This window comes from Streptomyces sp. NPDC059477, assembly GCF_042749375.1.
GTDB lineage: Bacteria > Actinomycetota > Actinomycetes > Streptomycetales > Streptomycetaceae > Streptomyces.
In genome coordinates, this window is sequence record NZ_JBHYUG010000013.1 from 1 (window position 1) to 56750 (window position 56750).

48 protein-coding genes, 2 pseudogenes and 1 riboswitch (1 of these 51 running past the window's edge) are annotated in these 56750 nt (G+C 71.2%); of the genes and pseudogenes, 32 read left to right on the forward strand and 18 right to left on the reverse strand.

Annotated elements, in window-relative coordinates:
* The 10 genes from ACFXAZ_RS09310 to ACFXAZ_RS09355 all read left to right on the forward strand — a co-directional run.
* A partial coding sequence (locus tag ACFXAZ_RS09310; protein ID WP_384586977.1) for a CDP-alcohol phosphatidyltransferase family protein occupies positions 1-477 on the forward strand: 477 nt, incomplete at its 5' end.
* Positions 478-593: 116 nt separating this feature from the next.
* Positions 594-3089: a sugar phosphate nucleotidyltransferase gene (locus ACFXAZ_RS09315; RefSeq protein ID WP_384586979.1), complete on the forward strand. Its 2496-nt coding sequence runs from the start codon at positions 594-596 to the stop codon at positions 3087-3089.
* A 52-nt stretch (positions 3090-3141) separates the two neighbouring features.
* Entirely contained in the window at positions 3142-4080 is a 939-nt protein-coding gene (locus tag ACFXAZ_RS09320; RefSeq protein ID WP_384586981.1) for a DUF881 domain-containing protein, read from the forward strand.
* Positions 4077-4409 (forward strand): small basic family protein, encoded by a 333-nt coding sequence (locus tag ACFXAZ_RS09325; RefSeq protein ID WP_003988855.1) that lies wholly within the window; start codon positions 4077-4079, stop codon positions 4407-4409. Before ACFXAZ_RS09320 ends, ACFXAZ_RS09325 begins: the two co-directional genes overlap by 4 nt.
* Positions 4410-4413: 4 nt before the next feature.
* Positions 4414-5247 (forward strand): DUF881 domain-containing protein, encoded by an 834-nt coding sequence (locus ACFXAZ_RS09330; protein ID WP_384586984.1) that lies wholly within the window; start codon positions 4414-4416, stop codon positions 5245-5247.
* Between the two features lie 130 nt (positions 5248-5377).
* Positions 5378-6244, forward strand: a complete 867-nt coding sequence (locus ACFXAZ_RS09335; RefSeq protein WP_384586986.1) for an FHA domain-containing protein — start codon at positions 5378-5380, stop codon at positions 6242-6244.
* A gap of 38 nt (positions 6245-6282) precedes the next feature.
* Positions 6283-7020 (forward strand): MerR family transcriptional regulator, encoded by a 738-nt coding sequence (locus ACFXAZ_RS09340; protein WP_384586988.1) that lies wholly within the window; start codon positions 6283-6285, stop codon positions 7018-7020.
* A 90-nt stretch (positions 7021-7110) separates the two neighbouring features.
* Positions 7111-7584, forward strand: coding sequence for a bifunctional nuclease family protein (locus tag ACFXAZ_RS09345; protein ID WP_004002801.1), 474 nt, complete (start codon positions 7111-7113; stop codon positions 7582-7584).
* A gap of 264 nt (positions 7585-7848) precedes the next feature.
* A complete protein-coding gene (locus ACFXAZ_RS09350; RefSeq protein ID WP_384586990.1) occupies positions 7849-8493 on the forward strand; it encodes a MerR family transcriptional regulator in 645 nt (214 codons plus the stop codon).
* Positions 8494-8595: 102 nt separating this feature from the next.
* Positions 8596-9966 carry a DNA polymerase IV gene (locus ACFXAZ_RS09355; RefSeq protein ID WP_384586992.1) on the forward strand — a complete coding sequence of 457 codons (1371 nt, stop codon included), beginning with the start codon at positions 8596-8598 and terminating at the stop codon, positions 9964-9966.
* Between the two features lie 254 nt (positions 9967-10220).
* Here ACFXAZ_RS09355 and ACFXAZ_RS09360 read toward each other — a convergent pair whose 3' ends face one another.
* Complete coding sequence (locus ACFXAZ_RS09360; protein WP_384586994.1) at positions 10221-10595, reverse strand: PRC-barrel domain-containing protein; 375 nt, start codon at positions 10593-10595, stop codon at positions 10221-10223.
* A 114-nt stretch (positions 10596-10709) separates the two neighbouring features.
* A riboswitch (glycine riboswitch) is annotated at positions 10710-10805 on the forward strand.
* Between the two features lie 169 nt (positions 10806-10974).
* On the opposite strand from ACFXAZ_RS09360, the gene gcvP reads away from it, so the two are divergent.
* Positions 10975-13860 carry an aminomethyl-transferring glycine dehydrogenase gene (gene gcvP / locus ACFXAZ_RS09365; protein ID WP_384586996.1) on the forward strand — a complete coding sequence of 962 codons (2886 nt, stop codon included), beginning with the start codon at positions 10975-10977 and terminating at the stop codon, positions 13858-13860.
* 294 nt (positions 13861-14154) lie between these two features.
* On the opposite strand, the gene ACFXAZ_RS09370 is transcribed toward gcvP, so the two are convergent.
* Positions 14155-16107 carry an amino acid transporter gene (locus ACFXAZ_RS09370; RefSeq protein ID WP_384586998.1) on the reverse strand — a complete coding sequence of 651 codons (1953 nt, stop codon included), beginning with the start codon at positions 16105-16107 and terminating at the stop codon, positions 14155-14157.
* Between the two features lie 521 nt (positions 16108-16628).
* Here ACFXAZ_RS09370 and ACFXAZ_RS09375 point away from each other — a divergent pair.
* Positions 16629-19133 carry an ATP-binding protein gene (locus tag ACFXAZ_RS09375; RefSeq protein WP_384587000.1) on the forward strand — a complete coding sequence of 835 codons (2505 nt, stop codon included), beginning with the start codon at positions 16629-16631 and terminating at the stop codon, positions 19131-19133.
* Positions 19134-19241: 108 nt separating this feature from the next.
* On the opposite strand, the gene ACFXAZ_RS09380 is transcribed toward ACFXAZ_RS09375, so the two are convergent.
* Positions 19242-19799 (reverse strand): hypothetical protein, encoded by a 558-nt coding sequence (locus tag ACFXAZ_RS09380; RefSeq protein WP_384587002.1) that lies wholly within the window; start codon positions 19797-19799, stop codon positions 19242-19244.
* A gap of 372 nt (positions 19800-20171) precedes the next feature.
* Between ACFXAZ_RS09380 and ACFXAZ_RS09385 the strand changes: the two genes are divergently transcribed.
* The 8 genes from ACFXAZ_RS09385 to ACFXAZ_RS09420 all read left to right on the forward strand — a co-directional run bounded on the left by ACFXAZ_RS09385 (position 20172) and on the right by ACFXAZ_RS09420 (position 30623).
* Positions 20172-22013 (forward strand): APC family permease, encoded by a 1842-nt coding sequence (locus tag ACFXAZ_RS09385; protein WP_384587004.1) that lies wholly within the window; start codon positions 20172-20174, stop codon positions 22011-22013.
* Between the two features lie 203 nt (positions 22014-22216).
* Entirely contained in the window at positions 22217-22354 is a 138-nt protein-coding gene (locus tag ACFXAZ_RS09390; protein WP_384587006.1) for a hypothetical protein, read from the forward strand.
* Positions 22351-22440: a K(+)-transporting ATPase subunit F gene (kdpF, locus tag ACFXAZ_RS09395; RefSeq protein WP_037659531.1), complete on the forward strand. Its 90-nt coding sequence runs from the start codon at positions 22351-22353 to the stop codon at positions 22438-22440. Before ACFXAZ_RS09390 ends, kdpF begins: the two co-directional genes overlap by 4 nt.
* Positions 22441-22446: 6 nt before the next feature.
* Positions 22447-24111 (forward strand): potassium-transporting ATPase subunit KdpA, encoded by a 1665-nt coding sequence (gene kdpA, locus ACFXAZ_RS09400; RefSeq protein WP_384587008.1) that lies wholly within the window; start codon positions 22447-22449, stop codon positions 24109-24111.
* A gap of 200 nt (positions 24112-24311) precedes the next feature.
* Entirely contained in the window at positions 24312-26408 is a 2097-nt protein-coding gene (kdpB, locus tag ACFXAZ_RS09405) for a potassium-transporting ATPase subunit KdpB (RefSeq protein ID WP_384587010.1), read from the forward strand.
* 24 nt (positions 26409-26432) lie between these two features.
* A complete protein-coding gene (locus ACFXAZ_RS09410) occupies positions 26433-27101 on the forward strand; it encodes a potassium-transporting ATPase subunit C (RefSeq protein WP_384587012.1) in 669 nt (222 codons plus the stop codon).
* 268 nt (positions 27102-27369) lie between these two features.
* Positions 27370-28053 (forward strand): response regulator, encoded by a 684-nt coding sequence (locus ACFXAZ_RS09415; RefSeq protein WP_384587014.1) that lies wholly within the window; start codon positions 27370-27372, stop codon positions 28051-28053.
* 2 nt (positions 28054-28055) lie between these two features.
* Positions 28056-30623, forward strand: a complete 2568-nt coding sequence (locus tag ACFXAZ_RS09420) for a DUF4118 domain-containing protein (RefSeq protein WP_384587016.1) — start codon at positions 28056-28058, stop codon at positions 30621-30623.
* A 262-nt stretch (positions 30624-30885) separates the two neighbouring features.
* Here ACFXAZ_RS09420 and ACFXAZ_RS09425 read toward each other — a convergent pair whose 3' ends face one another.
* The 3 genes from ACFXAZ_RS09425 to ACFXAZ_RS09435 all read right to left on the reverse strand — a co-directional run bounded on the left by ACFXAZ_RS09425 (position 30886) and on the right by ACFXAZ_RS09435 (position 33172).
* Positions 30886-31497 carry a universal stress protein gene (locus ACFXAZ_RS09425; protein WP_384587018.1) on the reverse strand — a complete coding sequence of 204 codons (612 nt, stop codon included), beginning with the start codon at positions 31495-31497 and terminating at the stop codon, positions 30886-30888.
* 335 nt (positions 31498-31832) lie between these two features.
* Positions 31833-32027 (reverse strand): DUF5999 family protein, encoded by a 195-nt coding sequence (locus ACFXAZ_RS09430; protein ID WP_384587020.1) that lies wholly within the window; start codon positions 32025-32027, stop codon positions 31833-31835.
* Positions 32028-32587: 560 nt separating this feature from the next.
* A complete protein-coding gene (locus ACFXAZ_RS09435) occupies positions 32588-33172 on the reverse strand; it encodes a hypothetical protein (RefSeq protein ID WP_384587022.1) in 585 nt (194 codons plus the stop codon).
* A 576-nt stretch (positions 33173-33748) separates the two neighbouring features.
* Here ACFXAZ_RS09435 and ACFXAZ_RS09440 point away from each other — a divergent pair.
* Together ACFXAZ_RS09440 and ACFXAZ_RS09445 are read left to right on the forward strand one after the other, a co-directional pair.
* Positions 33749-35266, forward strand: coding sequence for a glutamate--cysteine ligase (locus ACFXAZ_RS09440; RefSeq protein ID WP_384587024.1), 1518 nt, complete (start codon positions 33749-33751; stop codon positions 35264-35266).
* 664 nt (positions 35267-35930) lie between these two features.
* Positions 35931-36731 (forward strand): CPBP family intramembrane glutamic endopeptidase, encoded by an 801-nt coding sequence (locus ACFXAZ_RS09445; protein WP_384587026.1) that lies wholly within the window; start codon positions 35931-35933, stop codon positions 36729-36731.
* 21 nt (positions 36732-36752) lie between these two features.
* Here the strand turns inward: ACFXAZ_RS09445 and ACFXAZ_RS09450 are convergent, their stop codons facing one another.
* The 7 genes from ACFXAZ_RS09450 to ACFXAZ_RS09480 form a co-directional block, all read right to left on the reverse strand.
* Positions 36753-37565 carry a PhzF family phenazine biosynthesis protein gene (locus ACFXAZ_RS09450; protein WP_384587027.1) on the reverse strand — a complete coding sequence of 271 codons (813 nt, stop codon included), beginning with the start codon at positions 37563-37565 and terminating at the stop codon, positions 36753-36755.
* A gap of 212 nt (positions 37566-37777) precedes the next feature.
* Entirely contained in the window at positions 37778-39223 is a 1446-nt protein-coding gene (gene argG, locus ACFXAZ_RS09455; protein WP_384587200.1) for an argininosuccinate synthase, read from the reverse strand.
* A 103-nt stretch (positions 39224-39326) separates the two neighbouring features.
* Positions 39327-40574: an MFS transporter gene (locus ACFXAZ_RS09460; RefSeq protein ID WP_384587029.1), complete on the reverse strand. Its 1248-nt coding sequence runs from the start codon at positions 40572-40574 to the stop codon at positions 39327-39329.
* Positions 40575-40699: 125 nt separating this feature from the next.
* Positions 40700-41449: an ArsR/SmtB family transcription factor gene (locus tag ACFXAZ_RS09465; protein ID WP_384587031.1), complete on the reverse strand. Its 750-nt coding sequence runs from the start codon at positions 41447-41449 to the stop codon at positions 40700-40702.
* A gap of 104 nt (positions 41450-41553) precedes the next feature.
* Entirely contained in the window at positions 41554-42714 is a 1161-nt protein-coding gene (locus ACFXAZ_RS09470; protein ID WP_384587033.1) for an oxygenase MpaB family protein, read from the reverse strand.
* 117 nt (positions 42715-42831) lie between these two features.
* Positions 42832-43884: a polyprenyl synthetase family protein gene (locus tag ACFXAZ_RS09475; protein ID WP_384587035.1), complete on the reverse strand. Its 1053-nt coding sequence runs from the start codon at positions 43882-43884 to the stop codon at positions 42832-42834.
* A complete protein-coding gene (locus ACFXAZ_RS09480) occupies positions 43877-44212 on the reverse strand; it encodes a polyprenyl synthetase (protein WP_384587037.1) in 336 nt (111 codons plus the stop codon). Before ACFXAZ_RS09480 ends, ACFXAZ_RS09475 begins: the two co-directional genes overlap by 8 nt.
* Before the next feature lie 271 nt (positions 44213-44483).
* Between ACFXAZ_RS09480 and ACFXAZ_RS09485 the strand changes: the two genes are divergently transcribed.
* The gene (locus tag ACFXAZ_RS09485) at positions 44484-45092 is read left to right on the forward strand and encodes a PadR family transcriptional regulator (RefSeq protein WP_384587039.1); all 609 of its coding nucleotides are present in this window, start codon (positions 44484-44486) and stop codon (positions 45090-45092) included.
* A 201-nt stretch (positions 45093-45293) separates the two neighbouring features.
* Here the strand turns inward: ACFXAZ_RS09485 and ACFXAZ_RS09490 are convergent, their stop codons facing one another.
* Entirely contained in the window at positions 45294-45476 is a 183-nt protein-coding gene (locus ACFXAZ_RS09490; protein ID WP_384587202.1) for a hypothetical protein, read from the reverse strand.
* Between the two features lie 220 nt (positions 45477-45696).
* On the opposite strand from ACFXAZ_RS09490, the gene ACFXAZ_RS09495 reads away from it, so the two are divergent.
* From ACFXAZ_RS09495 to ACFXAZ_RS09505, 3 genes are all read left to right on the forward strand, one after another.
* Complete coding sequence (locus ACFXAZ_RS09495) at positions 45697-46227, forward strand: Clp protease N-terminal domain-containing protein (RefSeq protein WP_384587041.1); 531 nt, start codon at positions 45697-45699, stop codon at positions 46225-46227.
* Between the two features lie 239 nt (positions 46228-46466).
* Positions 46467-47471 (forward strand): DMT family transporter, encoded by a 1005-nt coding sequence (locus tag ACFXAZ_RS09500; protein WP_384587043.1) that lies wholly within the window; start codon positions 46467-46469, stop codon positions 47469-47471.
* A gap of 359 nt (positions 47472-47830) precedes the next feature.
* Positions 47831-48805, forward strand: coding sequence for a DMT family transporter (locus ACFXAZ_RS09505; RefSeq protein ID WP_384587045.1), 975 nt, complete (start codon positions 47831-47833; stop codon positions 48803-48805).
* Between the two features lie 60 nt (positions 48806-48865).
* On the opposite strand, the gene ACFXAZ_RS09510 is transcribed toward ACFXAZ_RS09505, so the two are convergent.
* Together ACFXAZ_RS09510 and ACFXAZ_RS09515 are read right to left on the reverse strand one after the other, a co-directional pair.
* Positions 48866-49507, reverse strand: coding sequence for an FMN-binding negative transcriptional regulator (locus ACFXAZ_RS09510; protein ID WP_384587047.1), 642 nt, complete (start codon positions 49505-49507; stop codon positions 48866-48868).
* Positions 49507-50235, reverse strand: coding sequence for a pyridoxamine 5'-phosphate oxidase family protein (locus ACFXAZ_RS09515; RefSeq protein WP_384587049.1), 729 nt, complete (start codon positions 50233-50235; stop codon positions 49507-49509). Before ACFXAZ_RS09515 ends, ACFXAZ_RS09510 begins: the two co-directional genes overlap by 1 nt.
* Positions 50236-50270: 35 nt before the next feature.
* Between ACFXAZ_RS09515 and ACFXAZ_RS09520 the strand changes: the two genes are divergently transcribed.
* Together ACFXAZ_RS09520 and ACFXAZ_RS09525 are read left to right on the forward strand one after the other, a co-directional pair.
* On the forward strand, positions 50271-51605 hold the full coding sequence (locus ACFXAZ_RS09520) for an aminotransferase class I/II-fold pyridoxal phosphate-dependent enzyme (protein WP_384587051.1): 1335 nt from the start codon (positions 50271-50273) through the stop codon (positions 51603-51605).
* 297 nt (positions 51606-51902) lie between these two features.
* Entirely contained in the window at positions 51903-52880 is a 978-nt protein-coding gene (locus ACFXAZ_RS09525; RefSeq protein ID WP_384587053.1) for a LysR family transcriptional regulator, read from the forward strand.
* Between the two features lie 292 nt (positions 52881-53172).
* Here the strand turns inward: ACFXAZ_RS09525 and ACFXAZ_RS09530 are convergent.
* A pseudogene (locus tag ACFXAZ_RS09530) lies at positions 53173-53566 on the reverse strand (pyridoxamine 5'-phosphate oxidase family protein).
* A 70-nt stretch (positions 53567-53636) separates the two neighbouring features.
* Here ACFXAZ_RS09530 and ACFXAZ_RS09535 point away from each other — a divergent pair.
* Positions 53637-54263: pseudogene (locus ACFXAZ_RS09535) on the forward strand (isochorismatase family protein); the annotation flags it as partial.
* A 57-nt stretch (positions 54264-54320) separates the two neighbouring features.
* Here the strand turns inward: ACFXAZ_RS09535 and ACFXAZ_RS09540 are convergent.
* A complete protein-coding gene (locus ACFXAZ_RS09540) occupies positions 54321-54782 on the reverse strand; it encodes a Rieske (2Fe-2S) protein (RefSeq protein WP_384587055.1) in 462 nt (153 codons plus the stop codon).
* A gap of 179 nt (positions 54783-54961) precedes the next feature.
* On the opposite strand from ACFXAZ_RS09540, the gene ACFXAZ_RS09545 reads away from it, so the two are divergent.
* The 3 genes from ACFXAZ_RS09545 to fabG all read left to right on the forward strand — a co-directional run.
* The gene (locus tag ACFXAZ_RS09545; protein ID WP_384587057.1) at positions 54962-55726 is read left to right on the forward strand and encodes a HipA family kinase; all 765 of its coding nucleotides are present in this window, start codon (positions 54962-54964) and stop codon (positions 55724-55726) included.
* 29 nt (positions 55727-55755) lie between these two features.
* The gene (locus ACFXAZ_RS09550) at positions 55756-56172 is read left to right on the forward strand and encodes a DUF3037 domain-containing protein (protein WP_384587204.1); all 417 of its coding nucleotides are present in this window, start codon (positions 55756-55758) and stop codon (positions 56170-56172) included.
* A gap of 165 nt (positions 56173-56337) precedes the next feature.
* A protein-coding gene (fabG, locus tag ACFXAZ_RS09555; protein WP_384587059.1) for a 3-oxoacyl-ACP reductase FabG crosses the window boundary here: on the forward strand, positions 56338-56750 show its 5' portion. It continues 349 nt past the right edge of the window; only the first 413 of its 762 coding nucleotides appear in the window; the start codon lies at positions 56338-56340; the stop codon falls past the right edge of the window.

Below are 56750 nucleotides of genomic sequence, written 5' to 3' on the forward strand. Positions count from 1 at the left end.
AGCGACGGCTGGGCGCTGTTGGTGCTCGCTCTGAGTGGGATCAGCGACTACCTGGACGGCAAGCTCGCTCGGCGCTGGAATCAGATCAGCAGCCTTGGCCGGCTTCTCGATCCGGCCGCTGACCGGCTCTACATTTTGTCGACTCTGGTCGGACTGACATGGCGTGAGATCCTGCCCATCTGGTTGACGGCTGTACTGCTGGCGCGGGAGCTGGTTCTCCTGGTGATGGTGGGAATCCTCCGTCGGCACGGCTATCCGCCGCCCCAGGTGAACTTCCTCGGGAAGGCGGCTACCTTCAACCTGATGTATGCGTTCCCCCTGCTCCTGCTCAGTGACGGAAGTGGATGGATCGCGTCACTGGCTGCTATTTTCGGATGGGCGTTCGCCGGATGGGGTACAACCCTGTACTGGTGGGCAGGAGTGCTGTATGTGGTGCAAGTCCGCCGTCTGGTTCGTGCGGACGCCACGGCCGATTGAGCTCGCCGATTGGTGCGGCCCGTAACGGCGCGATGGCCCGCAGAGGAAAAGTGCGGGACAATTCGGACGGGTGAAGTCGGCTAGACCGTCGTCTCTTAGAGGAGGACGCTTCCGACATGAAGGCCGTCGTGATGGCCGGTGGCGAGGGCACACGCCTTCGCCCTATGACCTCAAGCATGCCCAAGCCGCTCCTGCCGGTAGTCAACCGGCCGATCATGGAGCACGTTCTGCGGCTGCTCAAAAGGCATGGGCTCAACGAGACAGTGGTAACCGTCCAGTTCCTGGCATCGCTCGTCAAGAACTACTTCGGTGACGGTGAAGAGCTCGGAATGGAGCTCACCTATGCCAACGAGGAGAAGCCACTCGGTACCGCCGGAAGCGTCAAGAACGCCGAGGAGGCGCTGAAGGACGATACCTTCCTCGTCATCTCCGGTGATGCGCTGACCGACTTCGATCTGACCGAGCTGATCAATTTCCACAAGGAGAAGGGTGGGCTCGTCACCGTCTGTCTGACGCGTGTCCCCAATCCGCTGGAATTCGGCATCACCATCGTCGACGAGGACGGCCAGGTCGAGCGGTTCCTGGAGAAGCCGACCTGGGGTCAGGTCTTCTCCGACACCGTGAACACCGGTATCTACGTCATGGAGCCCGAGGTCTTCGACTATGTCGAGGCGGACGTTCCCGTGGACTGGTCCGGCGATGTGTTTCCGCAGCTGATGAAGGAAGGCAAACCCATCTATGGGTTTGTGGCCGAGGGCTACTGGGAGGACGTCGGCACGCACGAGAGCTATGTGAAGGCGCAGGCCGATGTCCTGGAGGGCAAGGTCGACGTCGAGATCGACGGGTTCGAGATCTCGCCCGGAGTCTGGGTCGCGGAGGGCGCGGAAGTCCATCCGGACGCGGTGCTGCGCGGGCCGCTCTACATCGGCGACTACGCCAAGGTCGAGGCCGGGGCGGAGATCCGTGAACACACGGTGGTCGGATCGAACGTCGTCGTGAAATCCGGGGCCTTTCTGCACAAGGCCGTGGTGCACGACAACGTGTATGTGGGACAGCACAGCAATCTGCGGGGCTGTGTCGTCGGGAAGAACACCGACATCATGCGGGCAGCCCGGATCGAGGACGGGGCGGTCATCGGGGACGAGTGCCTGGTCGGTGAAGAATCGATCGTTCAGGGCAATGTGCGGGTCTATCCCTTCAAGACCATCGAGGCCGGCGCCTTCGTCAACACCTCGGTGATCTGGGAGTCGAGAGGACAGGCGCACCTGTTCGGGGCCCGGGGTGTCTCCGGGATTCTCAACGTGGAGATCACGCCGGAACTGGCGGTGCGGCTCGCGGGCGCGTACGCGACGACCCTGAAGAAGGGGTCGACCGTCACCACTGCGCGGGATCACTCCCGTGGCGCCCGGGCGCTGAAGCGGGCGGTGATCTCCGCCTTGCAGGCCAGTGCCATCGACGTACGGGATCTGGAGAACGTACCGCTGCCTGTGGCGCGGCAGCAGACTGCTCGGGGGAGTGCTGGTGGGATCATGATCCGGACGACGCCCGGGGTGCCTGATTCGGTGGACATCATGTTCTTCGACGGGCAGGGCGCGGATCTGTCGCAGGGCAGTCAGCGGAAGCTGGACCGGGTCTTTGCGCGGCAGGAGTACCGGCGGGCGTTCCCTGGGGAGATCGGGGATCTGCATTTTCCGGCCAGTGTCTTCGATTCGTACACGGGTTCGCTGCTGCGGAATGTGGACACGACCGGGATCGCGGAATCCGGGCTGAAGGTCGTGGTCGATGCTTCGAACGGTAGTGCGGGGCTGGTGTTGCCGAGTCTGCTGGGCAAGCTCGGAGTGGACTCGCTGACGATCAACCCCGGTCTGGACGAGTCGCGGCCCACGGAGTCGGCGGACGCGCGGCGGTCGGGGCTGGTGCGGCTGGGTGAGATCGTGGCCTCCGCGAGGGCGGCGTTCGGGGTGCGGTTCGACCCGGTCGGTGAGCGGCTGTCGCTGGTCGATGAGAAGGGACGGATCGTCGAGGACGACCGGGCCCTGCTGGTGATGCTCGATCTGGTGGCCGCCGAGCGGCGCAGTGGGCGGGTGGCACTGCCGGTGACGACGACCAGGATCGCCGAGCAGGTGGCGGCGTACCACGGCACGCAGGTGGAGTGGACGACCACCTCGCCCGACGATCTGACGCGGGTCGGGCGGGATGAGTCGACGATCTTCGGCGGGGACGGCCGGGGCGGGTTCATCGTCCCGGAGTTCAGCAGTGTCTTCGACGGCACGGCGGCGTTCGTACGGCTGATCGGGCTGGTGGCGCGGACGCAGCTCACGCTGAGCCAGATCGATGCGCGGATCCCGCGTGCGCACGTCCTGAAACGGGATCTGGCGACCCCGTGGGCGGTCAAGGGTCTGGTGATGCGGCGGGTCGTCGAGGCGGCCGGAGATCGCTTCGTGGACACCACGGACGGGGTGCGGGTGGTGGAGACCGACGGGCGCTGGGTGATGGTGCTGCCCGACCCGGCCGAGGCCGTCACCCATCTGTGGGCGGAGGGGCCGGACGATGCCTCCGCGCAGGCCCTGCTCGACGAGTGGGCGGCCGTGGTGGACAGCGCCGGGCGGTAGAGCGCGGCACGCGCGTAGGGCCATTCGGAGGTAGTGGCCGCGACGTGCGACGATGTGCGGCATGCCGCAGCAGCCCCCCATTCGGAGCACTCCCGCGCGCGTGCGTGCGTCACGCCCGGACGCGTCCATGTCGCTGCTCACCAATGTGATGGACCACAGCCTCGACGACGGATACGCCGAGGCCGCGGCACGCAGGGAGGCCGCGGGTGAGGGGGGCCTGCCGAGGACGTTGCGCGCGAAGCTGGGGCTCGCCGCGGGGCTCGTACTGGCGGCCCTGGTGGTGACCGTGGGTGCGGCCCAGGCGCGGGTCTCCGCTCCGGTGGTGGCCAAGGAGCGCGAGGAACTGATCGATCGCATCGACCAGGAGACCACGGCGGCGGACGACCTGGAGAGCACCGTCGAGCGGCTGCGTGACGATGTGGCGGCGCGGCAGCGGGAGGCGCTCCGGCAGAGCGGGGACGGCGACGGGACCGATCTGGTGGGCATCCTGGCCGGTGCCGTCGAGGTCCATGGTCCCGGTGTGAAGCTGGTCGTGAACGACGCGAAGGAGGCTTCCGCCGAGGGCGGTTCGAATCCGCGCGGGACGTCGGGTTTCTCCGACACGGGCCGGGTGCGTGACCGGGACATGCAGCGCGTGGTCAACGGGCTGTGGGAGTCGGGTGCCGAGGCCATCTCCATCAACGGGCAGCGCTTGACGGCGCTGTCGGCGATCCGGGCCGCGGGTGACGCGATACTGGTCGACAACCGGCCTCTGGTGCCCCCGTACACGGTGCTCGCGGTGGGGGACGGGGACAGGATGAGCACCCGGTTCCAGAACGGTGCGGACGGGCTGTATCTGCATGCCCTCCAGGAGAACTTCGGGGTCCGGACGGCGATTTCCGTTCATGAGGACCTCCTTCTGCCGGGCGCTCCCAGCGTGCTGGTGCGTACCGCGCGGCCCGGCACCGAGAGCGCGGAGCCGAAAACCGAGACTGAGAAAGGCACATCGTGATCGCCGTACTGGGCCTCGTCGTGGGAGTCGTGGCCGGATTGTTGGTCCGGCCCGAGGTTCCGGCGGTCGTCGAGCCTTACCTGCCGATCGCCGTGGTGGCGGCACTGGACGCTGTCTTCGGGGGACTGCGGGCCATGCTCGACGGCATCTTCGACGACAAGGTCTTCGTGGTGTCGTTCCTGTCGAACGTGGTCGTCGCCGCGCTGATCGTGTTCCTGGGCGACAAGTTGGGCGTGGGCGCCCAGTTGTCGACCGGGGTCGTGGTCGTGCTCGGTATCCGGATCTTCTCCAATGCCGCGGCGATCCGCCGGCATGTCTTCCGGGCGTGAGGCCATGAGCAACCAGCATGGGGTGCACGGAAGTCCGCTGCGCAAGGAGCTGCCCCAGGAGATCCCCGCGCAGCCCGGTTCCGTCGAGGAGCCCGAGCGGCGGGGTGAGCCGTCGCTGACCGGCCGGCAGCGGCTGGCGCAGGGGCTGTGGCCGCCACGGGTGACGCGTGCGCAACTCATCGTCGCGCTGTTGCTGTTCGGGCTCGGATTCGGGCTCGCCGTCCAGGTCGCTTCGCACAGTGACGGCGACAGCGCTCTGCGTGGTGCCCGGCAGGAGGATCTTGTGCGCATCCTCGATGAACTGGACGACCGAACTGAGCGTCTTGAGGACGAGAAGCAGGGTCTTGAGAAGCAGCGGGACGAACTGGAGAACAGCTCGGACCAAGCGGAGGAAGCCCTCAGGCAGACGGTCGAGAAGGAACGGCAACTGGGCATCCTGGCGGGCACGGTGGCCGCCCAGGGGCCCGGAATCACCATGACCATCGAGGACACGAAGGGGACGGTCGAGGCGAACATGCTGCTCGACGCGATCCAGGAACTGCGCGCCGCCGGAGCGGAGGCGATCCAGGTGAACGGCGTGCGCGTGGTGGCGGACACCTATCTGACGGATTCCGGGAACGGAGTCGGCGTCGACGGGAACAAGATCAACGCGCCCTATCGTTTCCAGGTCATCGGCAAGCCGCAGGATCTGGAACCGGCGCTCAACATCCCAGGAGGCGTGGTGCAGACGCTTGAGAAGGAGCAGGCCACGGTGACCGTCGAGCGGGCGGACAAGATCGTCGTGGACGCCTTGCGAGCCGTGGAGCAGCCTGACTACGCTCGGTCGTCCTCCCCGTGAACCGGGGGTGCATGGGGGGCGTCGCAGCAGGGCATGAGGTTGCGGGGGGTCGGCGCACCGAACATGTGGTGCGTGGTGGAAACTGTCCGGTGGTTACGGACGTTGTGAGGGTGTCCGGGTCAGCCGGAGTATGCAGTCAGGGTTCGTCCTGCCCCACGGGCGGGTCTGTTTCGGTCAAGGGGAATCGCCCGTGAAGTTGTTTGCGAAGTTGTTCGGCAAGAGCTCGCGAGAGGGCAGCGGCAACGCGACGGCCCGCCATCGCGCACAGCCCGACGCGGAAGGGCAGCGCCCGCTGTTCCGGGACCAGGTGGGTGGTCCGGGCGCGCCGTCGGTTGACCCTGCCCAGTCCGGAGGCATAGGTTTCGGGCAACCGTCAACCTCAAGTACGGGTGGAGGGTTTTCGCCCGATCCGTACGCGTCCCACGCCCCGGCGGGGCAGCCGCGGCAGGAGGATCCGTCGATGTCGGCCCTGGTGTGTTCGAGGTGCGGCAACCGCAACGCGGAGAACAGCCGCTTCTGTTCCAACTGCGGCGCGCCCCTGCGCCCCGGCGTGATCCCCGAGCGGGCGTCCGAGACGACGTCCACGATCTCGATCAGCGGCCTTGAGGCGTACGACTCCGAGGTCACCGGGCAGACCCAGATCCCGGCCCTGTCGCCCGAGGCGCAGGCCGCGGTCGACGCGCTGCCGCTGGGCTCGGCCCTGCTGGTGGTGCGCCGCGGGCCGAACTCCGGGAGCCGCTTCCTGCTGGACAGCGACCTGACCACGGCCGGGCGCCATCCGCAGAGCGACATCTTCCTGGACGACGTGACCGTCTCGCGCCGCCATGTCGAGTTCCGGCGTGCCCCGGACGGATCCTTCACGGTCGCCGACGTGGGCAGCCTGAACGGCACGTATGTCAACCGCGAGCGGATCGACCAGGTCGCCCTGCACAACGGCGACGAGGTACAGATCGGCAAGTACCGGCTCGTCTTCTATGCGAGCCGGCAGGTCATCTGACCTCACCGGACACGGTCCGGGAATCCCAGGGAAGGTCCATGCTGCATACACCGAGCGGCGGTGCCGGTCACGGCGCCGCCGCCACGGACAGCGGGCTGATGAGCATCGGCACGGTGCTGAACGTGCTGCGAGAGGATTTCCCCGAGGTCACCATCTCCAAGATCCGGTTCCTGGAGTCGGAGGGACTGATCGAGCCGCAGCGGACCCCCTCGGGGTACCGCAAGTTCAGCGCCGGTGATGTCGAGCGCCTCGGTCAGGTGCTGCGGATGCAGCGGGACCACTATCTGCCGCTGAAGGTGATCCGCGAGCACCTGGAGGCGATGGAGCGCGGCGAGGACGTACGGCTGCCGGCACTGGGCCGGGCGCCGGCCGGTGAGGACGTCTCCGAGCCGTCCGACGCGCCCACGGCCGCCCGGATCGGCCGCGCCGAGCTGCTGGCCGCCGCCGGGATCGGCGAGGAGGAACTCGCGGAATGGGAGTCGTACGGGCTGATCGCCCCCGTCGCGGAGGGCGTGTACGACGCGGAGGCGGCCACCGTGGCCTCGCTGGTGGTGGAACTCGGGCGGTCCGGGATCGAGCCTCGGCATCTGCGGGTGATGAAGGCCGCAGCCGACCGCGAGGCCGGGCTGGTGGACCAGGTGGTGGCGCCGCTGCGGCGGCACCGCAATCCGCAGACCAGGGCTCATGCCGAGGCCCGTACGAAGGAGCTGGCGGGGCTCGCCGTGAAGCTGCACGCGGCGCTGGTGCAGTCCGCGCTCGGGGTACGGCTGCCCTGAGGGGCGCACGTGCCGTCGTGGCATGACCGGATCCGGACCTGTGGACGTCCCGACTACCCAAATATCCCGGGCACGGCCTAGGGTTGCTGTGTGAACGAGCTCGATGTCGTAGGTGTCCGGGTCGAAATGCCCTCCAACCAACCGATCGTGCTCCTGCGTGAAGTGGGAGGCGACCGTTACCTCCCCATTTGGATCGGGCCGGGGGAGGCGACGGCGATCGCCTTCGCCCAGCAGGGCATGGCGCCCGCCCGGCCGCTGACCCACGACCTGTTCAAGGACGTGCTGGAGGCCGTCGGCCAGGAACTCACCGAAGTGCGCATCACGGATCTGCGTGAGGGCGTCTTCTACGCCGAGCTGGTCTTCGCCAGCGGCGTCGAGGTGAGCGCCCGTCCGTCCGATGCCATAGCGCTGGCCCTGCGCACCGGAACGCCGATCTACGGCAGTGACGGAGTGCTCGACGACGCGGGCATCGCGATCCCCGATGAGCAGGAGGACGAGGTGGAGAAGTTCCGCGAGTTCCTCGACCAGATCTCGCCCGAGGACTTCGGCACCAGCAGCCAGTGAGAGACGGACGGCCCGGCGGACACACGGTGTGCGCCGGGCCTTACTGTTTCGGGGACTCGTACCGCTTCGGCCCGGCAATTGCCAGGGGCGTGTGAGAGCGTCCTGCGGCTCACCGTCGGCGCATTCGGCTAGCCTTTCCCCGCGGTGGGGCACGGGAAACCACTCCTGGGGTGATTATCACTCGGCGTGCCGAGTGTGGCGATCGTTGACGCACCCTCGGTGACTGCCTACCGTCGAGAAGGCAGGTCAAGGACGGAGGTCGGCGTGAGAAGCAGCGGCGACGGTACGGCTGGGGGTGCCCCCGGGCGCAGTCTCGGGGAGAGCGGACCGTACCCGCTTCACGGCAGCACGACCGGTCAGGCTGCGCAGCGACCGACGGCCGTGCCCACCAGCGGAGGGGCGACGTCGATGACGTCCGAGCAGATCGGCTACCGCGGTCCGACGGCCTGCGCCGCCGCCGGAATCACCTACCGGCAACTGGACTACTGGGCCCGCACCGGGCTCGTCGAGCCCAGCGTACGGCCCGCGCACGGGTCGGGGACGCAGCGGCTGTACAGCTTCCGGGACGTCGTCGTCCTGAAGATCGTCAAGCGCTTCCTGGACACCGGGGTGTCGCTCCAGAACATCCGGACCACGGTCCAGCATCTGCGCGAGCGCGGTTTTCGCGACCTGGAGCGGATGACGCTGATGAGCGACGGCGCCACGGTCTACGAGTGCACCTCGCCGGACGAGGTGCACGCGCTGCTCCAGGGCGGGCAGGGGATCTTCGGGATCGCCGTGGGTGTGGTGTGGCGGGACGTGGAGAGCGCGCTCTCGCAGCTGCACGGGGAGCGCATCGACACCGGTGAGACGCTCGTCGGGCACAACCCGGCGGACGAACTGGCACGGCGGCGCAACCGGGCCGTCTGAGCGCTTCCGCACCCGGCGTTCCGGGCCCGAGCGCGGCCGTCACGGCGTCGCGTGTCTCGTGGCGGCGGGGCGTTGTCAGTGGTGTGGTGCAGCATCGTAGGTGTGAGGAGAACACCCACGGTCCTGCATCTCGACATGGATGCCTTCTTCGCCTCGGTGGAGCAGGCGTCCAAGCCGAGCCTGCGCGGGAAAGCGGTGATCGTGGGCGGGCTGGGGCCGCGCGGGGTGGTGGCGACCTGCTCCTACGAGGCCCGGGTGTTCGGGGTGCACTCGGCGATGCCCATGGCGCAGGCGCGGCGGCTGGCGCCGAACGCCGCGTATCTGGTGCCCAGGTTCGAGTTCTACCGGTCGATCAGCGAGCAGGTGATGGCGTTGCTGGGGGCGCTGTCGCCGCTGGTGGAGCCGCTGAGCCTGGACGAGGCGTTCGTGGACCTGGAGGCCGGGGGGACGGCCTGGGACAGTGAATCGGCGCGGCTGGCGGGGATCAAGCTGCGCGCGGACATACGCGCCGTCACGGGGCTGACGGGGTCGGTGGGGCTCGCCGCGTCCAAGATGCTGGCGAAGATCGCCTCCGAACAGGCCAAGCCCGACGGGCTGGTGCTGATCGAGCCGGGGACCGAGCGGGCGCTGCTCGCGCCCCTGCCGGTGCGGACACTGCCCGGGGTGGGGCCCGCGACCGGTGATCAGCTGCGCCGGGCCGGGATCACCACGGTCGAGGAGATGGCCGAGGCGGGCGAGGACGAACTCGTCCGGCTGCTCGGCAAGGCGCACGGGCACGCGCTGTACGCCATGGCGCTTGCGCGCGACGACCGGCCCGTGGTCGCGGAGCGGGAGACCAAGTCGGTGTCCGTGGAGGACACCTACGACGTGGACATCCATGACCGGGTACGGGTCGGGCTGGAGGTGCAGCGGCTGGCCGACCGGTGTGTGCGGCGGCTCCGGGAGGCCGGGCTGTCGGGGCGGACGATCGTGCTGAAGGTGCGCCGGTACGACTTCTCGACGCTCACCCGGTCCGAGACGCTGCGGGGTCCCACCGACGATCCGGCGGTGGTGCGGGAGGCCGCCGCGCGGCTGCTGGAGTCCGTGGACACGACGGGTGGGGTGCGGCTGCTGGGGGTCGGGGTCAGCGGGCTCGCCGATTTCACGCAGGAGGACCTGTTCGCGCAGGCCGCGGGGGTGCTGGCGGACGAGCATCCGGAGGAGCGGCCCCCGGACGGGGAGCGGGCGGAAGCGGAGGAGCACGCCGAGCGGCGGTGGCCCGCGGGGCACGATGTGCGACATGCCGGGTTCGGGCACGGGTGGGTGCAGGGGAGCGGGCTAGGGCGGGTGACCGTGCGGTTCGAGACACCGCAGTCGGAGGGGGCGGGGCGGGTGCGGACGTTTCGGACCGAGGATCCGGAGCTGGAGCCGGCGGATCCTTTGCCGTTGGTGGTGGGGGAGCTGGGAGATCTGGGGGTGAGGGGGGTGGGGTGAGGGAGGTTGGGTGCTGGTGCTGGTGCTGGTGCTGGTGCTGGTGCTGGTGTGAAGGGGTGAGGGTGATGGGGGAGGGCTTAGGGCGGGGTGGGTGTTTGAGCCGGATGGGCGGCGTGGGGTGTGTGCCTGTGAGCAGAGTCGGGCGGGGGCTGCGTCCGTGGGGGTGGGGCGCGTCCCGGGTGGGTGAGTGCGTGGGTGGGGGCCGGACGTGGTCCGGCTCCGGTTGTGGAGGGCGGGGTGGGCGGGCCCGTGGATCAGGTGGTCTCGTCCTGGCCCGCGACGCGGCCGAAGTCGTGGTCCGGTGTGGACGGTGGGGTGGCGACGTCCAGACCGTAGTGGTGGTAGAGCTGGAGTTCCTGTTCGGGGGAGAGGTGGCGGCCCACTCCGAAGTCCGGGGCGTCCTTGATCAGGGCGCGGTCGAAGGGGACGTGCAGAGTGCCTTCGATCAGTTCGCTGGGCTCCAGGGGCACGAAGGCGTCCCGGCTGAACAGGCCCGTCCTTATGGCGGCCCACTCGGGCACGCCGGTCGCGTCGTCGAGGTAGATCTCGTCGATCGTGCCGATCTTGGTGCCGTTGCGGTCGAACGCCTTGCGGCCGATCAGGTTGCGCGGATCGATATCGGTCTGCACGGTCCCTCCACGTGGTCGCAACTCATCCGTAAGCACTACGAAAGAGCACATTGGGGAACGCGGCCACTCGAAGACCCGTGCGGAGAGCGCGCTGGTAGGCTGGCGAACGGCTGCTGACCCCGTGCGGGAGAGTCCTCCGGAGAGTCCCGGAGGCGCCGAAGGAGCAAATCCTCCCCGGAATCTCTCAGGCCCCCGTACCGCACGGACGAGGTCACTCTGGAAAGCAGGGCGGTCGCCGACGGCTGCCGCCCTCACCGACGGTGAAAGCCGGACGACTGTCCGGTGAAGCTCTCAGGTTGTGATGACAGAGGGGGAGGCCGTCGGGGCAACCGCGCCGTGGTGCCCCTCGAAGGTCGCGTCAGACCAGGAGGCCTCCGCAATGACCGCCCATCGCACTCCGCTCTCCGAGCTTGAGCAGGGAATCCCCTTCGAACAGCGGCACATCGGCCCGGACCAGGAGGCGCGGGCCAAGATGCTCGCGCAGGTCGGCTACGGCTCGCTGGACGAGCTGACCGCCGCCGCCGTCCCGGACGTGATCAAGAACGCCGAAGCGCTGGACCTGCCGGGCGCGCGCACGGAGGCCGAGGTGCTCGCCGAGCTGCGCTCCCTCGCCGACCGGAATCAGGTGCTCGACCCGATGATCGGGCTCGGGTACTACGGGACGTTCACGCCGCCCGTCGTGCTGCGCAATGTGATGGAGAACCCGGCCTGGTACACGGCGTACACGCCCTACCAGCCGGAGATCTCACAGGGGCGGCTGGAAGCGCTGCTGAACTTCCAGACCATGGTCGCCGACCTCACCGGGCTGCCGACCTCCGGCGCCTCGCTGCTGGACGAGGGCACGGCCGCCGCCGAGGCGATGGCGCTGTCCCGGCGCATGGGCAAGAACAAGAAGGGCCTCTTCCTGGTCGACGCGGACGCGCTGCCGCAGACCATCGCCGTGATCGAGACGCGGGCCGAGCCGACCGGCGTGGAGGTCGTCGTCGCCGACCTGAGCGAGGGGATTCCGGCCGAGGTGGCCGGGCGGGAGATCAACGGCGTACTGATCCAGTACCCGGGCGCCTCCGGGGCCGTACGGGACATCAAGGCGGTGGTCGACCAGGCGCACGGGCTGGGCGCGGTGGTCACCGTGGCCGCCGATCTGCTGGCGCTGACGCTGCTGAAGTCGCCCGGTGAGCTGGGGGCGGACATCGCGATCGGCACGACCCAGCGGTTCGGGGTGCCGATGGCCTTCGGCGGGCCGCACGCCGGATACATGGCGGTGCACGAGAAGTACGCGCGCAGCCTGCCGGGCCGGCTCGTGGGCGTCTCCGTGGACGCGGACGGGAACCAGGCGTACCGGCTCGCGCTCCAGACGCGGGAGCAGCACATCCGGCGCGAGAAGGCGACCAGCAATATCTGCACCGCGCAGGTGCTGCTCGCCGTGATGGCCGGGATGTACGCCGTGTACCACGGGCCCGAGGGGCTGCGCACCATCGCGTGGCGGACGCACCGGTACGCGGCCGTGCTGGCGGCCGGGCTGCGGAACGGCGGGGCGGAGGTCGTGCACGGTGCCTACTTCGACACGGTCACCGTGCGGGCCGAGGGGCGGGCGGCGGAGATCGTGGCCGCCGCGCGGGAGAACGGGGTCAATCTGCGGCTCGTGGACGCCGACCAGGTGTCCATCGCCTGCGACGAGACGACCACGCGGACCCAGCTGCGTGCCGTATGGCGCGCGTTCGGGGTCGAGGGGGACATCGAGGCGCTGGACGCCGGGTCCGGGGACGTCCTGCCGGACGGGCTGCTGCGCAGCGACGAGTTCCTGACCCACCCCGTCTTCCACCGGCATCGCTCCGAGACGGCCATGCTGCGCTATCTGCGCAGGCTGGCCGATCGCGACTACGCGCTGGACCGCGGCATGATCCCGCTGGGGTCCTGCACGATGAAGCTCAACGCGACGACCGAGATGGAGCCGGTGACCTGGCCGGAGTTCGGGCAGCTGCACCCGTTCGCGCCCGCCGAGCAGGCGCAGGGGTATCTGACGCTCATCCGGGAGCTGGAGGAACGTCTCGCCGAGGTCACCGGGTACGACAAGGTGTCGTTGCAGCCCAATGCCGGGTCGCAGGGCGAGCTGGCCGGGCTGCTCGCGGTCCGCGGGTACCACCGGGCCAACGGGGACGCGCAGCGGACCGTGTGTCTGATCCCGTCGTCCGCGCACGGGACCAACGCCGCCAGTGCCGTGATGGCGGGCATGAAGGTGGTCGTCGTGAAGACCGCCGGCGACGGCGAGATCGACGTCGAGGACCTGCGCGCGAAGATCGAGCAGCACCGGGACGAACTGGCCGTGCTGATGATCACGTACCCGTCGACCCATGGGGTGTTCGAGGAGCATGTCGCCGACATCTGCGCCCAGGTGCACGAGGCCGGTGGGCAGGTGTATGTCGACGGGGCCAATCTCAACGCGCTGGTGGGGCTGGCCAAGCCGGGGCACTTCGGCGGCGATGTCTCGCACCTGAACCTGCACAAGACCTTCTGCATCCCGCACGGCGGCGGTGGTCCCGGCGTCGGTCCGGTGGCCGTGCGCTCGCACCTGGCGCCGTATCTGCCGAACCACCCGTTGCAGCCGGCCGCCGGGCCGGAGACGGGCGTGGGCCCGGTCTCGGCGGCTCCGTGGGGTTCGGCGGGGATCCTGCCGATCTCCTGGGCGTACGTGCGGCTGATGGGCGGCGAGGGGCTCAAGCGGGCCACGCAGGTGGCCGTGCTGTCCGCCAACTACATCGCCAAGCGGCTGGAGCCGCACTACCCCGTGCTCTACACCGGGCCCGGCGGGCTGGTCGCGCACGAGTGCATCATCGATCTGCGCCCGCTGACCAAGGCGACCGGTGTGAGCGTGGACGATGTGGCCAAGCGGCTGATCGACTACGGGTTCCACGCGCCGACGATGTCCTTCCCGGTCGCCGGGACGCTGATGATCGAGCCCACCGAGTCCGAGGATCTGAGCGAACTCGACCGGTTCTGCGAGGCGATGATCGCCATACGTGCCGAGATCGAGAAGGTCGGCGCGGGGGCGTGGCCGGCCGAGGACAACCCGCTGCGGAACGCGCCGCACACCGCCGCCGCGCTGGGCGGGGCGTGGGAGCACGCGTACACCCGGGACGAGGCCGTCTTCCCGGCCGGGGTGTCCGTCGCGGACAAGTACTGGCCGCCGGTGCGGCGCATCGACCAGGCGTTCGGGGATCGGAACCTGGTGTGCTCGTGCCCGCCGTTGGATGCGTACGAGGAGTGAGGTGCGTCTGCCTGCTGGGTGCGCTTGGGGGTGCTGCGTGCTGCGTGCTGTTTGCCTAGCGCTGAGTGAGCCTGTGCTTGTTGGGCGCTGAGTGCGGCTGGCTGGGGTTGTGTGCGCCTGGTTCTACGGTGATGAGGGCTCCGCGTCGTTCGGCGCGGGGCCCTCACCCGTTCGGGGGGTGGTGGGAGTGAGGGCTTCCCCTTCGCTATGACGCGATATAGCGTTAGTGGTGGAAGGGGGGCGGGGTGTGTGGGGGTGGGCTGATCGTGGGGTCGAGGGGGCTGGAGTCGGGGGTCAGGCGGTGTGGACCTTTGGGCGGCGGTCGCTGTCCGGTTCGGCTTCGCGGAGGACCTCTCGGGTGACGGGGGCTACCTCGCCCTGGCCGAAGAGGAAGAAGCGCAGGAAGTTGGCGAACGGGTTGCCCTCGGTCCACTCGAAGTAGATGTGCGGGATGCGGTCGGTCGTGTCCCGGATGTGCAGGAGCAGCGCGGCCAGGGCGTTGGAGATGGAGGAGGACTCCAGGGTCAGGACGCGGTAGCGCTGATGCAGGACCTCGCCGTGCACCGTGAGGGCGGCTTCGAACTCGGAGGGGTCGGTGACCGTCACCTCGACGAAGACGAAGTCCTCCGGGCCCGTCACATCGTTGTCCGCGCGGATCTGCTCGATCTTGTCGCGGTACTCGGCGAGGTCGCGCCGGTCGGGTTCATTGGCGATCAGCCGGATCTTGCGGCTGGCGATGTCCCTGACGAAGCGCTCCGCCAGCGGGTCGAGGGTCACATTGATCACGCGTAGCTCGAAGGCCCGCGTCAGCCGGGAGACAAAAGAAAGGATCATGATGCCCGCGATGAAGCAGGCGCCGATCTTCACACCGTCCGGGCGCTCGATGATGTTCAGAACGGTCGTGTAGAGGAACACCACCGCGATCACGGTGAAACCGATGAACCATCTCCGCTGGCCGGCCCGGTGGGCGGCAATGGTGACGGCGATCGCGGCCGAGCTGATCAGCACCAGGACACCGGTGGCGTAGGCGCCGCCCTGGGCGTCGACGCTGGCGTTGAAGATCCAGGTCACCAGGAAGGCGACCAGGGTGAAGATGATGACCATGGGGCGGACGGCGCCCGCCCAGTGCGGGGCCATCCCATAGCGGGGGAGGTAGCGCGGCATGAGATTGAGCAGACCGGCCATGGCGGAGGCGCCGGCGAACCAGAGGATGAGGATGGTGGAGATGTCGTAGACGGTGCCGAAGGTGTTGCCCAGGTAGGCGTGCGCCAGATAGGCGAGTGCGCGGCCGTTGGCCTGGCCGCCTTCCTTGAACTCCGGGGCGGGGATCAGCAGCGTGGTGATGAAGCTGGTGGTGATCAGGAAGCAGCTCATGATCACGGCGGCCGTGGTGAGGAGTTTCTTGGTGTCCCGGATCCGGCCCGTGGGGATCTCCTCGGTGTCGCCGGGGTCGCCCTTCACATGCGGCATCACCGCCACGCCGGTCTCGAAGCCCGACAGGCCCAGGGCGAGTTTGGGGAACACGATCAGGGCCAAGCCGATCATCACGAAGACATTGCCGTGCTCGGCGGTGAGGGCCGTCACCCAGTCCGTCACCACATGGCCCTCCGTGATCACATGCCACAGACCACTGACCACCACGACCGCGTTGAGAGCGAGGTAGACACCGACGAGAACGAAGGCGACACCGATCGCCTCCAGGAAGCCCTTGAGGAACACCGCGCCCAGCAGGGCGATCAGGATCAGGGTGATCAGCATCTGCTGGTCGTGCAGGGCGCTGTTCAGGTGCGGGTTCTCGATCAGATGGGTGGAGGCGTCGGCGGCGGACAGGGTGATGGTGATCAGGAAGTCCGTCGCGGCGAAGCCGAGCAGGGTGAGGACGAAGAGCTTGCCCTTCCAGAACGACAGCAGACGCTCCAGCATCGCGATCGAGCCCTGGCCGTGCGGGCTCTCCTCGGCCACCCGCCGGTAGACGGGCAGGGCGCCTCCGAGGGTGACGAGAACCAGCACGATGGTCGCGATGGGGGACAGCAGGCCGGCCGCGAGGGCGGCGATGCCGGGCTGGTAGCCGAGGGTCGAGAAGTAGTCGACGCCGGTCAGGCACATCACGCGGTACCAGGGGCGGCCCTCGTCCTGGGCCTCCGACGGGTCGCCCGAACCTTGGTTGCCGCCCTTGCCCAGGTCGGACAGGCCCTTCAGCAGCCACGTGTGCAATCTGCCGGGTGGCGGGTGCGGGGTGGCGGCCATCGGCGTGCTCCTGAGGTGGGGCGGCGTGCGTTTTCGGCCATCACGCGGACAGTGACCTCAGCGTAGGCGGAGCGTGACGTCTCGGCCTCGGGGTGATGGTGGTGGGGTGGTGGGGGTGAGGTGTCCCGCTCCGCTTGGGAGGGGGTACGGGGCGGGGCGGGCAGGCGGTGGTGACGGGTTCGTGGGGGCGGGTTGGGCGGGATGGGTGGGTGGTACGGGGCGGGGCGCGGGGGTGTGTGCCGGGGAAGGGGTGATGTTGGTGGTGGGGGGTGCTGGTTGGGCCGGATGGGGGAGGTGGGGAGAGCGCGGCGGGGGGCGGGCAAGAGCCGACGGGGGTGGGCGTAGGGGCGTGGGGCGGGGCGGACAGGTGGGTGGGGCGGGCTCGGGGGGTGGGGGAGAAGGGGCTGGGGGCTGTGGGGGTCGTCGTTGTCGTCAAGGTGATGTCAACGTCCTTGTGGGTGGCGCCAGTAACGCGTCAAGAGGGCTGCCGGGTGGGCTGGGCGGCGGTTGATTGAAAGGTGATGGACGACGTACGGCGTGGACGACTGAAGGTCTATCTCGGGGCCGCCCCCGGGGTCGGCAAGACCTGCCGCATGCTCGACGAGGCGCGGCGCAGGGCGGCGCGGGGCGCGGATGTGGTGGTGGGGTTCGCCGAGTGTCATGGGCGGACAGCCACCGAGGGGAAGCTCGTCGGGCTGGAGGTGCTGGGGAGGGTTCGGTGTGGGGAGGGGGAGGAGATGGATCTCGCCGGGGTGCTCGCGCGGGCACCGGGGGTTGTCGTGGTCGACGATCTGGCGCATGGCAATGGGCCGGGCGCGCGCAACGCCGAGCGGTGGCAGGACGTCGAGGCGCTGCTCGATGCCGGGATCGATGTGCTCACCGCCGTCAATGTGCAGCATCTCGACTCGCTCAAGGACGTGGTGGAGAAGATCACCGGGGTGCCGCAGGACGAGACGGTTCCCGATGAGGTGGTGCGGCGGGCGGCGGAGATGGAGCTGGTGGATGTTCCGCCGGAGCGGCTGCGGCGGCGGCTCGCGCATGGGGACATCTGTCCGCCGGAGCGGATCGACGCCGCGCTCGCCAGCTACTTCCGGCCCGGCAATCTGACCGCGCTGCGGCAGCTCGCCCTGCTGTGGACCGCCGACCGGGTGGACGAGGCACTCCAGCGGTACCGGGCCGAGCACGCGATAGGCGGGGTGTGGGAGACCAGGGAACGGGTCGTGGTGGCGCTGACCGGGGGGCCCGAGGGGGACACGCTCATCCGGCGGGCCGCCCGGATCGCGGACCGCTCGGCGGGGGGCGCGCTGCTCGCCGTACATGTGGCGCGCAGTGACGGGCTCGCGGTGGGGGTGTCGCATGCCTCGCTGGTGCGGCAGCGGCGGCTGGTGGAGGACCTCGGGGGGAGTTATCACTCGGTGGTGGGCCATGACGTGGCGCGGGCGCTGGTGGAGTTCGCCCGCGCGGAGAACGCCACCCAGCTCGTGCTCGGCTCCAGTCGGCGCGGGCGTCTGGAGCGGTTCGTGACCGGGCTCGGTACCGGGGAGCGGGTCGTGGCGCTGTCCGGGGACATCGACGTCCACCAGGTCACCCATGAGCGGGCCGGGCGCGGCACCCTGCCGCCGTCGCGGCGCCGGACGCTGTCCCGGGCCCGGATGATCGCCGGGCCGGTCGCGGGGCTGGTGCTGCCGGTGTTGCTGACGCTGGTGCTGGACCAGCTCCGGGGGACGTTCAATCTCACCAGCGAGGCGCTGCTGTTCCTGCTCGCGGTGGTGGGCGTGGCCTGCATAGGAGGTGTGGTCTCGGCGGTGATCGCGTCCGTCACCGCGTCGCTGCTGCTCAACTACTGGTTCATCCCGCCCCTCGGGCACTTCACGCTCGCGGGCACCGACGCGCTGCTGGCGCTCGCGGTGTTCGCGCTGGTCGCGGCCACCGTCGCGGGGGTGGTCGACCGTTCGCTGCGGCTGTCGCGGCGGGCCGCGCGGGCCACCGCCGAGGCGGAGACGATGTCGTCGCTGGCCGGGAGCATCGTGCGCGGCGGGCAGACGATACCGGCGCTGCTCGAACGGACCAGAGAGACCTTCGCGGTGGCGTCCGTGGAACTGGTCGACGAGATGGCGGGCACCGACGGGGCCACCGTCGTCCCGGCCGGGCCCGGCGGCTTCCTCGTGCTGCGCGGGGGCGCGCTGTCGTCGTCCGAGCGGCGGGTGCTGGCCGCGTTCGCCGCACATGTCGGGTCCGCTGTCGAACGGGCGCGGCTGGCGCAGGTTGCCGCCGAAGTGGAGCCCGTCAAGGCCGCCGACCGGATGCGGACGGCCCTGCTCCGGGCCGTCGGGCACGATCTGCGGACCCCGCTCGCGGCAGGCTGGGCGGCGGTCACCTCGCTGCGCAGCCGGGAGGTGCGGTGGAGCGACGAGGACCGTGACGAACTCCTCGCCACCGCCGACGAGTCCATGGCCAAGCTGAACCGGCTGGTGGAGAACCTGCTCGACCTCAGCCGGCTGGAGGCGGGGGTGCTCAAGCTGAAGCTGCGGCCCACCGCGCTGGAGGAGGTGCTTCCCGCCGCCCTCGCGGACACGCCCTCGGTCGAGGTGAAGGACGTCGAGGCGGTGCCCGAGGTGCTGGTCGATCCGCCGCTGCTGGAGCGGGTGCTCGCCAACCTCGCCACCAACGCGGCCCGGCACAGTCCGCCGGGCCGGCGGGTGCTGGTGACGGCGAGTGTGCTGGCGGGGCGGGTCGAGCTGCGGGTCGTGGATCGCGGGCCGGGGCTTCCGGCGGGCGGGCGGGAGCGGCTGTTCGAGCCGTTCCAGCGGTTCGGGGACACCGACAACACGACCGGGCTCGGGCTCGGGCTGGCCCTCGCCCGGGGACTGACGGAGGCGATGAACGGCACGCTCACGCCGGAGGACACGCCGGGCGGGGGACTGACGATGGTGGTGTCGTTGCCGTTGGCGGAGAGGGGAGAGCGGGCGGAGGCCGGTGGGGGCGCGGAGGTGGCCGCGCCGGGCGGGGTGTTCGGGGGAAGGTGAGGGGGAGGGCGGACATTTGAGTGAGGGGAGGGGGAGGGAGGGCGCGGACATTCGGGTGAGAGTGAGGGTGAGGGCAGGGTGAGGGGGCGGTGGGTCAGGGGCAGATCGTCAGTCCAGGTCCGACACCCTGAACACCGTCCGAGCCGTCTCCTCCTCGATCCGTGCCGAGACGCGCCGCAGCGCCGTCCGCCCGCACCGCAGCACGCCCGCTGCCTCCGAGCGACGGGCGCCCGTGTCGAGCAGGTGCCACAGCGCGGGGTTGGTGATCAGGACCCGGGGGTCGAGTTCGAGGCGGTTGCCCAGGGCGTCGCGCAGGATGAGGCGTCGGGCGATGCCGTCGCGGCAGCGGACGGACACCAGCAGGTCGGTGTGGATCCGGTGGGTGCCCAGCAGGGTGCGGGAGGCGAGCCAGCCGTCGCCGGCCGAGATCCGGGCCGGGAGCAGCACCGCGAACAGCAGGGCCGCCAGCCCCGCCCAGAGCAGCGCCCGCCCGGCGTCGAGTGTGCCGGCCAGCCCGTCGGTGACCAGGAGCAGGGCGAGGAGTGCGGCGGAGCAGCGGACCGCGCTGTGCAGATCCCGGCGCCAGCGGCGGTCGTGGACCACCCGGCCGGTGGGCTGTGCGGGCACCCTGGGCCGTTCGCGCCGCGCGTCGTTGCGGTGTCCCATACGGCCGACGTTAGGGATCGCGGGGCCGGGTGCCGGACCGCTTGACGGCACTCTGACGGGCTCCGCCCGCTTCTTGACGCCGTAGCAGCGCACCGCCGTAGCCGCGCACCGCTGTGGCAGCCCACCGCAGTCAATCCACCCCGCCCCGCACCACACCCTCCCGTCAAGACGCCGTCAGGGTCCGTCGTTCTCGCGCGAAGAACGCGCAAGGGGCGCTCGGCAGCCGGCGGATCCGGTCACACCCTGGGTGCACCCGCGTGCGCCGAGTACGTCCTGAGTGCGTTCTGAGTGCGTCCTCAGTACATCCCGAGTACGTCCCGAGTACGTCCCGAGCGCGCGGATCTCCGTACCGTACGAAGGAGCACCCACCCCATGTCCGTACTGACCGCCGCACCGGGCGCCGCTCCCACCGGGGAGGAACCGCCCGATACCGGTGAGCGGCATCGCCTCACCGCCGTCACGGGACTTGCCGCGTTGTCGCTGGACGCCATGGCGTCGGTGGCGTACGGGCCCGAGGCGATCGTGCTGGTGCTGGCCGCCGCCGGGGCGCGCGGCCTCGGATTCACGCTGCCGGTGACGCTGGCCATCGCCGGACTGCTGGCGGTGCTGGTCGCCTCGTACCGGCAGGTGATCGCCGCCTTCCCGGACGGCGGGGGCTCGTACGCCGTCGCCAAGCGGCATCTGGGGGCGCGGACCAGTCTGGTCGCCGCCGGGTCGCTCGTCCTGGACTATGTGCTGAATGTGGCCGTCGCCGTGACCGCCGGGGTGGCCGCCCTGACCTCCGCCTTCCCCTCCCTCTACGCCGACCGGCTGTGGCTGTGCCTGGCCGTGCTGGTGCTGATCACCGGGGTGAATCTGCGCGGGATCGTGGACTCGGCGCGGGCGTTCATCGTGCCGACGGTGGTGTTCGTCGGGTCGATCCTCGTGCTGATCGGGGTCGGGCTGTTCCGCTCGGCGCCGGTGAGCACCGAGGCGGCGGCCGGGCATGCCTCCGTACTGTCGGACAACGCCACCACGGTCGGCGCGCTGCTCCTGCTGAAAGCATTCGCCTCCGGCTGTTCCGCGCTGACCGGGGTCGAGGCCATCGCCAACGCCGTGCCGTCCTTCAAGGTGCCGCGCGCCAAGCGGGCGCAGCACGCGGAGATCGCCCTCGGCGCGGTGCTGGGCGTCATGCTGATCGGGCTGTCGGTGCTGATCTCGCGGTTCGGCCTTCAGCCGGTCGAGGGCGTCACCGTCCTCGCCCAGCTCGCGGACGCCTCGCTCGGCCACAACTGGGCCTTCTACGTCGTCCAGTTCGCGACGATGATCCTGCTGGCGCTCTCCGCCAACACCTCCTTCGGCGGGCTGCCCGTGCTGCTGAAGCTGCTGGCCCGCGACAACTATCTGCCGCATGTCTTCGCCCTCAAGGCCGACCGGCAGGTGCACCGGCACGGGGTGCTCGCCCTCGCGCTGGTCTCCGCCTGCCTGCTGGTGTTCTCCGGCGGTGACACCAACACCCTCGTGCCGCTGTTCGCCATCGGGGTCTTCGTCGGCTTCACCATCGCGCAGGTCGGCATGGTCCGGCACTGGCGCCTGGAGCGCGGCCCCGGCCGGCACGGCAAGGCGCTGCTCAACGGGTTCGGCGGTGCGCTGACCGGCCTCGCGGCCGTGGTCGTCACCGCGACCAAGTTCGACGAGGGCGCCTGGCTCGTCGTGATCGCGCTGCCGCTGCTGGTGCTGGCCTTCGAGACCGTGCACCGGGCGTACACCCGGATCGGTGAGCGGCTGGGCCTCGGACGGATCCCAGAGGCGCCGCACCGGGACCGTTCGATCGTCGTCGTGCCGGTGTCCACGCTGTCCCGGCTGACCTGCGAGGCGCTCACCGCGGCCCGTTCGCTCGGCGACGAGGTCCGCGCGGTCACCGTCTGCTACCCGGACGCGGAGGACCGGGCCCAGCGGTACGCCCTGGAGCGCGCCTGGGCCGACTGGGACCCCGGCGTGCCCCTGGTCCGGCTGAGCAGCGAGCGGCGCGCGCTGGGCCGCCCGATCGCCGGGTACGTCCGTGAGCTGGCCGCGTCGGCGCCCGGTACCCGGGTGACCGTGCTGATCGCGGAGACCGAGCCGGAGCGCCTGTGGCAGCGGCTGCTCCAGAACCAGCGGGGCGCGGTCGTCGCCCACGCGGTGCGGCGGGACACCGACGCGGTGATCTGCCGGTTGCGGTTCCGGCTGACCTGACGCCCGGTTGACTACCGTGAGCGTCATGTGCCGTTCTGTGCTGTTATATACCGATCTGCGGCGGCGGACTCCCTGAAAGTCCGCCGTCGATCGAGCCGCCGTAAGAGTCCCGTCAAAGCGGTGCGGGGCACCGTATGGGACCCGTCAACGGCGGTCGGAACCGGCCAAAGGGGCGGTTTCCTCGAACCGTCCATGGACCCTCCATGAACGGTCGAACTGTCCTCGTTCCACTCGAACCTCGACTCCAGGAGTTCACGATGGCCGATGTGGCCTTCGTCGTCGCCACGATCGCGCTCTTCGCGCTGGTGGCTCTCGTCGCCAAGGGGGTGACCAAGCTGTGACCGCCGAGAACATCGTCGGCCTCATCGTGGCCGTCGCCCTGCTGGGCTATCTCGTCCTCGCCCTGATCTTCCCGGAGAGGTTCTAGCCGCACATGGGTCCCGTACTCGCCGGCGTCCTCCAACTGGTGGCGCTCATCGGCGCGCTCGCCGTGGTCTACATCCCGCTCGGCAACTACATCGCCAAGGTCTACTCCTCCGACCGGCATCTGCGTGTCGAGAAGTGGATCTACAAGGGCATCGGCGCCAACCCCGACGCCGAGATGCGCTGGCCCGCGTACCTGCGTGGCGTCCTCGCCTTCTCCGCCGCCGGTGTCCTCTTCCTCTATCTGCTCCAGCGGCTCCAGGGCGTGCTGCCCGGCTCGCTCGGCTTCGCCTCCATCGACCCGGACCAGGCGTTCAACACCGCCGTGTCCTTCGTGACCAACACCAACTGGCAGTCGTACTACGGCGAACAGGCCATGGGCCCGGTCGTGCAGACCGGTGGCCTCGCGGTGCAGAACTTCGTCTCCGCCGCCGTCGGCATGGCCGTCGCCGTGGCCCTGGTGCGCGGCTTCGCCCGCTCGCGCACCGGTGATCTGGGCAACTTCTGGGCCGACCTGGTGCGTGGCACCGTACGCATCCTGGTGCCGCTGGCGTTCATCGGCGCGGTCGTGCTGGTGGCCTGCGGTGCCATCCAGAACTTCTCCGGGATCCATGAGGTCGGCCAGTTCATGGGCGGCTCGCAGGAGTGGAACGGTGGCGCGGTCGCCTCGCAGGAGGCCATCAAGGAGCTGGGCACCAACGGAGGCGGCTACTTCAACGCCAACAGCGCCCACCCGTTCGAGAACCCGACGCCGTTCACCAACCTGTTCGAGATCTTCCTGATACTGGTCATCCCGTTCGCCATGACCCGCGCCTTCGGCGTGATGGTCGGCTCGGTCAAGCAGGGTTACGCGATCCTCGCCACCATGGCCACCATCTGGCTCGGCTTCGTCGCCCTGATGATGTGGACCGAGTTCCACCACAGCGGCACGGCCTTCGAGATCGCGGGCGGCGCCTACGAGGGCAAGGAGGTCCGGTTCGGCGTCGGTGGCTCGGCGATCTTCGGCGTGTCCACCACCCTCACCTCCACCGGCGCGGTGGACGGCTTCCTGTCCTCCTTCACCGGCCTCGGCGGCGGCATCGCCCTGCTCGGCATGATGCTCGGCGAGATCGCGCCCGGCGGTGTCGGCTCCGGCCTCTACGGCATGCTGATCATGGCGATCATCGCGGTGTTCATCGCCGGTCTGATGGTCGGCCGCACCCCCGAGTACCTGGGCAAGAAGATCGGCACCCGCGAGATCAAGTTCGCCGCCTGCTACATCCTGATCACCCCGGCCCTGGTGCTCGTCCTCACCGCCTTCGCGATGGCCCTGCCCACCCCGGGCAACTCGATGACCAACAGCGGCGCGCACGGCTTCTCCGAGATCCTGTACGCCTATACCTCCGCCGCCAACAACAACGGCTCGGCCTTCGCCGGACTGAACGCGGACACCCAGTGGTTCAACAGCACCCTCGGTGTGGCCATGCTGCTCGGCAGATTCCTGCCGATGGTGTTCGTCCTGGCCCTGGCCGGCTCGCTCGCCGAGCAGAAACCGGTCCCGGAGACCGCCGGCACCCTGCGCACCGACAAACCGATGTACTCCGGGCTGCTGGTCGGCACGATCATCATCATCACCGGGCTGACCTACTTCCCGGCGCTCGCCCTGGGCCCGCTGGCCGAGGGGCTGTCCGGATGAACGCCCCCATACACCGGCCGCGGCGACCGGAGCCGTCAGAGCCGTCAGAGCCGTCTGCGAAGTCGGAGCCGTCGGCTAAGTCAGAACCGTCGGCGAAGTCGGAGCCGTCGGCGAAATCAGAACCGTCAGCGAAGTCGGCGCGGCCGGCGACAGCAGCGAGATCCGCGCAGTCAGGAACGCACCTCGAACAAGGGGCCCCGATGTCCACCACCACCCCGACCCGGGCGCCGCACAGCGATGTGCCCACCGGGCGCAAGTCCGCCGAGGGCCGTGTCGGCGCGGGCCTCTTCGACCCCAGGCAACTGCTCAAGTCGCTGCCGGACGCGCTGCGCAAGCTCGACCCGCGGGTGATGGTCAAGTCGCCCGTGATGTTCGTGGTGTGGGTCGGCTCGCTGCTGACCACGGTCTTCTCCTTCACCGACCCCGGCGACTGGTTCGGCTGGACCATCAGCGCCTGGCTCTGGCTGACCGTCATCTTCGCCAACCTGGCGGAGGCCGTCGCCGAGGGCCGCGGCAAGGCGCAGGCCGACACCCTGCGCAAGGCCAAGACCGACACCGTCGCCCGGCGGCTGACCGCCGACCGCGAGGAGCAGGTGCCCGGCACCGACCTCAGGATCGGTGACCATGTGGTGTGCGAGGCCGGGGACATCATCCCCGGCGACGGCGATGTCATCGAGGGCGTCGCCTCGGTCGACGAGTCCGCCATCACCGGCGAGTCGGCGCCGGTCATCCGGGAGTCCGGCGGCGACCGCAGCGCGGTCACCGGCGGCACCAAGGTGCTCTCCGACCGGATCGTCATCAAGATCACCACCAAGCCCGGTGAGACCTTCATCGACCGGATGATCAGCCTGGTCGAGGGCGCCGCCCGGCAGAAGACACCCAACGAGATCGCGCTGAACATCCTGCTCGCCTCGCTGACCATCGTCTTCCTGCTGGCCGTCGCCACCCTCCCGCCGCTCGCGGACTACGCGGGCACCGACCTGTCCATGGTCGTACTGGTCGCCCTGCTGGTCTGTCTCATCCCGACCACCATCGGCGCCCTGCTCTCCGCGATCGGCATCGCCGGTATGGACCGGCTGGTGCAGCGCAATGTGCTCGCCATGTCGGGCCGTGCGGTCGAGGCCGCCGGTGATGTCTCCACGCTGCTGCTGGACAAGACCGGCACCATCACCCTCGGCAACCGCCAGGCCGCCGAGTTCGTCCCCGTCCCCGGCACCACCTCCGCCGAACTCGCCGACGCCGCCCAGCTCTCCTCGCTGGCCGACGAGACGCCCGAGGGCCGCTCGATCGTCGTCCTCGCCAAGGAGAAGTACGGGCTGCGCGAACGCCACCAGGGCGAGCTGACCCAGGCCGAGTGGATCGCCTTCACCGCCCAGACCCGGATGTCCGGCGTCGACGTGGACGACCGCAAGGTCCGCAAGGGCGCGACCGGTTCCGTCCTCGCCTGGGTGCGCGAGCGCGGCGGCGAGACCGCCGAGGAGGCCGACCGGATCGCGGGTGAGATCTCCGGAGCGGGCGGCACCCCGCTGCTCGTCGCCCTTCAGGACGGCGACGGCGCCCGGGTCCTGGGGGTCATCCATCTCAAGGACGTGGTCAAGGAGGGCATGCGCGAGCGGTTCCAGGAACTGCGCCACATGGGCATCAAGACCATCATGATCACCGGCGACAACCCGCTCACCGCGAAGGCCATCGCCCAGGAGGCAGGTGTCGACGACTTCCTCGCCGAGGCCACCCCCGAGGACAAGATGGCCCTCATCAAGCGGGAGCAGGCGGGCGGCAAGCTGGTCGCGATGACCGGCGACGGCACCAACGACGCCCCGGCCCTCGCCCAGGCCGACGTCGGCGTCGCCATGAACACCGGTACGTCGGCCGCCAAAGAGGCCGGCAACATGGTCGACCTCGACTCCAACCCGACCAAGCTCATCGAGATCGTGGAGATCGGCAAGCAGCTGCTCATCACCCGCGGCGCGCTCACCACGTTCTCCATCGCCAACGACGTCGCGAAGTACTTCGCGATCATCCCGGCGCTGTTCGCGGCCGTCTATCCGGGCCTGGACAAGCTCAACATCATGCAGTTGTCCTCGCCGGACTCCGCGATCCTGTCGGCCGTCATCTTCAACGCGCTGATCATCATCGCCCTGGTGCCGCTGTCCCTGCGGGGCGTGCAGTACCGGCCGGTCAGCGCCGACAGGATGCTCCGGCGCAACCTCGGGATCTACGGGCTCGGCGGGCTGATCGCGCCCTTCATCGGCATCAAGATCATCGACCTGCTCCTCTCCCTCATCCCCGGGCTGTGACCCCTTGAAGGCGTGCTGATCACCATGAACACCTCCGTATCGAACACCGTCCGGCTGCTCGGGGCGGGCCTGCGCGCCCTCCTCGTCCTGACGCTGGTGACCGGCGTCATCTATCCGCTGGTCGTCACCGGCATCGCCCAGGGCCTGTTCAGCGACAAGGCCAACGGCTCCGAGGTCACGGCGGACGGAAAGGTCGTCGGCTCCTCCCTCATCGGGCAGGCGTACAACCTGCCGCTGGCGGAGGGCCAGGAGACCCCGGCGCCGGACCTGATGTGGTTCCAGGGCCGCCCGCAGAACGGCCTGGGCACCAACTCCGTCAACACCCAGTACCACCTCATTCTCTCCGGCGCCACCAATCGCTCCGGCGACAACCCCGAGCTGATCCAGTGGGTGGAGGACGCCAAGGCCGCCGTCATCAAGGACAACTCCGTCCCCGGCTACACCGTCAAGCCCTCCGAGGTGCCCGCCGACGCGGTGACCTCCTCCGGCTCCGGTCTGGACCCGGACATCTCCCCGCAGTACGCGGACATCCAGGTCCACCGGGTCGCCGAGCGCAACGGCCTGCCCGTGGCGGAGGTGCAGCGACTCGTCGACGAGCACACGCAGGGCCGCACACTCGGCTTCATCGGCGAGCCGCGCGTCAATGTCCTCGAACTCAACATCGCGCTCAAGGAACTGGTGGCGGGGGGCTGAGCCCGGCTCCGGCATGGCGGCGTCCAACGCCCGGCACGGGAGCCGGCGGCCCGGGAACCCCCCGGGACCCGCCGGCTCCCGCGGCCGTGCGCACAGTGCCACGGACCTCCGCGGAACACGGACCACGCGCTGCCTTCCGTAGGACACCGACAGCCATAGGACCGACAACCGTAGGACCGACAGCCGTAGGACCGACAGCCGTAAGACCGACAGTTGCAAGACACCGACAACCGCACTCCCTTCCGTACGACACGAAAGGCGCACGCCCATGACTCGCGTGCTGGTGGTGGAGGACGACCCACAGCTCGTCCGGGCCCTCGTGATCAATATGCAGGCGCGGCAGTACGGCGTGGACGCCGCCGCCGACGGAGTCACCGCGCTGCGGCTGGCGGCGGCCCGGCAGCCGGACGTCGTGATGCTGGACCTGGGGCTGCCCGACATGGACGGCGTCGAGGTGATCCGGGCACTGCGCGGCTGGAGCCGGGTGCCGATCCTGGTGCTGTCGGCGCGGCAGGCGTCCGACGAGAAGGTGGCCGCCCTGGACGCCGGGGCGGACGACTACGTCACCAAGCCGTTCAGCATGGACGAGCTGATGGCCCGGCTGCGGGCCGCCGTCCGCCGTACCGAGGAGCCCTCGCAGGTCCCCGGGGCCACCGTGGTCACCACCCCGGACTTCACCATCGACCTGGTCGCCAAGCGGGCGGTCCGGGACGGCCAGGACATCCGGCTCACCCCGACCGAGTGGCATCTGCTGGAGATCCTGGTGACCCACCCCGGCCGGCTGGTCAGCCAGAAGTACCTCCTCCAGGAGGTGTGGGGCATGTCCCGGCGCAACAAGAGCAATTACCTGCGGGTCTACATGGCCCAGCTGCGGCGCAAACTGGAGACCGACCCCTCCCATCCTCGTTATCTCGTCACCGAACCCGGCATGGGTTACCGCTTCGAAGGATGAACATGGCACGCGGCAAGCTGCGGATCTATCTCGGCGCCGCTCCGGGCGTCGGCAAGACGTACGCGATGCTGTCGGAGGCTCATCGGCGCATCGAGCGGGGCACGGACTGTGTGGTCGCGTTCGTGGAACATCACAACCGGCCCCGTACGGAGGTGATGCTGCACGGCCTGGAGGAGATCCCGCGCCGTGACCTGGAGTACCGGGGCAGCACTTTCACGGAGATGGACGTGGACGCCGTGCTGGCCCGCCGTCCCAAGGTCGCCCTCGTCGACGAACTGCCCCACACCAACATCCCGGGTTCCCGCAACGCCAAGCGCTGGCAGGACGTGGAGGAGCTGCTGGCGGCGGGGATCGATGTCGTCTCGACGGCCAACATCCAGCATCTGGAGTCGCTGGGTGATGTGGTGGAGTCGATCACGGGGGTGCGGCAGCAGGAGACGGTGCCGGACGAGGTGGTGCGGCGGGCGGATCAGATAGAGCTGGTCGACATGTCGCCGGAGGCGCTTCGACGTCGTATGGCGCACGGGAACATCTACAAGTCGGACAAGGTCGACGCGGCGCTGTCGAACTACTTCCGGCCGGGGAACCTGACGGCGCTGCGTGAGCTGGCGCTGCTGTGGGTGGCGGACCGGGTCGACGAGTATCTGACCGAGTACCGCAGTGAGCACCGGGTGTCGAAGATCTGGGGTTCGCGGGAGCGGATCGTGGTCGGGCTGACCGGCGGTCCGGAGGGGCGGACGCTGATCCGGCGGGCCGCGCGGCTGGCCGAGAAGGGCGCGGGCGGCGAGGTACTCGCCGTCTACATCTCGCGCAGCGACGGCCTCCGCTCGGGGTCCCCCAAGGAACTCGCCGTCCAGCGCACCCTCGTCGAGAACCTCGGCGGCACCTTCCACCACGTCGTCGGCGACGATGTCCCGGCCGCCCTGCTCGACTTCGCGCGGGGCGTCAACGCCACCCAGATCGTGCTCGGCGTCTCCCGCCGCAAGACCTGGCAGTACGCCTTCGGACCCGGCGTCGGCGCCACCGTGGCCCGCGAGTCCGGACCCGACCTCGACGTCCACCTGATCACCCACGACGAGGCCGGAAAAGGACGCGGGCTGCCCGTCGCCAGGGGCGCCCGGCTCGGGCGGGGCCGGATCATCTGGGGCTGGGGCGTCGGGGTGCTCGGCCCGGTGCTGCTGACCGCGCTGCTGGACGGGTTCGCCCCCGATGTCGGCCTCGCCAACGACATGCTGCTGTTCCTCACCTTCACGGTCGCGGCGGCACTGCTCGGCGGGCTGGTGCCGGCACTGGCGTCGGCCGTGGTGGGCTCGCTGCTGCTGAACTGGTACTTCACCCCGCCCGTGCACACCCTGACCATCGCCGACCCGAAGAACATCGTCGCCATCGCGATCTTCATCGGTGTCGCCGTGTCGGTCGCCTCGGTCGTGGACCTCGCCGCCCGCCGCACCCACCAGGCCGCCCGGCTGCGTGCCGAGTCGGAGATACTCTCCTTCCTCGCCGGGGACGTGCTGCGCGGGGAGACCAGCCTGGAGGCGCTGCTGGAGCGGGTCCGTGAGACCTTCGGGATGGAATCCGTGGCCCTGCTGGAGCGGGAGAGCGAGGTCGCGCCCTGGACCCGCGCGGGCAGTGTCGGCCCGCACCCGTGCCGGTGCCCCGAGGACGCCGACGTGGACGTGCCGGTCGGCGACACCATGACCCTCGCGCTGACCGGCCGGGTGCTGCCCGCCTCCGACCGCCGGGTGCTCGCCGCGTTCGCCGCCCAGTCCGCCGTCGTGCTCGACCGGCGGCGGCTGCGCGAGGAGGCCGACCAGGCCCGCACGCTGGCCGAGGGCAACCGCATCCGGACGGCGCTGCTGGCCGCCGTCAGCCATGATCTGCGGACCCCGCTCGCCGGGATCAAGGCGGCCGTGTCGTCGCTGCGCTCGGACGACGTGGCCTGGTCGGAGGAGGACCAGGCGGAGTTGCTTGAGGCCATCGAGGAGGGCGCCGACCGCCTCGACCTGCTGGTGGGCAATCTGCTCGACATGTCCCGGCTCCAGACCGGCACGGTCACCCCGATCGTGCGGGAGATCGACCTGGACGAGGTGGTGCCGATGGCGCTCGGCGGGGTGCCCGAGGACAGTGTGGAGCTGGACATCCCCGAGACGCTGCCGATGGTCGTGGTCGACAAGGGGCTCCTGGAACGGGTGGTCGCCAACGTGGTCGAGAACGCGGTGAAGTACAGCACCGGCGAGCCCGTGACGGTCTCGGCGAGCGCGCTGGGCGAGCGGGTGGAGGTCCGGATCGTGGACCGGGGGCCCGGCGTCCCGGACGACGCCAAGGAACGGATCTTCGAGCCGTTCCAGCGCTACGGGGACGCTCCGCGCGGTGCCGGGGTCGGCCTCGGACTCGCCGTGGCCCGCGGCTTCGCCGAGGCGATGAGCGGCACGCTGACGGCGGAGGACACGCCCGGGGGCGGCCTGACGATGGTCCTGAGCCTGAAGCGGGCGCCGGGGAGACGGCCGGGGGAACCGGGGGAGCGAGAAGAACCGGGGGAGCCGGAGGCGCGGGCCGCGGTGCTGTCGTAGCGGCGTCCGGAGCGGTGGTGCCGGAGTCCGGGTGGTCGTGGCGAAGTCCGGCGGAGTCCGGGAGGCCGTCGCGAAGTCCGGCCGGGTCCGGGAGCCGATGCCGTAGCGAGGTCCGGCCAGTGTGCCGCGCCCGGTGTGCGGTGTCTGCTGTGCCGTGCCTGATGTGCGGTGTCTGCTGTGCCGCGCCCGGCGTACCGTGCCTGGTGGCCGCGACTGGTGTGCGGTGCCCGGTGGCCGCGCCCGGTGCGCGGTGGTCGTGCCGTTACGAGGATCGCCGCCGGTCGGGGTTCAGGCCGCGGCTCGGGTCCGGCGGCGCCCCCTCGGTGAACCGCCCCGCGTCCAGCCGCAGCCGCCAGGTGTTGCGGCGGTGCACGGCCGCCAGTTCCGCCTCCAAGGGCGAGGGCGGTACCGCGAGGACCGGGCAGCCCGCGTGGGTCAGGCAGTAGCGGCTGACCGAGCGGGAGAAGGCGCGGTGCCAGGGGCTGCGCCGGCCGGCGCCGACGACCAGCACGTCGTCCTCGCGGTCGGCGGCGTGGACCAGGGCGACGCCGGGGACGCCACGGGCGATCGTCGCGTGCAGGGGGGCGCCGGGTCCGCGGTCGCCGAACGCGTCGGCGAGGATGTCCAGCAGGCGCCGGCCGGCCAGTCGCCGCCACTCGTCGAGCAGGACACAGGGGGCGGGGTTGCGGCCCGCGCCCAGTTCACCGCCGGGCGGTGCCCAGGCCAGCAGCGGCCACAGTTCCGCGTCCCGGCGGCGGGCCTCGTCGGCCGCTCGGTACAGGGCGGTGAGACTGCCGAGGGAGCCGCTGACCCCCACCACGACCCGCGGGGCACCCGGGGCGCCCATGGCACCCGCCGCGCTCGGACCGGACATCGCACCACCGTTCGTACGACACGGCGGTGGGTCCCGTGCCCACGGCCGGGCCCTGCGCAGGGCCGATCCCATCTCACCTCCGCGGCGGCCCGCGATGAAGCCCGCGAGCGGCTTCTTGGCGTGGCCCTAGCGGCTTTTGGCGGACTTCTAGCGGCTCTCGGCGCGTCCCGGACGGCCGGGGACGGGGCACCGCTGACGGCATGGGGGCAGCGCGGTCCGCACGGTCGGCTACGTGGGGTGACGGTCCCCGGACACGCGTCGGGGCCGGTTCGCGGTTGGTCCGCGGTCCGGCCCCTGTGGTCCCCGGGCGGAGGTGTCCGGCCGCCCGATCCGGCTCAGGCCGCCGTCACCACCAGGGGGCGGTGCGGGGCGATGATCTGGCCGTCCGGCAGAAGCTCACCGGTGTCCTCGAAGAGCAGCACTCCGTTGCACAGCAGGCTCCAGCCCTGCTCCGGGTGGTGCGCCATGAGGCGTGCGGAGTCCCGGTCGGCGGAGTCGGCCGAGGGGCACGGTGGTGTGTGCTGGCACATGGGTGGGATCTTTCGCTCTGTCGTGAGATGAGTAGTGGTCGGCGTGTCTGTCCCGCGGCTCGAAGCGTCGTTCATGGCCGCCCCCCGTTGTGATAGTCGGTCGGAAACCAGTGTTGCCCCACGGGCGTCGATCCGCAGGTATTTCGCAGCACCGCTTCTCACAGGTTCAGGACGCATCACCCGGCCGGACGGTTCAGTTCAACAGCATTGCCCTTTCGGGTGGTTCAGGCTGGCCGGAAGGGGCTAGTCCGGCCGCCTCTCCGGGAGGAAAAGGCTCGAATGAGCGATCATTCGCACGTACGAGCCCATAACGTGCCGTACCCCGCGGCCGGGTTGCGGCGGCGGGGTACGAAAGGGCGCTGCGGCTCTTGAATTTCCGGTCCGGCGGGCGGGCCGGGATTTCCGGTCCGGCGGGCGGGCCGGTGTTTCCGGTCCTGCGGACGGGCCGGTGTTTCCGGTCCTGCGGACGGGCCGGTGTTTCCGGTCGGGCGGACGGGCCGGTGCTTGCGGTCGGCGGACCGGCCGGTGTTCCGGTCAGACGGAGGGGCCCTGCGCTCCGGTCAGGCGGGTGAGCCCAGCAGGGGGATCGGGGTGGCGCGGTGGGTCAGGACCGGGAGCAACTCGGCGACCCGGTGCGGACGGTGCGCCGCGATGCCGGGCGGGGCGGGGGCCAGCGGGACCAGCAGATCGGCGGCTGCGGGATGGCCTTCCGCCGCGTCGGCGGCGGGGTCGCCGTGCAGCCACAGGGTGAGCATGTACAGGCTGGGCACGGACAGCAGGCGGGGCTGGTACGGGCCCGGGAGGGCCTCGGCCTGGCGCAGCGCGAGTTCGGTGGAGGCGATGTAGGGACCCTCGAAGAAGTGCGAGAAGGTCCAGCCGTCGGCGGTCAGCCGGGTCTCGGCGGCGGCCACGGCACGGCCCCCGCTGTGGATCAGGAAGCGCCAGCCGGCCAGCCGGGTGGTGCAGACCCCTTCGGCCGTCACCGGGTCCAGGACATGGACGGGCAGCGGGAGTTCGGCGGTGACGGATCCCTCGGCGGTGCGCAGGGCGGGCGTACGGGCCTCGCGGACCGCGGTGGGGGAACCGAGGGCCGCCAGGACGGTGCGCAGAGCGGGTGCGGGAGCCGGCGGGACATGCAGCGGCATGGTGGGTCGCCTCTCATTCGACAGGCAGGGTGGCGTGAGGGCGGGGGCGGACGACGCTGTCTGCTCACGAGGCACGGAAGGCGGGGGCCGGGGCGACCGGGGGAGGGCGAACGGGTGGGACCCCGTGCGTGGGAAAGTGACGGCGTGATCCCGGGGACCGCCGATGCCAGCCTTCTGCCTTGTCGCGGAGCTTATACGCCAGATGTTCGGACGGGGTTTCGTCTAGACGTTTCCGGGCACCGGAACAAGGGCGGTTTCAGCCATCGTTTCAGGGTGAAACATCCCAGTTTCCCCGTGGCGGTACGGCGCTGACCTCGGGATGTGTTCGTACGGTGGTGGGCCGAATGTCGTCGGCGTTTTTCACGAGTTCGAGGAGGCCGGGAACCGCATATGCCGCTTGCCCGGGGAATGTGCCTCCGGACAGACGCGGCCGACCGGACCAGAGTAGCGGGCGCGGGGCCCGCCGCGCGGCGTTATGGATCGTCCGGGCTGGGCATCATCCACCCTGACATCCACCCGGACCCAGGACGCCGGAGGCGGTGGGTCGGGACCGCCCATTCGAGGAGGGACACTTCGATGGGGGAGAAGGTCGTGGCAGGCGGGATCGACCTGTCCGATCGGCAGAGCTACCGGGACAAGCTCCGACGCTGCCTGACCGGCTTGGAGCGGCTTCTCGCGGAGCGGCGGTTCGATCGGCCCAAGAACCTGATGGGGCTGGAGATCGAATTGAATCTGGTCGGTGCCGACGGACTGCCTAGAATGCTGAACGGGCAAGTTCTGGAACGGATCGCGAGCCATGATTTCCAAACAGAACTCGCCATGTTCAATCTGGAAGTCAACATTGCCCCCCACCGGTTGAGCGGCCGGGTATTCGACCGGCTCGCCGAGGAAGTCCGTACGTCCCTGGCGTACGCCCATCGCAAAGCCGTCGAGGTCGACGCCGGAATCGTGATGATCGGCATTCTGCCGACCCTGGACCGGGACCATCTGGTCTCCTCCAATCTCTCCGAGGTCGACCGCTACACCCTGCTGAACGATCAGATCGTGGCCGCCCGCGGCGAGGACTTCACCCTCGACATCGACGGCGTCGAGCACCTGGTGTGCACCTCCCGGTCCATCGCGCCCGAGGCCGCCTGCACCTCCGTACAACTGCACCTCCAGGTCACCCCGGCACGGTTCGCCGATGTGTGGAACGCGGCGCAGGTCGCCTCCGCCGCGCAGATCGCTGTCGGCGCCAACTCGCCGTTCCTGTTCGGCCGTGAGCTGTGGCGTGAGTCCCGGCCGCCGCTGTTCCAGCAGTCCACCGACACCCGGCCGCCCGAACTCCAGGCTCAGGGCGTACGGCCGCGCACCTGGTTCGGCGAACGCTGGATCACCTCGGCGTACGACCTGTTCGAGGAGAACCTCCGCTACTTCCCGGCCCTGCTGCCCATCTGCGACGACGAGGACCCGCTGGCGGTACTGGACGCGGACGGCACCCCCGCGCTCTCCGAACTCGTCCTGCACAACGGCACGGTCTACCGGTGGAACCGGCCGGTGTACGGGGTCGCCGACGGCGTCCCGCACCTGCGCGTCGAGAACCGCGTCCTGCCCGCCGGGCCCACCGTCACCGACGTCCTCGCCAACGCCGCCTTCTACTACGGGCTGGTCCGCGCCCTCGCCGAGGAGTCCCGGCCGGTGTGGACCCGGCTGCCCTTCGCGGCGGCGGCCGAGAACTTCGACGCCGCCTGCCGTCATGGCATCGAGGCCCGCTTCCGCTGGCCGCGGCGCGGCCGGTACGGCGGGACGGCCGAGGTCGAGGCGACGACTCTGGTCCGGGACGAACTGCTGCCGCTCGCCGCCGCCGGGCTGGACGCCTGGGGCATCGAGCCCGCCGACCGGGACTTCTACCTCGGCGTCATCGAGGAGCGCTGCCGGCGCCGGGTCAACGGGGCGTCCTGGCAGGTCGCGACCTTCCACCGGGCCCTGGAGAGCGGCCTGTCCCGTGACGCGGCCCTGGCCGCGACCACCCGCCGCTACTGCGAGCTGACCCGCCCCGGCGACCCGGTCCACACCTGGCCGGTGGGCCTACCGGAGGCGGTGTCGCTGCGCTGACCGGGCCCGAACGGAGCGGTTGGGCTGACATTGACGCCGGTGGCGGTGGCGGTGGCGGTGGCGCTGCGCTGACCGGGCCGGGGCTGTCGGGCCGGCCTGCCGGAGTCCCGGCCGGTGTGGGAGCCGCTGTCGGGTGCTGTGCCGGTGGGCTGGCGTGGCCGTAGCGGTTGGGCTGATCGCCGGAGCGCGGGCCGGTGCCGCTGGGCCGGCCGGGCCGGAACGGTTGGGCTGACGGCCGGAGCCCCAGTGGGTGCCGGTGCCCGTGTTGCTGAGCTGGCCAGCCCGGAGCCGTTGGGTTGACCTGCCAGAGTCGGTGCCGGTGCCGGAGCCCGTGTCGCCGGGCTGGCCGCGCCGAAGCTGTCGGGTGACCTGCCGGAGTCCGGGTCGAGGCGGTGTCGCTGGGCTGGCTGGGCCGGAACGGTTGGGCTGACGGCCGGAGCCCGAGTGGGTGCCGGTGCCCGTGTTGCTGGGCTCATCAGCCCGGAGCCGTCGGCCTGACCTGCCCCAGCCGGAGCCCCAGTCGGAGCCGGAGCCGGAGCGGTGTTCGCGTCCCCGTGGTCGGGTGCTCGCTCGTGTCCGGGGACCGTGCCGACCCTGGGGCCGTCGTTCCCAGCTTCATGGGGCAAGCTGTGATCTCTCACGGCTCTACCCACTGGAGGCACGCGTGCAGGCGGAGGACAGCCCGGCGGTGACGGACCAGCCGCGTGAGCGGCTCTCGCGGCGGACCCTGCGCGACGAGACGCTGCTCGTCCTCGCCCTGTCGCTGGGCGCGAGCGGGGTGTCCGCGCTGATCAGCTTCATCGGGTCGGCCACCCGGCCCGGCGGGCTGAGCGACCAGGCGGCCACGCTCAATGCCTCGGCGGCGCCCGGCCGTCCCTGGCTGGACCTCGCCTGGCAGCTGTTCGGCATCACCACCGCGCTGGTGCCGGTCGCGCTCGTCGCCCATCTGCTGCTGCGCGAGGGCGCCAACCTGCGCACGATCGGCTTCGACCGCACCCGCCCCTGGCCCGACCTGGGCCGTGGAGCGCTGATCGCGGCGGGCATCGGCAGCACCGGTATCGCCTTCTACCTCGCCGCCCGCGGCCTCGGCTTCAACCTCACGGTGGTGCCGGAGGCGCTGCCGGACGTGTGGTGGAAGTACCCGGTGCTGATCCTGTCCGCCGCGCAGAACTCCATCCTCGAAGAGGTCATCGTCGTCGGCTATCTGCTGCGCCGCCTCGATCAGCTGGGCTGGTCCGCGGGCGCCTCGCTCGCGGCGAGTTCCGTACTGCGCGGCTCGTACCACCTCTACCAGGGCATCGGCGGGTTCATCGGCAACATGGTGATGGGCGTCGTCTTCGTCTATCTCTACCGCCGCTGGGGCCGGGTCGGCCCGCTCGTCGTGGCCCACACCCTGCTCGACATCGGCGCCTTCGTCGGGTACGCGCTGCTGGCGGGGAAGGTGGACTGGCTGCCCACGGCATGACCGGGCCGGAAGGGCAGGGCGTCAGGCCGTCAGCAACTCGCCCTCGATGACCGTCACCGCGTGGCCGGTGAGCAGCGTACGGTCGCCGCGCAGCCCCGTACGCACCCGGCCGGGCCGGTGGGACGCCTGGAGGCCGGTGAGATCGGGGCTGCCCAGGCGCTCGGACCAGTACGGGGCGAGGGCCGTGTGGGCGCTGCCGGTGACCGGGTCCTCGTCGATGCCGACGTTGGGGAAGAAGCCGCGCGAGACATAGTCGTAGCCACGGGACGGATCCTCGGCGCGGGCGGTGGCGATGATGCCCCGGGCCGAGTACCCGCCGAGCGCCCTGTGGTCCGGTGCGAGGGCGCGGACCGTCCGCTCGTCGGCGAGTTCGACGAGCAGGTCACCGACGTCCGGGCCGGTGTCGAAGGCCGTCAGCGGGCGCGCGCCCAGGGCCCCGGCGACACCCTCCGGCAGCGCGACGGGGGTGAGCGGCGCGGTCGGGAAGTCCAGCGTGACCGACCCGTCCGCGTGCGGCCGGGCCGCCAGGACTCCGCTGCGCGTCGCGAAGCGTACGGGGCCCTCATGGGCGCCGGTGCGGTGCAGGACGTGCGCGGTGGCGAGCGTGGCGTGCCCGCACAGCGCGACCTCGGTGACCGGCGTGAACCACCGCAGCGCCCAGTCCGCGTCCCCGCCCCCGGGAAGCCGGTGCGCGAACGCCGTCTCCGCGTGATTCACCTCCCTCGCCACGTCCTGCAACCAGCCGTCCTCCGGAAACGCGTCCAGCAACAGCACACCGGCCGGGTTGCCGGAGAAGGGACGGTCGGTGAAGGCGTCGACGATTCGAATCCGCATGGCGTCGAAGGTAGGGGGCGGCGGGAGGAGCGGGCCAAGGCCAATCGGGGGGATCTGGACCGATCGGGGGCACCCACGCCAGGGATACGGGGCTCCCGTGGCATGGCGTGGCCCGGGATTGGCGTGCCCGGCATGGCGTACGGCGAAGGCCGCCCGGCGTGTCGCTGCCGGACGGCCTTCACCGTGCTGATCACCACCGCCTCTTCGGCGGCTCAGTCCGTGCCGAGTTCCATCGCCGCGCGGTCCAGGAGTTCGTCCTCCTCGGAGACCTCGCCCCGGGAGGCGATGGCCTCGGCGCCGCCTTCCGGCATGGCGCCGATGAGACCGGTCGCGGCGGCCTGGGCGGCGCCGATGGCGGGGTGCGCGGTGCCGATCAGCCCCAGGCCGGCGTACTGCTCCAGCTTGGCGCGGGAGTCGGCGATGTCCAGGTTGCGCATGGTGAGCTGGCCGATCCGGTCCGAGGGGCCGAACGCCGAGTCCTCGGTGCGCTCCATCGACAGCTTGTCCGGGTGGTAGCTGAACGCCGGGCCGGTGGTGTCGAGGATCGAGTAGTCCTCGCCGCGCCGCAGCCGGAGCGTCACCTCGCCGGTGACGGCCGCGCCAACCCAGCGCTGGAGGGACTCACGGATCATCAGCGCCTGCGGGTCCAGCCAGCGGCCCTCGTACATCAGCCGGCCCAGGCGGCGGCCCTCGTTGTGGTACTGGGCGAGGGTGTCCTCGTTGTGGATGGCGTTCACCAGGCGCTCGTAGGCCGCGTGCAGCAGGGCCAGGCCCGGGGCCTCGTAGATGCCACGGCTCTTGGCCTCGATGATGCGGTTCTCGATCTGGTCGGACATGCCGAGGCCATGCCGGCCGCCGATCGCGTTGGCCTCCATCACCAGGTCGACGGGGGAGGCGAACTCCTTGCCGTTGAGGGTGACCGGGCGGCCCTGGTCGAAGCCGATCGTCACGTCCTCGGCGGCGATCTCCACCGACGGGTCCCAGAACTTCACGCCCATGATCGGCTCGACGGTCTCGACGCCGGTGTCCAGGTGCTCCAGGGTCTTCGCCTCGTGCGTGGCGCCCCAGATGTTGGCGTCCGTGGAGTACGCCTTCTCCGTGCTGTCCCGGTACGGCAACTCGTGCGCGACCAGCCACTCGGACATCTCCTTGCGACCGCCCAGCTCGGTCACGAAGTCGGCGTCCAGCCACGGCTTGTAGATCCGCAGCTTGGGGTTGGCCAGCAGCCCGTAGCGGTAGAACCGCTCGATGTCGTTGCCCTTGAACGTCGAGCCGTCGCCCCAGATCTGGACGTTGTCCTCCAGCATCGCCCGGACCAGCAGCGTGCCCGTCACGGCCCGGCCGAGCGGCGTCGTGTTGAAGTACGCCCGCCCGCCCGAACGGATGTGGAACGCGCCGCAGGTGAGCGCCGCCAGGCCCTCCTCGACCAGCGCCGCGCGGCAGTCGACCAGCCGGGCGACCTCGGCGCCGTAGGTCTTGGCGCGCGTGGGCACCGACGCGATGTCGGGCTCGTCGTACTGGCCGATGTCGGCGGTGTAGGTGCACGGGACGGCACCCTTGTCGCGCATCCACGCGACCGCGACGGAGGTGTCGAGGCCGCCGGAGAAGGCGATGCCGACGCGCTCGCCGGTGGGCAGGGAGGTGAGGACCTTGGACATAGGAAGAGTATGCATGATGCCGCATGGTCATGCAAAGCCTCCTTGGGGGTCGTCTTTCGAAGCCGGTTCGGAAGCCGTCTTCGAAACCCAGTGCCCAAGGGGCTCAGAGGCGATTCGCCGTTGCCGTTGCCGTTGCCGTCGCCGCGATGGCCGGGAGGATCGCCAGCGCGAGGATGCCGCCGGTCAGCGCCAGGACCGGGTAGCCGGCGGCGGCGACCACCAGGCCGGAGGCGAGGCCGCCCGCGGTGCCGGCGATGGCGATGGACACGTCCACCAGCCCCTGGGTCCTCGCGCGGGTCGCGAGCGGAACGGCGTCGGTGATGATCGCCGTACCGGAGACCAGGCCGAAGTTCCAGCCGAGGCCCAGCAGGATCAGGGCGAGGGAGAGCAGGACGACGGAGTCACCGGGCGCGGCGGCGGCGAGGACCCCCGCGGCCAGCAGGACGGCGCCGGACGCGCCCGCGATCGAGGTCCCGCCGTGCCGGTCGACCAGCCGGCCCGTCAGCGGCGAGGGCAGATACATCGCACCGATGTGCAGCGCGATGACCATACCCGAGGCGGCGGTGCCATGGCCGTGGTCGTGCATGTGGACCGGCGTCATCGTCATGACCGCGACCATCACCAGCTGGGTGAGGATCATGACGAGGGCGCCGAGGACCACGCCGGGACGCCGTTCGCGCGCGTCCTCGCCGGATCCGGCGCTGTCGGCGGTGCCGCTCCCCTTCTCCTCGGCCGCGGCGAGGGTACGGGCGGTGAGCAGCGGGTCGGGGCGCAGCCAGCCGGTGAGGACCAGCGCGGCCAGCGCGTACGCGGTACCGGACAGCAGGAACGGACCGGCCAGCCCGGGGACGCCGAACCGCTCGGCGAGATCGGCGGTCGGCGCGGCGAGGTTGGGTCCGGCGACCCCGCCGAGGGTGGTGGCCACCAGTACCCGGGACACGGCACGCGCCCGGTGGCCGGGCTCGGCCAGATCGGCACCGGCGTACCGCGCCTGGAGGTTGGTGGCGCTTCCGGCGCCGTACACGAACAGCGAGAGGAACAGCAGGACGGGGTTGTCGAGGACGGCGGCGGTGATGACGCCCGCGCTGCCGAGCGCGCCGGTGAGATAGCCCGCGGCCAGTCCGGGGCGGCGGCCCCGGGCCTGCGAGATCCGGCCGACGATCACCGCGGCGAGCGCCGAACCGGCGGTGAACAGCGCACTGGGCAGCCCCGCGAGGCCGGTGCCGCCCAGCATGTCCTGCGCGAGCAGCGCGCCGACGGTGACCCCGGCGGCGAGTCCGGCGCCGCTGAGGATCTGGGAGGCGACGAGCGCGCGCAGGATCCGGCGCTGGGCCCGCGCGGCGTCGGGCATGAGAGGCGCCGGAGGTGTCGGAGGTACAGGAGGAGTGGGCGGTGTCGGAGGTGCAGGAGGAGTGGGCGGTGTGGGAGGTGTCGGAGGTGTCGGGGGTATGGGAGGTGTGGCGGCGGTGGACCCGGTCATGCCGGGTCCCCGGCGGCGACGGGGCGTTCGGCGAGCCGCCACTCCAGCATGCCGTCATGGAGGCGGACGGCCCGGCGTCCGCGCTCGGTGAGCAGCCGTACGGCGTCGTGGGCGAGGACGCAGTACGCGCCCCGGCAGTAGACGACGATCTCCGTTTCCTGCGGCAGCTCGTCGATCCGGTCGGTCAGTTCGGCGACCGGCAGGGAGCGGGCGCCAGGGATGTGCCCGGCCCGGTACTCCTCGGCGGGCCGCACGTCCAGCAGGACCACCTCCCCGGCCGCCACCCGGGCGCCCAGCTCCTCATGGGTGACCTCGGCCGGGTCGTACGCGCCGAGGTAGGCGTCCCGGGCGGCCGGTACGGCGGCCTGGTGGGCCTCGGCGACCTTGCGCAGCAGCGCGAGCAACCGGGCCACGTCCTCGCCCGCGAGCCGGTAGTGGATGCGGACGCCCTCGCGGCGGGTGACGACGAGACCGGCCTGCTTGAGGGTCTGGAGATGGGCCGAGGCGGTGGTGAGGTGCAGCCCGGCCGCCTTCGCCAGGGCGTCGACGGTCCGTTCGCCCTGGGCGAGGAGATCGAGCAGCTCCAGGCGCTTTCCGCTGGCCAGCGCCTTTCCGCTGGCCGCGAAGGCGTCGTACAGCCGGGCCTTGGTATCGGGGTCCCTGCCGCCGGGGTCCCTGCCGCCGGGGTGCGGGTCGCCGGGGTTCGGTTCTCTGGGGTTCGGGTCTTCCGTCGTGCTGGTCGGCATGGTTGCCTCCGCCGTCGTCGCCTCTTGGGCGCCAGTGCCGTTATTCCAGTAATCCATGGAATAGCGTAGGCCGTCGACGGAGGCGGGGAGCCCGGCCGGGTCCGTCAGGAGACCGCCGGGGCCGGTGGCGTCCAGCGGTGATGGCGGGGGACCGCGCTGGAGACGCCGTAGTCCTTCTTCAGCTGCTCGGGGATGGCGTAGTGCATGACCCGGCCCCGGGTCAGGGAGGACAGTTCGAAGACCGTGGTCAGCTGGCCGAGCCGGTCCAGCGCCCAGGCGCCGAACGGAGAGCGGTCCTCGATGCTCTCCAGCACGCCCAGGAGATGCGGTACGGACTTGACGACCGTGTCCCACGGGGTGTGTGGGACGTCGAGCCAGTCCGCGCAGGTGTCGCCGACGAGATAGCGGATCAGGGCGGAGACGATCGGGTCGAAGAAGGTGCCGGGGACTACCTCCTCGTACAGATCGATGAGCTGGCGGGTCAGGTGGGCGCCCTCCGCCGACGGACCCATGTGGCGGATCATGTAGAGGTCGAGGAACCGCCGGGCCTCGTCCAGGTTCTTCGGGACCGCTTCCTGGTCGACGCCGAGCATCGCGCCGACGACCCGCCAGGCGTAGTAGTACGCCTCCGCGCCCTCCTGCGACATATGGATGCCCAGGCGGTGCAGGCTGTCCAGCACCAGCATCGAGAAGAACATCTGGCCGCCGATCATGTCCTCCTGGCAGATCGGCGTGCCGAGCGTCCCGGCGTCCCAGAGGTCCTCGCGGTTGAGGTGATGGCGGATGGACGCGTGCAGCAGCCGTACCTTCTGCGCCGCCGGGATGAAACGGCTGCCCGCCTCGAAGGCGCCCGGCTGCATCAGATAGACGGTGAACTGGCCGGTCTCCGCCATCCGTTTGGCGGGGTACTTCAGCCCGTGGCTGGCCGACAGCAGCTTCGCCACGTGCGGGACGACGTAACAGGCGGGCATGGAGGCGAAGGACAACGCGGTGGTGATGTGCACGTTGTTGTCGATGAAGAACAGCCGGGCCTTCTCCATCTCGGCCCAGTCCACCCAGGCCGGGGGTGCGCTCGTGGCCGCCAGATACTCCCGGGCCACGTCCGGCAGCCCGTCCGGGAGCGGTGCGCCGGCCGTGGAGACGTACCGCATCAGGGTGTTGAACTTGCCCACCTCCCCGCGATCGAAGAGGGCGGCGACGGTGGCGTCGGCGAGTTCGTCACCGGCCAGGCGCAGGGTGTCCATCGAGGCGTCGGTGTGGGGCATGGGGGTCCTGCCTTTCGGATGTTCCTTGCCCTCCGAGAGCCGGGGGAGAGCTGAGGCGGCGGGAGGTGGGGGAGGTGTGGCGGTGAGAGAGGTGTGGCGGTGTGGGAGGTGGGGCGGTCAGTACGCGCGGTCCGCCGCCGAGCGGGCCAGCCAGGTCAGCGCCCCGGCGGCGGGTGCGGGCAGGTCCAGGCCGTGCAGGGCGTCCAGCGCCTCCTCGACCCGGACGCCGATCATGTCCTCGATCAGGTCGGGCGCCTTGAGGCGGCGCATCAGCGCGCGGACGCTGTCGACGGCGTCCGCGTCCAGGGCGCGGCGGCCCAGCAGGGCGGTGAGCTGTTCACGGTCGGCCACGTCGGCGAGCCGCCAGGTCTCCGCGAGCAGCGCGGTGGGGCGGTGGGCGGAGAGGTCGTCGGCGTTGGCCTTGCCGGTGCGTTCCGGGTCGCCGAACAACCCGAGCAGATCGTCGCGGAGCTGGAACGCCTCGCCCAGCGGCAGCCCGTACGCCGAGTAGCCCTCGCGCAGCCGCTCACCCGCTCCCGCCAGGGCGCCGCCGATCAGCAGCGGCTGCTCGACGGTGTACTTGGCGGTCTTGTACCGGATGACCTTCAGTGACGCCTCGGTGTCCGGACCGGTCCCGGTGCGCAGGATCTCCAGGCACTCGCCCGCGATCAGCTCCCGGGCCAGCACCGGCCACAGGGGACGGGCCCGTGCCAGATAGGCGGCGGGCAGCCCGCTGCTCGCGAACAACTGCCCGGCCAGCGCCGTCAGCAGATCGCCCACCAGCATCGCCAGTGACCGCGCCGAGGCGGCGGCGCGCGGACGGCGCCGCAGCGCGCCGCGCAGGGCGAGGTGCGCGGTGGGGCGCCCGCGGCGCAACCGGCTGTCGTCGATCAGGTCGTCGTGCACCACCGCCGCGGCATGCACCAGCTCCATGGACGCAGCCGCCCGCACCAGCGCGTCGCTGTCCGGCTGGCCCGCCGCCCGCCAGCCCCAGTAGCAGAACGCGGCGCGCAGCCGTTTGCCGTCCGCCACCGCGGCCTCGACCTGCGCGGCCACCGGCGCCAGCAGCGGATCGATCTCCGCGAACCGGTCGGCCTCCTCGGCCACGAAGACGCGCAGCACCTCGTCCACCCGGGCCCGGAAGGCGGCGGGGTGCCAGTGCTCAGACATCGCGGACGGGGTGGTGGGTGGTGGCGTTCCGGGTGCTCCTGGCGTTTCTGGCGAGGATCTCCAGGTGTGCCGGGGGCACGGCCGTGTACCGGTCCAGCGCCAGCCGCCCCCGCGCCATCAGGTCCTGCTCGGCCTGCTCCGCCAGTTCCGCGCCGTCCGAGCGACGCAGCAGGCCCCGTACGGTGCCCAGCGCCGTCCCCACTGTGCTCACCGCCAGGTCCGCCAGCCCGGCCGCCAGGAGCAGCGCCTGTTCGTCCAGGCCCGCCCGCCGCTGCCCCGCGTTCCGTTCCGTGCCGTCTGCCGTGCCGTCCGTCATGCGGTCTGTCATGCCATCTGTCATGTCTGTCCCCACCTGCATGCCTCTGGGCGGCGCCGGTCGTGCGCCGCCCTTCCTGAGGATCCCGGCGGTGTCCGGGCCCGAGCGGAGGAAATCACCAACGAGTGATCGACTCGCTCGACCGTACGGATGGGCGGCAGGGTTGCCGTAAGACTCATTCCGATATATCGTTGACGCATCGCGACTGGTCAACGATGAGGCGCGATGTACGTGAACGAACGCGATGCGAAAACGCGGAAACATGAGAAATGGAGTGATCGCGATGCACACGCACGGATACGAGCACGAGCACGGACGGCGCCGCGGCAAGGGCGGTTTCGAGGGCCGGCGAGCGGCTTTCGGGCCCTTCGGTCCCGGTGGTCCTGGATTCGGCGGGCCGGGTTTCGGTCCCGGACCCTGGGGTGGCCGCGGACGCGGCGGACCCAGGGGAAGGGCCCGGCGCGGTGATGTACGGGCCTCGATCCTGGCCCTGCTGAAGGACCGCCCGATGCACGGCTACGAGATGATCCAGGAGATCGCCGAGCGCAGCGGCGGGGCGTGGAAGCCCAGCCCCGGTTCGGTCTACCCGACCCTTCAGCTGCTGGAGGACGAGGGACTGATCGTCAGTGCGAGCGAGGGCGGCAAGAAGCTGTTCTCCCTCACCGACGCCGGACGCCAGGCCGCCGACGAGGGGCCGGACGCCCCTTGGGAGGAAGCCTCGCGCGGCGTCGACTGGGACACGCTGAACGAGATTCGGCAGGCCGGTTTCGGCCTGATGGAAGCCTTCGGCCAGGTCTGGAAGACCGGCAGCAAGGAACAGCGCGAGAAGGCGCTCGCCGTCATCACCGACGCGCGCAAGAAGCTGTACCTGATCCTCGCCGACGAGGACTGACGGTCGTACCGGTCGTACCAGTTGTGCAGGGGACTACGGGGGTACGGGGGGTACGGGGGCGGAGGGCGTTCCGGGGAGAGTCCCGGGGCGCCCTCCCTCGTGTGCGGACCTGTCCGTCAGGTCGGCGGTCCGTCGAGCTTTCGCAGGGACCCGTCGAGGACCGCCCTTCGACTCTGATGAACTGTCGGAAGCGGTGGGTCGTCAGGAGCGGCACGCCCGGCCCACCCTGCGGATCACCGCCGCGTCGAACAGATCCCACGCGCGCGGGTAGGGTCCCTCGTCGTGGCAGTGCCAGGCCTCCCAGAACAGGTCGGCGAGCAGGGCGTCCACCGGGGCGTACACCCGGTACACGTAGTCCCTGCCGTCGACCGCCGGCAGCGCCACCAGCCAGCAATCGTTGTCCACGTCTGTGTCGGACGAGCGACGTTGCGTGATGGTTGCGGGCAGGGGCGTGCGGCGCACTTTCGTGTGCCCTTGTGCCGGATTGGGCGTGATCTCATCCGTAAGGAGGAGATTCCCGCCAGGGATGTCCGCTCTGCGTGGGACGGGAGAATGCTCCCCGCCGGGGATGACTCGGGCCAAAGGGACTGATGGGGTAGGGGATGTGCACCACCGAATCCCCCGGCAGCCCGACTCCGACCAGGACAGTGCCTCACGCGCGGACCACGATGCCAGGCTCGGCGCCGAGCTGGCAGCGGTGCTCGCGGGCGCCCGCAGGCGGGCGGTGCGGGACGGGGACCGGCACATCGACACGGCCCATCTGCTGCACTCCCTGCTGGAGACCGACCCCGAGGTGCGCGAGGCGTGCGGCGACGACGGGCCGCGACTCGCCCGGCTGTTCGGCTACCTCGTCCAGCGCAGCATCGGCTACGGCCTGCGCTGGCAGAGCACCGTCGAGGACTCCGGCGCGCTGCCCGTGATGACCGTCGCCGAGGGCTACTCACCGCTCGCCGCCGCCGCGCTGGAGCACTCCGCCGGTCGCGCCGCCCGCCGTGGCGACGACCGGCCCCGCGGCCTCGATCTGCTCGCCGCCCTCGTCACCGACCCGGACGCCCGCGCGGTCGAGGTGCTCACCCGCGCGGGCATCGACACCGAACAGCTCCTCAAGCGCCTCGAACCGGCGCCGCGCGGCTGAGACCGTACGGCGGGGTGGTTCGTTCCTGGACACCGGCTTGCTCCCAGACGTCGGCCTGCTCTTGGACGCTGGATTGCTCCCAGGCATCGGCTTGCTCCCAGACGTCGGCTTCCTCCCAGACGTCGGCCTGCTCTCGGACACCGGCTTGCTCCTGGAGGCCGGTTCGCCTTCATGGGGATCGGCCGAGTGCTTGAGACAGGTGCCACGGGGGTGACGGTCATGTCATCGCCTGTCATCATGTGCCGGTGCGTACGACACAGAGCAGCAACGCAGGCCGTGGCAAGGGCTTCGGCCTGGGCCTCGCGTTCGGGTCGGCCCTCGCCTTCGGCGGTTCCGGGGTCGCGGCGAAGCCCTTGATCGAGGCGTGCCTGGACCCGCTGCACGTGGTGTGGCTGCGGGTCGCCGGAGCCGCCCTGGTGATGCTGCCGCTCGCCGTGCGCCACCGCGCACTGCTGCGCCGCCGACCCGCCCTGCTCGCCGGGTTCGGCCTGCTCGCCGTGGCCGGTGTGCAGGCGTTCTACTTCGCCTCCATCTCCCGTATCCCGGTCGGTGTCGCGCTGCTCGTGGAGTACCTCGCGCCCGCGCTGGTGCTGGGCTGGGTGCGGTTCGTGCAGCGCAGGGCGGTGACCCGGGCCGCGGCCGTCGGGGTCGTCCTCGCGGTCGGCGGTCTCGCCTGTGTCGTCGAGGTGTGGGCCGGCCTCAGCTTCGACGTCGTCGGGCTGCTGCTCGCGCTCGGCGCCGCCTGCTGCCAGGTGGGCTACTTCGTCCTCTCCGACCAGGGCAGCGACTCCGGCGCCGACACCCCCGACCCGCTCGGCGTGATCGCCTTCGGCCTGCTGATCGGTGCCGCCGTGCTCACCGTCATCGCCCGCCCCTGGGGCATGGACTGGGGCGTCCTCGCGGGCAGCGCGAGCATGGACGGCAATGCCGTCCCGGCCCTCGCCCTGCTCGGCTGGATCGTCCTGGTCGCCACGGTGATCGCCTACGTCACCGGAGTGGTGTCCGTCCGACGGCTCTCACCGCAGGTCGCCGGGGTCGTCGCCTGTCTCGAAGCGGTCATCGCGACCGTGCTGGCCTGGGTGCTGCTCGGCGAGCATCTCTCCGCGCCGCAGATCATCGGCGGGGCGGTCGTGCTGACCGGCGCGTTCATCGCCCAGTCGGCGACCCCGGCCAAGGGCTCCGCGCAACCCGTGGCCACGGGCGGGGCCGAGCGGGAGTTGTCCGCCCGGGAAACGGCCACGTAAGGTATCGATCATGCTTGCGAAGGCACTCGTTCTTCCGCCTCCGGCCGTCTGAGGCGGGCCCGCCGGAATCCCACGCCCCGCGCGCTTCGCCGGGCGTGACGGTGCTGCCCGCAGACGAAGTCCGCGGACCCCGCTGAGCGGCGGTCCCTCCACGAACTTCCGCGCACCACGCGCGACTGCGGAGACAACGCGTGTCCTTCCTTCCAAATTCTTCCTTTCCGGATTCTTCGGATCCCTCAGCCTCCCCCTCGGCTTTTTCGGCCGCTGCTGCTCCTCCTTCTGTTCCTCCTTCTGTTCCGCCCTCTGTTCCGTCTTCTGTTCCGTCTTCTGTTTCTGCCAGGTTCGTCGGCGGGCTGTCCGTGGGGCGGGGCCTGGTCTATCTGATCGTCGCCGGTGTCGCCTGGGGCACCGCGGGCGCCGCCGCCTCGCTGGTCTACGAGGCCAGCGACATGGGCCCGGTCACCCTGTCCTTCTGGCGCTGCGCCGCCGGACTGGTACTGCTGCTCGCCGCCCGCGCGCTACGGCCCCGGGCCGGCACGGCACCGGTCGGCGCCGTGCCCGAGCCGCTGCGGCGCAAGGCGCTGCGCGCCGTGGCCGTCGGTGCCGGTCTCGCGGTGTTCCAGACCGCCTACTTCGCCGCCGTGGCCGCCACCGGTCTCGCCGTCGCCACCGTCGTCACCCTCGGCGCCGGACCCGTACTGATCGCGCTCGGCGCCCGGCTGACCATGGGGGAGCGGCCGGGGCGCGGCGGTGTGCTCGCCGTGACCGGCGCGCTCGCCGGGCTCGGGGTGCTGGTCCTCGGCGGCGGTGACACCTCCGTACGCCCGTGGGGCGTGGCGCTCGCCCTGCTGTCCGCGGCCGGATACTGCGCGATGACCCTGCTCACCCGCCGCTGGGGCCGCGACGGCGGGGCGGACGCCTCACGCACGACGGTGTGGGCGTTCGCCGTGACGACCGTCTGCCTGCTGCCGTTCGCGCTGGTCCAGGGGCTGGTGCCGCACACCGCCGACCCGGTGCGGGTGGTCTGGCTGGTGGTGTACATCGCGGCCGTCCCCACGGCGCTCGCCTACGCGCTGTACTTCGCCGGAGCCGCTGTCATCCGGTCCGCCACCGTCTCCGTGATCATGCTCCTCGAACCGGTCAGCGCGGCGGGCCTCGCGGTCGTCCTGCTCGGCGAACGCCTCACCGCGCCGACCCTCATCGGCACCCTGCTGATGCTGGGCTCGGTGGCGGGGCTCGCGGTGGCGGAGGCGAAGGGGACGGGATCCGAGGTGGACGTGGGGGGCGAGGTGGGTGCTTCCGAGGCCCCTGGCCCGGCGGCGCCCCGCCCCTGAGGGACGGCGGGCGGGTGTCTCCCCGTCGAGATCCCGTCTGCTCCCCCTGGCTACACCCTGCTACACCCCGCTGCGGCGCCGCAGTTGGTCCCGCGCGGCGCGGTCGCCCGGTCCGCCGCGTCGCTCCAGCCCGGCCGCGATCCGCTCCTGCGTCCCGGCCGGCCGGTGCCCCGCGAACTTGAACTTCGCCCGTACGTCCACCACATCGAGCCGCAGGCCCCGGATGCCCGCCAGCATCCGGCCGTACGGCACTTCCCCCACCGCCACCCGGGCCGAACCGCCCTCAGGCTGGAAGTGGGCAAGCTGGCGGTTGAGGAGGTCGGCCTTGGCCGCCGGGTCGTCCACGACCTGGGCTCGGCAGCGCAGTTGCACGGCCGCGTAGAAGCTGGTCGCGGTGCCGTGCTCGGGCGGGGTGCCGGGAGCGGCCTGCCAGGGGCCGGGGATGAACGCGTGGTCGTCGACCACGCTGAGCAGCACCAGCGGGCTGGTCTCCAGGGCGGGCCAGATCGGGTGGGGGCGGGCGAGATGGGTGACCACCTCGCCGTGCTCGCCGCGCCCGGCGTCGTAGGTGAAGTGCAGCGGCTGGACGTGCGGCGGCTCGCCGGGCAGGCCGTTGACGGCGAGCTGGCCGAAGTCGTGGATGGTCAGCCAGTGCCGCCACTCGGTGTCGTCGGTGGCCGCGTCCCAGGGATGGATCAGCATCACAGCCGCGCCAGATAGTCCGGCAGGGCGGTGCCGGAGGCCAGGCCGGGGTCCGGGAGCGGGGCGTCGTAGCCCTTGCGCAGCGGGACCACTCCGGCCCAGTGGGGGAGGGCGTAGTCCTCCGGCTCCTCGTTCACCCCGCCCGTGCGCAGCTTCGCGGAGACCTCGTCCAGGTCGAGGTAGATCACGGCGGTCGCCGCCAGCTCCTTGCGGTTGGCGGGCCGGGAGTCGGCCGCGCGGCCGGGGACGACATGGTCGACCAGGGCGTCCAGGGCGGCGCGCTTCTCGTCGGGGTCGGTCACGTCGCGCGCGATGCCGTGCACCACCACCGAGCGGTAGTTGATCGAGTGGTGGAAGGCGGAGCGGGCCAGGACCAGCCCGTCGACATGGGTGACCGTCAGGCACACCGGCAGGCCCGGGTCCGCCTTGCCGGTCATCCGCAGCGGGCGCGAACCGGTCGAGCCATGGACATAGAGCCGCTCGCCCACCCGGCCGTAGAGCGTGGGCAGCACCACGGGGGCGCCGTCGCGGACGAAGCCGAGATGGCAGACGTAGCCCTCGTCCAGGATCGCGTGCACCATCTCCTTGTCGTACCGGGCGCGGTCCGCGTCACGGGTGGGGACCGTGCGGTCGGTGGCGGTGTAGGCGGCGGTGGCCGGCCGCGGGGGTGCGGTGGATTCCGGCGTCGGGGTATCCGGTGTCGTGGTCGTCCCCGTGGTGTCCGGCATGGCGATCTCCATTGCACTAGTGCATAGTTAAGTTTGTGCTAGTAGAGTATCCGATCAGTGGGCGGGGCGCAGCGGAGATTTCGGCGAGCGTGGAGCGTGCGGTGGCGGCGGGCGAGCTGGCGCCGGGGCAGCCGCTGCCCCCGATGCGCGAGCTGGCCGAGCGCCTGGGGGTGAACGCGAACACGGTCGCCGCCGCGTACCGCGTCCTGCGGGAACGCGGAGTGATCGAGACCGCCGGGCGGCGCGGCAGCCGGGTGCGCGCGAAACCGGCCACGACCGGGCGCGAGCAGCTCCGCGTGGATGTCCCGGAGGGGGTACGGGACATGGCGGCGGGCAATCCCGATCCGGCGCTGCTGCCCTCCCTGGCGGGCGTCTTCGCCGAGGCCGCCGCCCAGGCCGACCGCGAACCCGTCCTCTACGGCGCCGCCCCCGAGGAGCCCGGCCTGGTCCGCCGCGCCCGCGCCGACCTCGACGCCGACGGGGTGCCGGACGGGCCCCTCGCCGTCACCTCCGGCTCCCTGGACGCCATCGAGCGGGTGCTCACGGCCCATCTCAAACCGGGTGACACGGTCGCCGTCGAGGACCCCGGCTGGGGCAGCCTGCTCGATCTGATCCCGGCGCTGGGACTGCGTACGGTCCCGGTCCGGGTGGACGACCACGGCCCGCTCCCGGACGACGTACGCGCCGCCCTCGCCGCCGGGGCCCACGCCCTGATCGTCACCGACCGCGCCCAGAACCCCACCGGCGCCGCACTGAACGCCTCCCGCGCGCGTGCCCTGCGCGAGGTGCTCCGCGGATTTCCCCGGACGCTGCTGATCGAGGACGACCACGGCCATCGGATCGTCGACCTGCCGCTCTTCCCGCTGGCCGGGGCCACCCGCTCCTGGGCGTTCGTCCGCTCCGCCGCCAAGGCGTACGGTCCCGACCTGCGCCTCGCCGTCCTCACCGGCGACCCGGTCACCGTCGACCGGGTGCGCGGCCGGCAGCGCCTGGGCCCCGGCTGGGTCAGCCGGCTCGTCCAGCGCGCGGTGGCCCGGCTGTGGAGCGGCGGCGCGGTGGACACGCGGGCGGTCGCGGCGGCGTACGGGGCGCGCCGCGCGGCGCGGATCGGGGCCCTCGCCGAACGCGGGGTCCCGGCGACCGGGCGCAGCGGGCTGAACGTCTGGGTGCCGGTGCCCGACGAGACCGGGGCGGTGGCGCGGCTGCTGCACGCGGGGTGGGCGGTGGCGCCCGGCGCCCGCTTCCGGATGAGCGCGCCGCCGGGGGTGCGGGTGACGGTGTCTACCTTGCGGGAGGGGGAGGTGGAGCGGCTGGCGGACGCCATTGCGGAGGCGGTGGGTCCGGTGGGGGTGGATCGGCGGTATGTGTAGGTGGGGTCGCTGCGCTGGCTTGTGGGGGTGCTGCGGGAGTGGGTGTGGGTGCGGGTGGTCGTGGGCTTGTCGCGCAGTTCCCCGCGCCCCTTAGGGGGTTGGGCTCGTCCTGCGATTGCCGATGGTCCTCCCCTTTGCGGAGCGAGTGGCGGCGGGGAATCCGGCTGGCGTCCGGGGCGGTGGTGCGGGAGACGGCGGACCTGCGGTCCACGAATCGCGCCGCCGACGTCGTAGCGCAAACGAAATCTCGTGCGCTGTATCTCGTAGCAACGCTTAATTGTGCGTAGGCTGCGGCCCATGCTGAATCTCGACCGGCTGCGGACCCTCGACGCCCTCGCCCGGCACGGGTCGGTGAGCGGTGCCGCCGAGGGGCTGCACATCACGACCTCGGCCGTCTCGCAGCAGCTGGCCAAGCTGGAGCGCGAGGTGGGACAGCGGCTCCTCGCCAAGCATGGGCGGGGTGTCCGGCTCACCGACGCCGGGCGGCTGCTCGCCGATCACGCGGCCCGGATCCTGTCGCAGGTGCAGCTCGCCCAGTCCGATCTGGAGGCACAGCGCGGCCAGGTGGTGGGGGAGCTGCGGCTGTCGGCGTTCCCGACCGCCGCGCGCGGCCTGTTCCCGCTGGCCCTGTCCGCTCTGCGCGCCGAACACCCCGGGTTGCGGCTGCGCTCCCGCGAGCTGGAGCCCGAGGGCGGCATTCGCGGGGTGGTCCGCGGTGACCTCGATCTCGCCGTCGTCCTCGACTGGTACAACAAGCCACTGCCGCTGCCCGACGGGCTGGTCAAGGCGCCGATCCTGGACGACCCGGCCGACGTGGCCCTGCCCGCCGACCATCCCCTCGCGGACCGGGACGAGGTGGACCTCGGGGAGTTCGCCGACGATGAGTGGATCACCTGGGGCGAGGGCGAGTTCTGCCACGAGTGGCTGGTCTTCACGCTGCGCTCGCGCGGCGTCGAGCCGATCCTCGGCCATCGCGCCGCCGAGACCCACACACAGCTCGGCCTGGTCTCCGCCGGGCTCGGCGTCTGCATCGCCCCGCTGCTCGGCCGCCACCCGATGCCACCCGGCGTCGTCACGGTCCCGCTCAAGCAGCGGATACAGCGCCATGTCTACGTCGTCTGGCGCGCCGACGCCGACCGCCGCCCGTCGATCCGCGCGGCCGTCAAGGCCCTGCGCATGGCCGGAGAGAAGATCGGCGCGTCGGTCACTCCGCCCGGGGCCGTCGGCGCCACTACGCCGACTGGACGCTCGGTTTCGGGTGGTTCGGTGGGGTGAGGGGGTGGGTGCTGCAACGCCTCCGTTCACGGCCTGGTTTCCGGTGGTCCGGTGATGTGAGGGGGGCGGTGCTGCAATGCCTCGGTCCAGGGCCCGGTATCCGATGACCTGAGGGCGTCGGCGGTGCAACGCCCCGATCCACCGCCCAGCTTCCGATGGTCACCTGGCCTGATGGAGTCGGCGCTGCTCTGCACCCCCGGCCGCCGCCCAGCTTCCGCCAGTCCGACGGGCTGACGGAGGCTGCGGTGCCCTGCCTCGGGCTGGCCGCCTCGCCTGCGGGTGCCCGGTGGCCTCACGGGGTTGGCCCTGCTACGCCCCGGCCCGCCCACCACTCCGCCTCCGGCGTCAGCCGCAGCCAGGCGTGTCGGCCGTCGTGCGGTAGCTCGGCCAAGCCGAAGTACTTCCCGGCGAACAGCCGCTCCGCCGAGACGAGTTCGCGAATCGGCTCTCCGGTGCGCGGCGGCGATCCGTGCGTCCCGGCGCAGCTAGGCCCAGCGCTTGCAGCGGGTCAGTGAGTACAGCCAGAGCCCGCTGCCGTCCCAGGCGGACCAGAGGGGGCTGAGATGCGGGGCGCCGTCGGCGGCTACGGTCGCCACCCGGCAGGTCCGCTCCACGGCGAGAAACGCGTCCAGCTCCTCGCGGACATCGTGATCTTCCGTCCCCCGGCGCTGAGTGATGGCGGCCATACGTCCTCCCTTGGTGGACGGTGACGGGTCCGGCGGTGGTGGAGGCGCAGTCGGATCGGACCACCGAACCATGGCGTCGCAGGACCGGCTCAGGGAACTAAAGGAACTGGTCGACCCCGTCACCACCATGCGGCTCACCGTCGAGTGTCGGCAGGGGGTCGTCGGACTGGACGGGCGCGCTGCCCGAACTCGCCCGGCAGGCCCGCGCGTCCGGCGTCCTCGCCAAGGTCGCCCGGCTGGTGGCCGCGGCGCACGAGAGCGGCGCACAGGTCGGCCGCGCCCTCCCCGAACGTCGCCCCGATGGCCGCGCCGCCAGCCGCAACGCCCCGCTCTTCCGGGCCGCCGAACGCCTGCCCGTGCTGCAACTGGCGGGCACCGCGGCGGTACGTGCCGCGCCGCCGATCGAGATCGCCGAGGACGACATCGTCGTACGACGGCTGCACGGGCTGTCGCCCATCCAGGGCACCGAGGCGGACGCGTTGCCGCGTAATCTGGGCTGCCGCAGGTTGATCGGGTCACCGGCGTCTAGGCCAATGTGGCGATCCCCAACGCGGTGTTCGACGTCGTGAAACGCGGCTACGGCATCGGGGTCCCCTCGGACGCCGTCGCGGGAGTGCCCGCCGCGTGCACCCTCGCGCTGGTCGCCACGGTCGCGACCACGGACGAGTTGCTGGGGTGCCTCAAACACCGTCGCCAGGAGATGTCCGGCGGGGTCGGACCGGCGGGACCTGTGCTCGGCCGACCGGATCCGCGCTCAGACCAGCCTGATCTCATCGCCCTCCACGCTGATCTGGGCGGCGGGCAGCGGCTGGGTCGCCGGACCCTGCCGCACGCTGCCGTCGGCCGCCGAGAACCGGCTGTCGTGGCAGGGGCAGGTGATCACCCCGTCGGCGATGCCCTTCACCGCGCAGCCCTGGTGGGTGCACTTGGACGAGAAGGCCTTGAACTCCCCGGCGACCGGTTGGGTGACCACCACCCCCTGGGCCTCGAAGACCTTGCCGCCCCCCTCGGGGATGTCGGTGGTCAGGGCGAGCACGGCACCGCCCTCGGCCGGGGCGCTGCCGGAGGCCGCCGGCGCCTCCGAGGACGACGAGGAGGAACTGTCGTCCCCCGAACCGCACGCGGTCAGCGCCGCGGCGAGCCCGGCCGCCCCGGCCGCGGCCATGACGGTACGACGGGCGGGCCGGACGGCGGGGTGAGGCGAATCGCTGACCATGCTGACGTCCTCCAGAGACGTGGTGTGATCTTTCCGGATCTGCGAGGGTTTCGCGGTCTCGCAGGAAGTACGGACGGGGAGCGGACGGAGTTCACCGTCAGGCGGATCTTCACCCGATCGAGACGCCTGCGCCACAGGGCGGCCCGCGACGCTCCTGAACGCCCCAGTAACCTGGGGAAATGCTCAAGGAAGTCACCGCCACCCGCTACATCACGCCCCTGCGTGAGGGCGGCTCCCTGCCCGGACTCGTCGAGGCCGATGACCTCGGGACGTACGTCCTGAAGTTCCGCGGCGCCGGACAGGGCCGCAAGACGCTGGTCGCCGAGGTGGTGTGCGGGGAGCTGGCCCGCCGGCTGGGTCTGCGGGTACCCGGGCTGGTCACCGTCGCGCTGGACCCCGTGCTCGGGCTCGGCGAACCCGACGAGCAGGTGCAGGAACTCCTCAAGGGCAGCGGCGGCCCCAACCTGGGCATGGACTTCCTCTCCGGCGCGCTCGGCTTCGACCCGCTCGCCTTCGAGGTGAGCGCCGAGGACGCGGGCCGGATCGTATGGTTCGACGCGCTCGTCAACAACGTCGACCGCTCCTGGCGCAACCCCAACCTGCTGATGTGGCACGGCGACCTGTGGCTCATCGACCACGGCGCCACCATGATCTGGCACCACAACTGGCCCGGCGCCGACGCCTCCGCCGCCCGTCCCTACGACGCCTCCGACCACGCCCTGCGGCCCTTCGCCCCGGACATCACGGCCGCCGCCGCGCGGCTGGCGCCGCAGATCACCGAGGAACTGCTCGCCGAGGTCACCGCCGTGGTCCCGGACGCCTGGCTGACCGGCGAACCCGGCTTCGACACGCCGGACGACCTGCGCCGCGCCTACGCCGGACCGCTGCTCGCGCGCGCGGCGGGCGTCCACGACCGCATCAACGGCCTGGAGGGCCCCCGGTGAGCGACCAGCGGATCAACGTGGCCGGGGCGATGACCGAGCGCCACATCACCCGGGCCGGACAGGGCGGTGACCGGAGTGTCTACGAGTACGCCCTGCTGCGGGTCGTCCCGCGCGTGGAGCGCGGCGAGTGCATCAACGCCGGCGTCCTGCTCTACTGCCGGGCCCGGGGGTACGTAGGCGCCCTCACGCACCTCGACGAAACACGGCTGCGCGCGCTGGACCCCGACGCCGACGTGAACGGCGTGCGGGCCGCGCTGCGCGCGGTGGAAGGCGTGTGCGCGGGCGGCGAGGCCGCCGGTCAGGCGGGCGACGACGACGCCGGGCGGCGCTTCCGCTGGCTGGTCGCGCCCCGCTCGACGGTCGTGCAGCCGGGCCCCGTGCACACCGGGCTCACCCTGGACCCGGCGGCGGAGACCCGGCGGCTGCTGGACCTGCTGGTGCGCTGACCCGGCACGGTACGGGCGGTAATGGATCACATCGGGCCGTGCCCCGTTGACACCGGGTGGCAGGGCTTCTAGCGTCACGTCCTGCTGAAGGTACTAAGCGGTCGCTCACCGACTCGGTCGGTCCGGCCGCGGGTGCCGTATCCCCGAGGGCGAGGAGTAGCAGCCATGTCCACCACTGAGCAGCGCGTCGCGATCGTCACAGGAGGCGCGCGTGGCATCGGTGCCGCCACCGCCGTACGGCTGGCCGCCGAGGGTCGGGCGGTCGCCGTGCTCGACCTCGACGAGGCCGCCTGCAAGGACACCGTGGAGCAGATCACCGCGGCGGGCGGCACGGCCCTCGCGGTCGGCTGCGATGTCTCCGACGAGGCCCAGGTCGAGGCCGCCGTCACACGCGTCGCCGAGGAGTTGGGCGCCCCGACCATCCTCGTCAACAACGCCGGTGTGCTCCGCGACAACCTGCTCTTCAAGATGAGCGTCTCCGACTGGGACACCGTCATGAACGTACATCTGCGCGGCGCCTTCCTGATGTCCCGCGCGTGTCAGAAGCACATGGTCGACGCGGGCTTCGGACGGATCGT

Coding starts and splice junctions, on each gene's coding strand:
- ACFXAZ_RS09375 (WP_384587000.1), top strand. CDS start 16,629: ATGGACGACGTACGGCGTGGACGACTGAAGGTCTATCTCGGGGCCGCC.
- gcvP (WP_384586996.1), top strand. CDS start 10,975: ATGACCGCCCATCGCACTCCGCTCTCCGAGCTTGAGCAGGGAATCCCC.
- ACFXAZ_RS09340 (WP_384586988.1), top strand. CDS start 6,283: ATGCTGCATACACCGAGCGGCGGTGCCGGTCACGGCGCCGCCGCCACG.
- ACFXAZ_RS09330 (WP_384586984.1), top strand. CDS start 4,414: ATGAGCAACCAGCATGGGGTGCACGGAAGTCCGCTGCGCAAGGAGCTG.
- ACFXAZ_RS09390 (WP_384587006.1), top strand. CDS start 22,217: ATGAACGGTCGAACTGTCCTCGTTCCACTCGAACCTCGACTCCAGGAG.
- kdpB (WP_384587010.1), top strand. CDS start 24,312: ATGTCCACCACCACCCCGACCCGGGCGCCGCACAGCGATGTGCCCACC.
- ACFXAZ_RS09425 (WP_384587018.1), bottom strand. CDS start 31,497: ATGTCCGGTCCGAGCGCGGCGGGTGCCATGGGCGCCCCGGGTGCCCCG.
- ACFXAZ_RS09470 (WP_384587033.1), bottom strand. CDS start 42,714: ATGCCCCACACCGACGCCTCGATGGACACCCTGCGCCTGGCCGGTGAC.
- ACFXAZ_RS09480 (WP_384587037.1), bottom strand. CDS start 44,212: ATGACAGACCGCATGACGGACGGCACGGCAGACGGCACGGAACGGAAC.
- ACFXAZ_RS09385 (WP_384587004.1), top strand. CDS start 20,172: ATGTCCGTACTGACCGCCGCACCGGGCGCCGCTCCCACCGGGGAGGAA.
- ACFXAZ_RS09415 (WP_384587014.1), top strand. CDS start 27,370: ATGACTCGCGTGCTGGTGGTGGAGGACGACCCACAGCTCGTCCGGGCC.
- ACFXAZ_RS09380 (WP_384587002.1), bottom strand. CDS start 19,799: ATGGGACACCGCAACGACGCGCGGCGCGAACGGCCCAGGGTGCCCGCA.
- ACFXAZ_RS09320 (WP_384586981.1), top strand. CDS start 3,142: ATGTGCGGCATGCCGCAGCAGCCCCCCATTCGGAGCACTCCCGCGCGC.
- ACFXAZ_RS09420 (WP_384587016.1), top strand. CDS start 28,056: ATGGCACGCGGCAAGCTGCGGATCTATCTCGGCGCCGCTCCGGGCGTC.
- ACFXAZ_RS09430 (WP_384587020.1), bottom strand. CDS start 32,027: ATGTGCCAGCACACACCACCGTGCCCCTCGGCCGACTCCGCCGACCGG.
- kdpA (WP_384587008.1), top strand. CDS start 22,447: ATGGGTCCCGTACTCGCCGGCGTCCTCCAACTGGTGGCGCTCATCGGC.
- ACFXAZ_RS09335 (WP_384586986.1), top strand. CDS start 5,378: ATGCAGTCAGGGTTCGTCCTGCCCCACGGGCGGGTCTGTTTCGGTCAA.
- ACFXAZ_RS09515 (WP_384587049.1), bottom strand. CDS start 50,235: ATGCCGGACACCACGGGGACGACCACGACACCGGATACCCCGACGCCG.
- ACFXAZ_RS09550 (WP_384587204.1), top strand. CDS start 55,756: ATGACCGAGCGCCACATCACCCGGGCCGGACAGGGCGGTGACCGGAGT.
- ACFXAZ_RS09540 (WP_384587055.1), bottom strand. CDS start 54,782: ATGGTCAGCGATTCGCCTCACCCCGCCGTCCGGCCCGCCCGTCGTACC.
- ACFXAZ_RS09510 (WP_384587047.1), bottom strand. CDS start 49,507: ATGCTGATCCATCCCTGGGACGCGGCCACCGACGACACCGAGTGGCGG.
- ACFXAZ_RS09525 (WP_384587053.1), top strand. CDS start 51,903: ATGCTGAATCTCGACCGGCTGCGGACCCTCGACGCCCTCGCCCGGCAC.
- ACFXAZ_RS09450 (WP_384587027.1), bottom strand. CDS start 37,565: ATGCGGATTCGAATCGTCGACGCCTTCACCGACCGTCCCTTCTCCGGC.
- ACFXAZ_RS09475 (WP_384587035.1), bottom strand. CDS start 43,884: ATGTCTGAGCACTGGCACCCCGCCGCCTTCCGGGCCCGGGTGGACGAG.
- ACFXAZ_RS09465 (WP_384587031.1), bottom strand. CDS start 41,449: ATGCCGACCAGCACGACGGAAGACCCGAACCCCAGAGAACCGAACCCC.
- ACFXAZ_RS09435 (WP_384587022.1), bottom strand. CDS start 33,172: ATGCCGCTGCATGTCCCGCCGGCTCCCGCACCCGCTCTGCGCACCGTC.
- ACFXAZ_RS09315 (WP_384586979.1), top strand. CDS start 594: ATGAAGGCCGTCGTGATGGCCGGTGGCGAGGGCACACGCCTTCGCCCT.
- ACFXAZ_RS09545 (WP_384587057.1), top strand. CDS start 54,962: ATGCTCAAGGAAGTCACCGCCACCCGCTACATCACGCCCCTGCGTGAG.
- ACFXAZ_RS09440 (WP_384587024.1), top strand. CDS start 33,749: ATGGGGGAGAAGGTCGTGGCAGGCGGGATCGACCTGTCCGATCGGCAG.
- ACFXAZ_RS09485 (WP_384587039.1), top strand. CDS start 44,484: ATGCACACGCACGGATACGAGCACGAGCACGGACGGCGCCGCGGCAAG.
- argG (WP_384587200.1), bottom strand. CDS start 39,223: ATGTCCAAGGTCCTCACCTCCCTGCCCACCGGCGAGCGCGTCGGCATC.
- ACFXAZ_RS09370 (WP_384586998.1), bottom strand. CDS start 16,107: ATGGCCGCCACCCCGCACCCGCCACCCGGCAGATTGCACACGTGGCTG.
- ACFXAZ_RS09410 (WP_384587012.1), top strand. CDS start 26,433: ATGAACACCTCCGTATCGAACACCGTCCGGCTGCTCGGGGCGGGCCTG.
- ACFXAZ_RS09460 (WP_384587029.1), bottom strand. CDS start 40,574: ATGCCCGACGCCGCGCGGGCCCAGCGCCGGATCCTGCGCGCGCTCGTC.